This is a genomic window from Methylobacterium sp. Leaf118 (assembly GCF_920984675.1).
Lineage (GTDB): Bacteria > Pseudomonadota > Alphaproteobacteria > Rhizobiales > Beijerinckiaceae > Methylobacterium.
This window is the reverse complement of the sequence record NZ_CAKLBV010000023.1, coordinates 1-57,671: the sequence shown is the minus strand read 5'-3', so window position 1 is coordinate 57,671 and position 57,671 is coordinate 1. Positions and strand designations below refer to the sequence as shown.

The following is a 57,671-nucleotide window of genomic DNA, read 5'->3' as shown; positions in this document are numbered from 1 at the left end:
GCGCGGCACCGAAAATCACGGCCGCGCTGCAACCGGACGGCGGATCGGGACTTATGCCTACCTCGCTCCCGCCCCGGCCATCCCTGCCCCCATCCCCACCCCCATGCCCGCCCCCATGATCGACACCGCCCGCCTCCACCCGCCCGGCTTCGGCCCAATGGCGAACCCGATTCTCTTCGGCGTCGCCGAGGCGCTGTCGCAGCTGTTTCCTCTCCCCGAGGCCGGCCCCCTCCCGACCACGGCAGCGGCGGGCGCGGTCGCAGGACCGAACGCCGCGGCGTCAGGGGCCGCGCCCGCGCCCCGGGCATGACGCCCCATTCCGCGACCAGGCCCGCCCTGTTGCGGCCACGTTCGTCGCCAGATTGCGCCGCACGACTCGCGGAGAGATTTCATCCATGTCGTTCCTGCAGGAACTGCCGATCGGCGATCTGATCGCGCATTACGGCTACCTCGCCGTCTTCGTCATCATCACCCTGGAGAGCGCGGGCGTGCCGCTGCCCGGGGAGACGATCCTGATCACCGCGGCGGTCTATGCCGGCAGCACCGGCGGGCTGAACATCGTTCTCATCGTGGCGGCGGCGGCGGGAGCGGCGATCCTCGGCGACAATCTCGGCTACTGGGTCGGGCGGCGCTGGGGCATGCCGCTCCTGCTCCGGCACGGCCATCTCATCGCCCTCGATCACGGGCGGCTCAAGCTCGGGCAGTACCTGTTCCGGGCGCATGGCGGGAAGATCGTGTTCTTCGGCCGCTTCACCGCGATGCTGCGCGCCTACGCGGCGGTGCTGGCGGGCGTGAACAAGCTCGATGCGCGCCGCTTCTTCGTGTTCAACGGGCTCGGCGGCATCGCCTGGGCCTCGATCATGGGCTTCGGCGCCTATTGGTGCGGGCGCTCGATCGAGCACATCGTCGGCCCGGTGGGCCTCGCGCTGCTCGCCTTCGTGGTGTTCGGCGGGCTCGCCCTGTGGCTGTTCATGAAGCGCCACGAGGAGCGCCTGCTGGTGGAGGCGGAGGCCGCGATCCCGGGCCCGCTGACCGCGCACTGAGCCGCAACCCGCGCATGAGAAAGGGCGGCGCTCGACGCCGCCCTTTCTCATGTCGGCGGGGCGCTACCTCGCGCCCCGCCGACGGGATGATCCCCACGGAATCCCGTCACGAAGCCATCGCGCCCTTGATGGCGGCCGCGACGCGCTTGACGCCCGCGGTCACGTCGCCGCCCTTGAGGTGGATGCGGAGCGCCCGGCGCTTGCGCTCGGCGAGCACCGCGACGTCGCCCCGGGCCTGGGCCGCGATCACCGTCTTGAAGCCGAGCTTGCGGCCGGGGATGGCAAGGTCGGCGGACGGGTCGGCGGTGATCTGGAGGAACACCCCCGAAGCCGGTCCGCCCTTGTAGGCCTGGCCCGTCGAGTGGAGGAAGCGCGGCCCGAATTCCAGGCAGGTCGCCACCCGCCAGGCATCGCGCACGGCGAGCCGCGCCTCCTGCAGGGCCGCATGATGCGCCTCGTTGCGCGCCACGTAGGCAAGAAGCGCGACGTAGTCGCCCGGCTTCACCCGGGCGAGATGGGCCGCCACCAGGGCCTCGAAGCCGCCATCCTGGCGCAGGGCCTCGGCATTGGCCGGGTCCGCATAGAGGGCCACCGTCTCATCCTCGAAGATCGCCGTCTCGGCCGGCAGGGCGCCGGTCTCCTCGGCCGCGGAAAAGAGCTTCTTCGTCTCGATCTTGCTCGCCTCGACATCGGGCTGATCGAACGGGTGGATGCCGAGCACCGCCCCCGCCACGGCGGTCGCGATCTCGAAGCGGAAGAATTCCTGGGGCAGCTGCTCGACCCGGTCGAGGTCGATCCGGATCACCGGCTGCGCCTCGCTCTCGAGGATCTTCACCGCCTCGTCCTGGCGCGGATCGGCATGGCGATCGAGGCGCAGATAGACGAACAGGCGATCCTCGCCGTAGACGGCCGGCACGTCCACCGGCTCGCCCTCGACCGGGATGATGCCGACGCCCTCCTTGCCGGTGGATTCGGCGATGAGCTGCTCGGCCCAGGTGCCGAAGGTGTCGAGGCCGGGCGAGGCGATGAAGGTGATCTTGTCGCGCCCGAACTCCTTGGCGGCGATGCCCATGGCCGCGCCGAGCCGCACGCCGGGATTGGCGGCGGGCGGCACCGCCGGCCCGCAGGAGCGGACCATCGTGCGGGCCGTGTCGAGGAAGTCCCGGATCTCGACACCCGCCGCCGCCGCGGGGACGAGGCCGAAGGCCGAGAGCACCGAGTAGCGGCCGCCGATCTGCGGCACGCCCAGGAAGATCCGTCGGAAATGGTCGTCCGTCGCGGCCTTCTCCATCGCCGAGCCGGGATCGGTGACGGCCACGAAGTGGCGGCCGGCTCTGTCGGCGCCCACCACCTCCTTCATCCGGCCCAGGAAATAATCGCGGAACACGTTGGGCTCGAGGGTCGAGCCGGACTTCGAGGCGACGATGAAGAGCGTCGTCGGCAGGCTTACTGCCGCCTCGACGGCGCGCACCTCGTCCGGATCGGTCGAGTCGAGGATGCGGAGCTTCGGAAATCCGTCGCGATGGCCGTAGGTCGCGGCAATGACCTCCGGCCCGAGGCTGGAGCCGCCCATGCCGAGCACCACCACGTCGGTGAAGCCCTCCGCGCGGACCTCCTCGGCGAAGGCCTCGTACTGCTCCACCTTCTCCAGCCCGTCCTCGACGATGCGCAGCCAGCCGAGCCACTTGTCCTCGTCACGCCCGGTCCAGACGGTGCTGTCGTGCGCCCAGAGGCGGCGGATCGCGCCGCTCGCGCGCCAGGATTCGAGCGCCCGGTCGGTGGCGGCCTGCAGCGGCTCGCCGAGCTTGCAGGTCTGGGCGTTGAGGCGGGTGCCGAGGAAGGCCGCGCGCTTGCCCGCGACGGCGCCGAGCAGGGCGTCGGCGGCATCGACGAACAGACCCACGCCCTCGTCCACGAGCTGGCGCGCCACCGCCTCGATGTCGATGCCGGCCTGGGCGAGCCGCGCCATCACGGCCTCGGCCTCGGCGACGTTGTCCTCCAGGCTCGCCCGCACCCGGCCGTGGTCGCGGAACGCGTCCATGGTGGCCGGCGGCATGGTGTTGACGGTGTTCCTGCCGATCAGCTCCTCGACGTAGAGCACGTCGGAATAGGCCTTGTTCTTGGTCCCCGTGGAGGCCCAGAGCAGGCGCTGCGCCTTCGCGCCCTTGGCCTCCAGGGCCTCCCAGGCCGGACCGGAAAAGACGCGCTTGTAGCGCTGATAGGCGAGCTTGGCGTTGGCGATCGCCACCTTGCCCTTCAGATCCTCGTAGCCGCCGACCTCGTCGAGCCGCTTGTCCACGAGGCTGTCGATGCGGCTGATGAAGAAGCTCGCCACGCTGGCGACCCTGGAGACGTCGCCCCCCTTCGCGGCGAACTCGGTGAGCCCGTCGATGAAGGCGTGGGCCACTGCCTCGTAGACCTCCTGGGAGAACAGCAGGGTGACGTTGACCGAGATGCCCTCGGCCGTGAGCTGCCGGATCGCCGGCAAGCCGGCGGGGGTGGCCGGCACCTTCACCATCAGGTTGTCGCGGCCGACCGCGGCGTGGAGGCGGCGGGCCTCGGTCAGGGTCTCCGCGGTATCCAGCGCGAGGTAGGGCGAGACCTCGAGGCTGACATAGCCGTCGGCGCCCTCGCTCGCCTCGTAGACGGGCCGGAGCACGTCGGCCGCCGCCTGGATGTCGGCGATGGCGAGGCCCTCGTAGAGGTCGATGACCCGGGCGTCGCCGCCGCCGAGGGCCGCCTTGAGGCCGTCGTCGTACTCGGCCGAATGGCCGATCGCCTTCTCGAAGATCGCCGGGTTGGAGGTGACGCCGCGCAGGTCGTCCCGCTCGACCAGCGCCTTGAGCTCGCCCTTGGCGACGAAGCCGCGGGCCACGAAATCGAGCCAGACCGCCTGCTCGTGCTCGGCGAAGAGGGCGTTCAGCGCGTTCATCTCGGTCGTCCTCGCGTGGATTCTTCGTGCGTCCCTTGCCCGTTAGATAGGGCATGGCCCGCGCCGCAACCCTCCCTCCCGTGCAAGGGAGGGGGCCCCGTGGATGCAGGGCGGGGGAGGGGCCGGCTCGGGTCTTCCCGGATGCGGCGCGCCCCTCACCCGACCCCTTTTCCGGGGGCCGCCCTCTCCCGCGGCGGGGAGAGGGGTCAAGGGCTGTGCCCTAGGCCTTGTCGGCCTCGTGGTTGGCCTCGTGCTTGGCCTTGTGCTTGGCCACCTGCTGGCGGGCCGCCTCGATCACCTTCTCGGCGGTGAAGCCGAACTTGCCGAGGAGATCCTTGATCGGCGCCGACGCCCCGAAGGTGTGCATGCCGACGATCGCGCCCGAGGAGCCGGCGTAGCGATCCCAGCCGATCACGCTGCCCTGCTCCACCGCCACGCGGGCCAGCACCTCGGGCGGCAGGACGCTGTTGCGGTAGGCCTCGTCCTGGCGCTCGAACAGGTCCCAGGACGGCATCGAGACGACCCGCGCCTTCACGCCCTCGCCGGTCAGCGTCTCGTAGGCCGAGACGCAGAGCTGCACCTCGGAACCCGTGCCGATCAGGATCAGGTCGGGCGTGCCGTCGCAGTCGGCGAGGACATAGCCGCCCTTGGCCGTGCCGGAAGCGGCGCCGAACTTCGAGCGGTCGAAGGTCGGCAGCGGCTGGCGCGACAGGGCCAGCACCGCCGGCTGGTCCTTCAGCGAGAAGATCACACGATAGGCCTCGGCCACCTCGTTGGCATCGGCCGGGCGCAGGGTCACGAGGCCGGGGATGCAGCGCAGGCTGAGCAGTTGCTCCACCGGCTGGTGGGTCGGCCCGTCCTCGCCGACGCCGATCGAGTCGTGGGTGAAGATGTGGAAGACCGGCAGTTCCATCAGCGCGGCGAGCCGGATCGGCGGGCGCATGTAATCGGCGAAGACCAGGAAGGTCGCCCCGTAGGCGCGAAGACCCACGAGGCCGAGCCCGTTCACGATCGAGCCCATGGCATGCTCGCGCACGCCGAAATGGATGTTGCGCCCGCCCGGCTCGAACGGGGTGAGCGAGCCCGCCCCCTCGAAGGTGAGGTTCGACTTGTTCGACGGCGCGAGATCGGCCGAGCCGCCGAGCAGGAACGGGACGTGCTGGGCGATGGCGTTGAGCACCTTGCCGGAGGATTCGCGGGTCGCGAGCCCCTTGGCGTCGGCCGCGAACACCGGGATGTCCCGGTCCCAGCCCTCGGGCAGGCGCCCTTCGAGGAAGGCCGAGAGGGCCTCGGCATGCTCCGCATCCGCCGCCTTGGCGGCGTCGAAGAAGCCCTGCCACTGCGCGTAGAGCGCCGCGCCGCGCTGGCCGATGCCCTCATGGAACGTGTCGTAAACACCGTCCGGCACGAGGAACTGCGCGTCCTCCGGCCAGCCATAGGCGCGCTTGGCGCCCTTGACCTCGTCCTCGCCCAGGGCGTCCGAATGGGCCTTGGACGTGTTCTGCTTGTTCGGCGCGCCGTAGCCGATGATCGAGTTGACGACGATGAGCGTCGGCCGGTCGCTCGACTGCAGGAAGGTCTCCAGCGCGGCGGCGATCGCGTGGGTGTCGTTGGCGTCGGCGACCCGCAGCACCTGCCAGCCATAGGCGAGGAAGCGGGTCGCGACCTCCTCCGAGAAGGCGAGTTCCGTGTGGCCTTCGATGGTGATGGTGTTGTTGTCGTAGATCCAGCAGAGATTCGACAGGCGCAGATGCCCGGCGATGGAGGCGGCCTCCTGGGAGACGCCCTCCATCAGGTCGCCGTCGGAGCAGATGACGTAGACGTTGTAGTCGAACAGCGGCAGGCCGGGCCGGTTCAGGCGCTCGCCCTTGAAGCGCCCGCCGATCGCCATGCCGACGGAGTTCGCGACCCCCTGGCCGAGGGGGCCGGTGGTGGTCTCGACGCCGGTGGTGAAGTGGTATTCCGGGTGGCCCGGGGTGCGGCTGTCGAGCTGCCGGAAGGCCTTGATGTCGTCGAGGGCGACCGCAGGGGCATTCCCGCCATCCGTCTCGGCGACGCGCGCCAGGTGCAGCAGAGCGTAGAGCAGCATCGAGGCATGCCCGGCCGAGAGCACGAAGCGGTCGCGGTTCGGCCAGTGCGGATGGGCCGGATCGTAGCGCAGATACCGGTTCCACAGGGTGTAGCCGACGGGGGCGAGCGCCATCGGCGCGCCGGCATGCCCCGAATTGGCCTTCTGCACCGCGTCGATCGCGAGCGTCCGGATCGTGTCGATCGCGAGCTTGTCGCCCTCGCTCAGGGCCGCCTTCGGGCTCGTATCTGCACCGCTCATGGGTCTACCCGTCTCTCTCGCTCCCACCGTCCGCCGCAAGGCGGAACGCACTTATTGCGCCGCGATGGTGTCGCTTGCCCTCGACTCGGAATGGTCCGCGCCGCCGCCCCGTTCCTTTGCAGGACCGATCGCGCGGCTGTAATTGAGGATCGTGTTGACGAGCGCAACATGCGTGAACGCCTGCGGGTAGTTGCCCACCTGCCGTTTGGCGCGCACGTCGTACTCCTCCGAGACCAGCCCGAGGTCGTTGCAGACGCCGATCAGCCGCTCGATCAGGGCGCGGGCCTCGTCGCGGCGGCCGAGGCCGATCAGGTTGTCGGCGTACCAGAAGCTGCAGGGCAGGAAGGCCCCCTCGTTGCCCGGCAGGCCGTCGGCGTCCCGTCCTTCCGTCTCGTAGCGCAGCACGAAGCCGTCGCGCATCAGGTGGCGCTCGACGGCGGCGACGGTGCCGACCACCCGCGGATCGTCCTGGGGCAGGAAGCCCATATGGGCGATGAGCAGCAGGCTCGCGTCGAGCGCCTTGCTGCCGTAGCTCTGCACGAAGCTGTTCAGCTCCGGATCGAAACCGCGCTCGCAGACCTCGGCGTGGATCTCGTCGCGCAGGGCGCGCCAGTGGGCGAGCAGCGCCTCGGCGGGACGGCCGCCGTCGTCGCCCGCCCCCTCGACGGTGCGAATCGCCCGGTCGAAGGCGACCCAGGCCATCACCTTGGAATGGACGAAGTGACGCCGCCCGCCGCGCACCTCCCAGATGCCCTCGTCGGGCTGGCGCCAGGCCTCTTCCAGATGCTCGATGAGGGCCCGGCCGACCCGCCGTCCCTCCTCGTCATCGGGCATGCCGCGGATCCGGGCCTGGAACAGGGCGTCGAACAGCTCGCCATAGACGTCGAGCTGGAACTGCGCGATCGCCGCATTGCCGACCCGCACCGGCCGGGAATTCTCGTAGCCGGGCAGCCAGTCGAGCTCGATCTCGGGCAGCAGGCGCTCGCCCGCGATGCCGTAGAGGATGTGCGCCTGCTCCGGATTGCCCGCCACCGCCCGGGTCAGCCAGTCGCGCCAGGCGCGGGCTTCCTCGATATAGCCCGAATCCATCAGGGCCAGGAGCGTGAAGGTCGAGTCCCGCAGCCAGCAGAAGCGGTAGTCCCAGTTGCGCACGCCGCCGAGATCCTCCGGCAGGGAGGTGGTGGGCGCGGCCACGATGCCCCCGGTCGGCCGGTAGATCAGCGCCTTCAGGGTCAGGAGCGAGCGGCGCAGGATGTCGTCCCAGGGCGTCTCCAGGACGCAGCGGTCCGACCAGTCGCGCCAGAACCGGTCGGTCTCGTCGAGCGCCCGCCGGGGCTGGATCGGCGGCGGGTCGTCCTCGTGCGAGGCGCCGTAGCTCAGGACGAAGCGGATCGCATCGCCCTTGTAGACCGTGAATTCGGAGATCGTCGTCTGGTGCGAGGAGCCCCGCAGGGGGGCGTTGGTGCGCAGGACGACCTTGTGGGGGCCGGAGATGGCGCGAAGATCCCCGAGTTCGCTGCGCGACACCCAGGGCACCGCCGAGCCGTAATCGAAGCGCACGGCCAGATCCATCCGCATGGCGAGCCGGCCGCGCAGACCCTCGACGAGGCGGATCACGTGGCTGCCGTCGCCGACGGGCATGAAATCGGTGACCCGCACCTCGCCCTCGCGGGTCGCGTGGACCGTTTCGAGGACGAGGGAGCCGGCGCGGTAGCGCCAGGAATGGCGCGCGCCCTCCGCCGCGGGGGCGAGCTTCCAGAAGCCGTGCTCATCCGTGCCGAGGAGGCCCGCGAACAGGGCCGAGGCGTCGAAGCGGGGCATGCACAGCCAGTCGATGCTGCCGTCGCGCCCGACGAGCGCCGCGGTGCGCCCGTCCCCGATGAGGGCGTAATCCTCGATCCGTCCCGCCATTCCGGTCTCCGTCCGGTCCTCCCGAGCCGAACGGCGGGAGGCGCACGGGGCCTGCCGTCTCGCTTCGAGCGTCTCCCCGCGAAGTGGCGCGGCGGCCGCGCTTCGCAAGGCGTCGTTCGGAACGAATGCGAGACGGTGGGTCGGGGACGGTCTTCAGCGCAGGTCGGAGACGAGGGTGATCACCGAGCTGCCGACGCTCGTCACACCCGTGCCGAGGGTGCGGGCGGCGTCCCACACCGCGTCGGCGGTGTCGACGAAGGGGAGGGCGCCGTCGGGCAGGAGGCGGCCGCCCGCGGGCTCGGTGGCGACCGCGGTCGGGACGACGGCGTCGGCCGGCGCCTTGGCGGCGCTCGCCTGCGTCGCCGCGGGGGGCGTCGCGGCGAGGCGGTTCGGGGCCGGTCGGCGGCGCTCGGAGCGGGCGGGGCCGGTGACCTGAACGGTGACCTGAGCGGCCACCTGGGATCCGACTTGCGATCCGATCTGGGCGGCGCGGGCCTGCGGCTCGACCATCGCCACGAGGGGAACCAAGCGGGCGAAGGCCTCGCTCGCCGGAACCGGGGCGAGGTCGGCACCCACCAGCGCGCGGCCCGGGTCGAAGGCGGAGAGGCCCGGCGCCGAGGCCATGGCGGGCGGGCGGACGAAGGCCGCCTTGGCGGGCGTCGGGGTGGGTTCGTGGCAGGCCAGCGAGAGCAGGCCGGCGACGAGGGCGAGGGCGAGCGTCGGCAGGAGCGGTGGAACGACCCCGCGATGCGTCGCGGCCAACTCCGGCTGACGGAGCGGATCGACGATGCGCATGGACCGAATCCTCCTGATGGTTTCGCCCGTGGCTTGAGATTACGGCTCGGTTTGCGGCAGAAGCGGGGCCGCCGCCTTGCCGATCTGTTACAGATTCGGGCGATGATCGCGGCTGCGGGCCTCTTGCCTCCGGTGCCATCACCGCGCGAATCCCCGTCCGCGCCCTCAACGCTTCCCGGCCCTCGATGACCGAGCCCAGCCTCACCGTCGCCGTGATCGACCCGAGTCCCGCCCGCGCGGCGATCTTGGAGGAGGGTCTGCGCGCCGCGGGCGTGGGCACGGTCGCCGTCATCCCCGACGGGCCCGGCCTCCAGGCCCGGGTGGCGAGCCTCCAGCCCGACGTGATCGTGGTCCATCTGGAGAGCCCGAGCCGGGACGTGCTGGAGCAGATGTCGGGCCTCTCGCGCCAAGCCGAGCGGCCCGTGGCGATGTTCGTGGACCGCTCGGACCAGACCATGATGCAGGCGGCGGTGGATGCCGGCATCTCGGCCTACGTGGTCGACGGCCTGCGCAACGACCGCATCCGGTCGATCCTCGACATCGCGATCCTGCGGTTCAACGCCTTCGCCCGGCTCCAGCGCGAACTCGAGGAGGCGCGCTCGGAGCTCGCCGACCGCAAGCTGATCGAGCGGGCCAAGGGCATCCTGATGGCGCGCAAGGGCCTGAGCGAGGACGAAGCCTACCGCCTCCTGCGGCGCCAGGCGATGAACGAGAAGCGCAAGATCGCCGACATCGCCCGCGCGATCGTCACCGCGGCGGACCTGCTCGGATGACCCTCACCCTCGGATACGTCCCGCTCGTCGATGCCGCCGCGGTGATCGCGGCGGCCGATCTCGGCTTCGCCCGCCAGGAGGGGCTCGACCTCGTCCTCTCCCGCGAGCCCTCCTGGGCGACCCTGCGCGACCGCCTGGCGCTCGGCCATCTCGACGCCGCCCACATGCTCGGGCCGCTCGCGCTGGCCAGTGCGCTCGGCTTGTCGGGGCCGCAGGCCGACCTCTGCGTGCCGATGGCCTTGAACCTCAACGGCAACGCGCTCACCGTCTCGAACGGGCTCTGGGCCGCGATGGCGCCGGAGGATGACGGGCTCGCCGCGGTCGCCGCCGCCTTCGCCCGGGTCGCCCGGGAGCGGGCCGGGGCCGGACGGGGGCTCACCCTCGGCACCGTCCATCCCTTCTCCTCTCATTCCTACCAGCTCCGGCGGTTCGCGCGCCTCGGCGGGCTCGACCTCGACGCGGCGGTGCGCCTCGTGGTGGTGCCACCGCCCGAGACCGTGGACGCGCTCGCGCGCGGCCTCATCGACGGCGTCTGCGTCGGTGCCCCCTGGAACAGCATCGCCGTAGCCGCGGGCCTCGGTCGCATCGCGGCGCTCGGCTGCGAGATCGCGCCCGATTGCCCGGAAAAGGTGCTGGCCCTGCAGGCCCGCGGGGCCGATGACGCGCCGGCCCTGATCCGCGCCGTCCATCGGGCCGGATTGTGGTGCGCGGCGCCGGAGAACCGCCCGGCGCTCGCCGCGCTCCTGACGGAGCGGGCCGGGCTCGGGTCGGACGCCTCCCTGATCGCCCGCACCCTCGGCGGCGACCTGATCGTCGACGCGGCCGGCCGGCCACGGACGAACCCGGCCTATCTGCGCCTCGACCCGGCGGTCTACCGGCCCGACCCGGACCATGCCCGCTGGTTCGCGGCGCAGATGATCGCCTGCGGGCAGGCGGACGCGGCGGGGCTCGCGGACCGGGCGGCGGCGCTCTACCGGCCGGATTTGTTCGAGGCGGCGACGGCCCCTTGAGTCCGGCTTGCGTGCAGCGCGCCCCGGTGGGCGTGCCTGCGCGTCCGCGAGGCCGCCCCGAGGGGGGCAGCTCCTCCAAAGCGTGACCATTCGCCGAGAATTTAGGCAGTCTGCGCCGACTGCCTCACGAGAAGGCAGCCAGGCCGCCGCATCCGCGGCGGGCGGGCCGGATGCCGCCGCCGCCCCCGACCGCATGCCCTGGGGCGCGACCGGCCGACCCGATCGCACAGGCAGTCTCTTGGCGGGCTTGGCACGCTTCCTGCGAGCCCTCGTCACGGGCCCGTCAACGGCGATGGACCCGACCGTCAGCAAGGCCGCTGATCCGGACTGTTCGCACGCGGCGATTCTCGATCGCGCTGGCGATCCCCCGGACGGCGGCTTTTTTCATGCGCTCAAGGGCGCGCTGGGGACAAAGAAGCGGATGAGCATGGATCACGGCCACACGACCCGCCGCTCTGTCATCAAGGGCGCCGCCGCAGCGCTCGCCCTCGCAGGCGCGGCCCGCGCCGCGCTACCGGGGGGCGCCTTCGCGCAGGGCGCGGGGCCGGAGGTGAAGGGGGCCAAGCTCGGCTTCATCGCGCTGACCGACGCCGCGCCGCTCTTCGTCGCCAAGGAGAAGGGCCTCTTCGCCAAGTACGGCATGCCGGAAACGGACGTGCTGAAGCAGGCGAGCTGGGGCACCACCCGCGACAACCTCGTGCTCGGCTCCGAGGGCAACGGCATCGACGGCGCCCACATCCTCAGCCCGATGCCCTACCTGATCTCCGCCGGCCGGGTGACGCAGAACAACGTGCCTGTGCCGATGTACATCATGGCCCGGCTGAACCTGAATGGTCAGTGCATCTCGATCGCCAAGGAGCACATCGACCACAAGATCGGCCTCGACACCAAGCCGTTCAAAGCCGCGCTGGAGGCCAAGAAGGCGTCCGGCAAGGCGGTCAAGGCCGCCATGACCTTCCCCGGCGGCACCCACGACCTCTGGATCCGCTACTGGCTCGCCGCCGGCGGGATCGACCCGGACAAGGACATCGAGACCATCGTCGTGCCGCCGCCCCAGATGGTGGCGAACATGAAGGTCGGGACGATGGACTGCTTCTGCGTCTGCGAGCCGTGGAACGAGCAGCTCATCCACCAGAACGTCGGCTACACCGCGATCACCACGGGCGAGCTGTGGAAGGACCATCCGGAAAAGGCCTTCGCCATGCGCGCGGCCTGGGTCGACAAGTATCCCAACGCCGCCAAGGCCCTGCTGATGGCGGTGATGGAGGCGCAAGCTTGGTGCGACAAGCCTGAGAACCGCGACGAGATGGCGGCGATCGTGGCCAAGCGCCAGTGGATCAACGTGCCGGTGGCCGACGTCGTCGACCGGATGAAGGGCAAGTTCGACTACGGCACCGGCCGGATCGTCGAGAACAGCCCCCACATCATGAAGTTCTGGGCCGACAACGCCTCCTATCCCTACCAGTCACACGACCTCTGGTTCCTCACCGAGGACATCCGCTGGGGCAAGTTCGACCCCCAGACCGACACCAAGGCGCTGATCGCCAAGGTCAACCGTGAGGATCTCTGGCGCGAGGCCGCCAAGGCCCTCGGCGTCGCCGCGATCCCGACCGCCACCTCCCGCGGCGTCGAGACGATGTTCGACGGCAAGGTGTTCGATCCGGAAAACCCCGCCGCCTACCTCGCCAGCCTCGGCATCAAGAAGGTCGCGTGATGGCCACCGGAGCAACCCTCGCCACCGCCGCCCGCGCCCGCGCCACCAAGGCCCGCGCGCCCCTGGTCACCCTGGCCGGCCTGCGCGGCGTCGCCGCCCGCATCCTGCCGCCGCTCGTCGTGCTGGCGGGCTTCCTGCTCCTGTGGGAGGTGCTGTGCTCCTCCCCCACCGCCGGACTGCCGCCGCCCTCGCGGGTCGTGACGGAGGCCTGGGACATCATCATCGACCCGTTCTACGACAACGGCGGCACCGATAAGGGCCTGTTCTGGCATATCTCGGCGAGCCTGAAGCGCGTCGCGCTCGGCTTCTCGCTCGCCGTTGTCGCCGGGGTGATGCTCGGCACCCTGGTCGGCCAGTCCGAATGGGCGATGCGGGGCCTCGACCCGATCTTCCAGGTGCTGCGCACCATCCCGCCGCTGGCGTGGCTGCCGCTCTCGCTCGCCGCCTTCCGGGACGGCCAGCCCTCGGCGATCTTCGTGATCTTCATCACGTCGATCTGGCCGATCATCATCAACACCGCGGTCGGCATCCGCAACATTCCGCAGGATTACCGCAACGTCGCCGCGGTCATCCGGCTGAACCCGATCGAATTTTTCTACAAGATCATGCTTCCATCGGCGGCGCCGTATATCTTTACCGGTCTTCGCATCGGTGTCGGACTGTCCTGGCTCGCCATCGTCGCGGCCGAGATGCTGATCGGCGGCGTCGGGATCGGCTTCTTCATCTGGGATGCTTGGAACTCTTCCCACATCTCAGAGATCATCGTCGCCCTCGTTTATGTCGGGCTCATCGGCTTCGTCCTCGACCGGCTGGTCGCCGGCGTCGGCGTGCTCGTGACCCGCGGCACCTCCGCAAGCTGAGGGATTCCCGTCCATGGCCCATCTTTCCCTCTCCCAGGTCGGCATCTCCTTCCGCCGCGGCGGCACGACGTCGGAGGTCCTGCGCGACGTGAATCTCGACATCGCCAAGGGCGAGTTCGTCTCGATCATCGGGCATTCGGGCTGCGGCAAGTCGACGGTGCTCAACATCGTCGCCGGCCTGCTCAAGGCCTCGACCGGCGGCGTGCTGCTCGACGGGCGCGAGGTGAACGCCCCCGGCCCCGACCGCGCCGTGGTGTTCCAGAACCATTCCCTGCTGCCCTGGCTGACCGTGCGCGAGAATGTGGCGCTCGCCGTCGACAAGGTGGTGCGGGGCAAGAAGACCCGGACCGAGCGCGCCGAGTGGATCGCGCACAACCTCGCCCTCGTGAACATGATGCACGCCGCCGACAAGCGCCCGGCGGAGATCTCCGGCGGCATGAAGCAGCGCGTCGGCATCGCCCGGGCCCTCGCCATGGAGCCGACCGTGCTCCTCATGGACGAGCCCTTCGGCGCGCTGGACGCGCTGACCCGCGCCCATCTCCAGGACCAGCTCATGGAGATCCAGACGCGGCTGCGAAACACCGTCATCATGATCACCCACGACGTGGACGAGGCGGTGCTGCTCTCCGACCGCATCGTGATGATGACGAACGGGCCCTCCGCCACCATCGGCGAGATCCTGCCCGTGCCGCTGGCGCGCCCGCGCCGCCGGCTCGACCTCGTGGAGGACGCCACCTACGTCCACGCCCGCGCCGCGGTGCTGGAGTTCCTCTACGCCCGCCACGCCAGGCCGGCGCTCGCCGCCTGACGTCGTGATGGGGGATCATCGACCCATGGACGACAGGGAACGCATCGTCGTCGTCGGCAACGGCATGGCCTCGCTCCGCTTCCTCGAGCGGCTGACCGAGCGGGCGCCGGGGCGGTTCGACGTCACGGTCGTCGGCGCCGAGCCGGTCGCGGCCTACAACCGGGTGCTGCTCTCCTCGCTCCTCGGCGGGGAGGTGGACGAGGCCGCCTGCGGCTTCCGCCCGCTCGCCTGGTACGCGGAGCACGGGCTTCGCCTCGTCACCGGCGCGCCGGTGACGGCGATCGACCGGGGCAACCGGCTCGCCCGCGCCGGGGAGACGCATGTCCTGCCCTACGACCGGCTGGTGCTGGCGGTCGGCTCCCTGCCGATCCGCCTGCCGCTGCCGGGGATCGACCTGCCCGGCGTCCTGACCTTCCGCGACTTCGCCGACGTGGCGGCGATCCGGACCGCCGCGGTGGCGCATGCCAAGGCCGTGGTGATCGGCGGCGGCCTGCTCGGGCTGGAGGCCGCGGTCGGGCTCGCCCGACTCGGCGTCGACACCACCCTCGTCCACGTCATGGACCGGGTGATGGAGCGCCAGCTCGATCACACCGCCGCCCGCCTCGTGCGCACTGCGATGGAGGCCCGCGGCGTCCGGATGATCCTGTCGGCCGACACCGCCGCGATCGAGGGCGAGGGTCGGGTCGAGCGACTGCGGATGAAGGACGGCACGGTGATCCCCGCCGACCTCGTGGTGATGTCGGTCGGCATCCGCGCCTCGACGGCCCTGGCGCAGGGCTGCGGGCTCGCCTGCGGGCGCGGCATCACGGTGGACGACCGGATGACCACCTCCGACCCGTCGATTTTCGCCCTCGGCGAATGCGCCGAGCATCGCGGGCTGGTCTATGGCCTCGTCGAGCCCGCCTACGAGCAGGCCGAGGTGCTGGCGCGCCACCTCACCGGGGAGGCGGCCGCCTATCCCGGCACCGCGCTGGCCACCAGCCTCAAGGTGTCGGGGCTGCCGGTCTTCTCCGCCGGCGTGGTCGACACGCCCGAGGGCGCCGAGGCGGTCGTGATGCACGACGCCGCCGCCGGCCTCTACCGCAAGCTGATCATCGCCGACGGCCGACTCGCGGGGGCGGTCTTCGTCGGCGACATCGCCGAGCAGGCGCGCTGCAAGGAGCTGATCCGCTCCGGTGCGCCGCTCTCCCCTGACGACCGGGACGACCTGATGTTCGGCCCGGCCCCGAAAACCCTCGCAGCGTGAGTGAGGCAGCGATGGCAGACGATTTCAACACCGAGCAGAAGCGCTACCTGGAGGGGTTCGCCTCCGGCATCGCCGCCGCCCGGATGACCGGCGGCCTCGCGATCGGGCAGGCCCCGGCCGCCGCCGCGGAGCCGATCGGCCCGGACGCGATCCACATCACGGCGCAGAACCGGACCGTCAAGGACGGCGGCAAGCTCTGCGACCAGGAGAAGTGGAAGCGCGCCGAGAACCCCTTCGACGGCCATAACCGGCTGAAGGCCGAGGCCGCGACCGGCAAGGCCCCGAAGCCCGAGGACAATTTCCGCTGGCGCTACCACGGCATGTTCTGGGTCGCGCCGACCCAGACCTCCTTCATGTGCCGGATCCGGGTTCCGAACGGCATCCTGCAGCACTGGCAGTTCGCCGGCCTCGCCGACCTCGCCGACGCCCATGGCGGCCCCTACAGCCACGTCACCACCCGCGCCGGCCTGCAGGTGCGCGAGATCGCGCCCGAGCACGCCCAGCCCTTCCTCGACGGGCTGATCGATCTCGGCCTGACCGCGCAGGGCGCGGGCGCCGACAACATCCGCAACGTCACCGGCTCGCCCGCCGCCGGCATCGACGCGCAGGAACTGCTGGACACCCGCCCGCTCACCAAGTCCTGGCACAACTGGATCCTGAACGATCGCTCGCTCTACGGGCTGCCGCGCAAGTTCAACGTCTCCTTCGACGGCGGCGGCGTGACGCCAGCGCTCGAGGAGACCAACGACATCGGCTTCCAGGCGATCGCGGTGCTGGAGGGCGCCGCCGTCGCGCCGGGCGTCTGGATGCGCCTCGTGCTCGGCGGCATCTCGGGCCACAAGGATCTGGCCCGCGACACCGGAATCATCCTCAAGCCCGAGGACTGCAACCTCGTGGCCGACGCGATCATCCGGGTCTTCATCGAGAACGGCGACCGGACCAACCGCAACAAGGCCCGGATGAAGTACGTCCTCGATGCCTGGGGCTTCGACAAGTACATCGCCGCCGTCGAGGAAAAGCTCGGGCGCAAGCTCGACCGGGTCGACGCCGCCCATGTCGCGCCGCGCCGGCCGACCGACCGCTTCAGCCATGTGGGTGTGCATGCCCAGGTGCAGCCCGGCCTGAACTGGGTCGGCGTGGTGCTCCCTGTCGGCAAGATGACCACCGACCAGATGCGCGGGCTGGCGACGATCGCCGCGGAATGCGGCGACGGCCAGATCCGCATGACGGTCTGGCAGAACTTCATCTATTCCGGCGTGCCGGACGCGAAGGTGGCCGAGGTCGAGGCCCGGGTGCTCGCCCTCGGGCTCACCACCAAGGCCGCGGGCATCCGCTCGGGCCTCGTGGCCTGCACCGGCGCCCGCGGCTGCAAGTTCGCGGCCTCCGACACCAAGGGTCACGCGATGATCATCGCCGACCACGTCGAGCGGACCGTGCCGGCGCTGGACGTGCCGGTGAACGTGCATCTCACCGGCTGCCACCATTCCTGCGCCCAGCATTACATCGGCGATATCGGCCTCATCGGCGCGAAGGTCGTCGTCTCGGAGGAGGGCGACACCGTCGAGGGCTACGACATCGTGGTCGGCGGGGGCTTTGCCGAGAACCCGAAGATCGGCACCGAGATCTGGAAGGCGATCAAGGCCGAGGACGCGCCCTCTCGGGTCGAGGCCCTGCTCAACGCCTATCTCGCCCGCCGCCAGGGCCCGGACGAGAGCTTCCAGGCCTTCACCGCGCGCACCGGCCCCGACGCCTTGCGCGACGCCGCCGAAGAACACCCTGCCCTCGAGGCCGCCGCATGACCCAGCACGTCGCGCCCCCGCTCGTTCTCATTCCCGAGAGCGCCCCCTTCAACGCCGACCAGCGCTCCTGGCTGTCGGGGTACTTCGCCGCCCTCCTCGGCCCGGCCGTCGAGGGCGCCACCGCCCTCGCGCCCGGCGCGGCGCCCTCGACCGGTCCGAAGCTGGCCGACAACGACGACGCGCCCTGGCACGACCCGTCGATGCCGATCAACGACCGGATGGCGATCGCCAAGGACCGTTCCGAGCCGCAGAAGCTGATGGCCGCCATGGCCCAGCAGGATTGCGGGCAGTGCGGCTACAACTGCGCCGACTACGCCAACGCGATCTTCCTCAAGAGCGAAGAGCGGCTGAACCTTTGCCAGCCCGGCGGCAAGGAAACGCTTCGCATGCTCAAGAAGCTCGACGAGGAGTTCGGCGCCACGGGGGGGACGACGGCGCCGAAGGCGGAGGCGGGCGACGCCCCCAAGAAGGAGCCGGAGCTCGGGCCGCTCGGCTTCTGCCGCGAGAACCCGGTCGAGGCGACCTTCCTGTCGCGCACGCGCCTCAACGCGCCGGGCGGCGAGAAGGAGACGTGGCATATCGAGATCGATCTGAGGGACACGCCGATCACCTACGAGGCCGGCGATTCCCTCGGCCTGTTCCCGGCCAACGCCCCGGCCCTGGTCGACGCGGTCATCGCCGAACTCGGCACCCGGCCCGAGCGGATGATCGGCGGCAAGACCCTGCGCAACCGGCTGCTGACCGACTATTCCCTCGGCGCGGCGCCGGACAATCTCTACCAGCTGCTCTCGCTGCTGACCTCGGGCGCGGCCCGCAAGAAGGCGCAGGCCCTCGCCGCCGGCGAGGACCCGGACGGTGACGCCGCTTTTCTCGACGTGCTCGGCGCGCTCCACAAGTTCCCCGGCGCGCGCCCCGACGCCGAGGTGTTCCTCGAGGCGCTCGACGAGTTGCAGCCGCGGCTCTACTCGATCTCGTCCTCGCCCAGGATGGATGTCGGCCGCGTCTCGCTCACCGTCGATGCCGTGCGCTACAATCACCGGTCGCGCCTGCGCCTGGGGGTCGCCTCGACCCATCTCGGCGAGCGCCTGTCCGAGCAGACCAAGGTCCGGATCTATCTGCAGAAGGCGCACGGCTTCGGCCTGCCGGCGGACCCGTCCAAGGACGTGATCATGTGCGGCCCCGGCACCGGGGTGGCCCCGTTCCGCTCCTTCCTGCGCGAGCGTGCGGCCACGCAGGCGCCGGGCCGCAACTGGCTGTTCTACGGCCACCAGCGGCAGGCTTCGGATTTCTTCTACAAGGACGAGCTGAACGGCCTGAAGGAGGACAAGGTGCTGACCCGCCTCTCGCTGGCCTGGTCACGGGACGGCACCGAGAAGACCTACGTGCAGGACCGGATGCGTGAGAACGGCGTCGAGCTGTGGAAGTGGCTGGAAGGCGGCGCCCATTTCTATGTCTGCGGCGACGCCAAGCGCATGGCCAAGGACGTGGAGCGGGCGATCATCGACGTCGCCGCCCAGCACGGCGGCAAGAACCCGGACGAGGCGGTGGCCTATCTCGCCGCGCTCAAGAAGGCCGGGCGCTATCAGGCGGACGTGTACTGACCGCGCCCCGCGGGGCCCCGACCGGGGCTCCGCAGGCGCGGGTGTCGCGCGGCGACCCGCCAGACGGCGGATCGGCCCGGTTCATTGGGGATTGTGACGGCAGCGGGCGGTGACAGCCACATCTCGGCGATCGTGCCGAACAAGCACCGTCGCGGCCCCCCACCCTCGCGCCTGAACGCCCCTTGGCGTATCATCTTGCCGCGAGGAGGCTCGAACCATGCCCTATACCGTTCACTGGACCGCGCCCTCGGGGCCGTCCGCCGAACCCCACGCGCTGGGCCTGAGGGCCGCGGAGCGTGCCATGACCTTTGCCAGCATGGGCGCCGCGAACGTCTACGTTCAGACCGAGGACGGCCGGGTGTTCCGCGCACCGGCCCAAATGGCGGCGCTCGTCCAGCACGCGCAATCCACGGACCCGAACCGACCCTGAACCGGCCCCGCGGCATTCGGGGATGGCCCTCCGGACTCCGATGGCGGTTCGGACGGGTGACGCGCGGGCTTGGCCGTCAGCGGTCGTCCTCTTCCTGCGCCGGGCGCAGGGACCGCTCCAGGGTGTCCAGCACGGTGTTGGCGAGGGCCGCGTCGGGATCGTCGCGGAACAGGGCGTCGCGCAGCATGGCGAGGTAGCCTTCCAGGCGCTCGTCGTAATGGTCGGAATCGATCGACCGGAGCACGCTCGCCAGGAAGCCCACCGCCATCTGATGGGCGACCTGCTTGGCGCCGAGTTCGGCCACGCTCTCGGCGAGGTTGGTCACCGCCACGTCGTGCCGGGCGCTGACGGCGGCAAGCGCCGCGAGTTGGGGGTTCAGGTCCATCCGGGCGGCTCCGTCACGATTCGAGGCGCGCGTCGGCGAAGCGGCGGAACGCCTCCAGGGTCTCGGCGCTCACATGGTGCTCGATCCCCTCGGCGTCCCGCCGCGCCGTCTCCGCGCTGACACCGAGCGCGCACAGGAAGCGCTCGACGAGGCGGTGGCGCTCCCGCGACTGCGCGGCCAGCGCCTGTCCCGCGGCGGTGAGGAACACCCCGCGATAGGGCCGCTGCTGCACGAGGCCGTCTTCCGCCAGCCGCTTGAGCATCTTGGCCACCGTCGGCTGGGCGACGCCGAGGCGCGCGGCGATATCGACCTGCCGCGCCTCGCCGCCGTCGCCGATCAGGTCGGCGATGAGTTCGACGTAATCCTCCACAAGTTCCAGGCGTCGCGCTTCCCGCGCCTGTCGAAAGCTCTCGACATGGACCTCCGGATCGACGAGCGGCACCCCGTCGTCGGGCTCGGCGGTCTCGCGCGGCGATTCCTGCATGATGGACGGCGCTCTCCTCGTGGGCGGGGTCGAGGGGTGGCAGGGAGGCTGCACCCGCCCGTCATTCTCTACCTCATGCCGCCCGCGAACGGGAATCCCACGACGCGGCCATCGCGCACCCTTGATCAAAGCATCGGCGCACCTTTATAGCTCCGGCTATAACCGAGCGCGGCCGGAGCCGGCCGGCTCGAGGACGCGGGCTAAGGACGCTGGAACGGATGGACGCGGCGATCGATCGAACCCGGCCGCCATCGGGCGAGACATCGGCCAAACCGGATCCGGCCGGGGCCGGCGAGGCGCCCGCCGGGTTGAGCCTCGGCGCGCTCAACGCCAGCGTGCCCGTCGCCCTCGGGGGCTCCTGGCCTCGACGGCTGCTGGCCTTCCTCGGACCGGGCTACATGGTCTCGGTCGGCTACATGGACCCGGGCAACTGGGCGACCGACATCGCCGGCGGCGCCCAGTTCGGCTACACCCTGCTCGCCGTCATCCTGCTCTCGAACCTGATGGCGATCGTCCTGCAGGCGCTGGCCGCGCGGCTCGGCATCGCCACCGGCCTCGACCTCGCCCAGGCCTGCCGCGCCCGCTACCCGCGCCCCGTCGGCTTCGCCCTCTGGCTGATCTGCGAGGCGGCGATCATCGCCTGCGACCTCGCCGAGGTGATCGGCACGGCCATCGCCCTCAAGCTTCTGTTCGGCATCCCACTGACGCTCGGCGCCATCATCACCGCGCTCGACGTGTTCGTGGTGCTGCTGCTGCTGCGCCGGGGCTTCCGCGCGCTGGAAGCCTTCGTGATCGGGCTTCTCGCCATCATCTTCGTCTGCTTCGCGATCCAGATCGTGCTCGCCGCGCCGCCGGTCCAGGCGGTGCTCGGCGGCTTCATCCCGTCCCGGGAGATCGTGACCAATCCGGCCGCGCTCTACATCGCCATCGGCATCATCGGCGCCACCGTGATGCCCCACAACCTCTACCTCCACTCCTCGATCGTGCAGACCCGGGCCTATCCCCGCACCGAGAGCGGCCGGCGCGAGGCCCTGCGCTTCGCCGTCGCCGATTCCACCATCGCCCTGATGCTGGCGTTGTTCGTCAACGCCGCGATCCTGATCCTGGCCGCGTCCGTGTTCCACGCCAGCGGCCGGACCGACGTGGAGGAGATCGAGCAGGCTCACGAACTGCTCTCGCCCCTGCTCGGCGTCGGCCTCGCCTCGACGCTGTTCGCCGTGGCGCTGCTGGCCTCCGGCCTCAACTCGACGGTCACCGCCACGCTCGCCGGCCAGATCGTCATGGAGGGCTTTCTGCGGCTGCGCCTGCCCGACTGGGCGCGCCGGCTCGTGACGCGCGGCATCGCCATCGTCCCAGTCGTCGCCGTGACCGCCCTCTACGGCGACCAGGGGACCGCCAAACTCCTCGTGCTGAGTCAGGTCGTGCTGTCGATGCAGTTGCCCTTCGCGGTCATCCCGCTGGTGCGCTTCGTCTCCGACCGGGGCCTGATGGGGAGCTTCACGATCCCGCGCTGGCTCTCGGTCCTGTCCTGGACCATCGCCGGGCTGATCGTGGCGCTGAACGTGAAGCTCTTGGTCGACACGGTCCTGGGCGGGTGAGCCCTGCGGCCGGGCGGCGAGGGGGACGCGCGGGGCCGTCGCCCGGCCGCGCCGGCGCGGCCTCTCTCGCCGGGATCGGCGTCGCCGGCGTCAGGCGTGGATGTAGCGCTCGAAGAAGCGGCCGAAATCCTGGGTGGGGGCCGAAGCCGCGTTGGTGGCGGCCAGCAACGCCCGGAACTGGCGGGCGAGGGCGTCCTCGTCCGCGGCGCTGCCGATCTTGAAGGCCGAGGCCACCGCCGACAGGCAGGGCTGGACGTTGTCGCGGGCGACCTGATCCCGCATCTGCTGATGGCCGATCGCGATCAGCGCCTTGTAGACGTCCTTCAGCGCCTCGATGAAATCCTTGCGCACGTCGATGCTGAAGAAGACCGAGCCGATCTGGAACTTGAGCTCGACGTCCCGGTCGACGGTGCCGGCCGTCTCGATCGCGACGGCGCCCACGCCGTAATGCGCGTATTCGTAGCGCCGGATCGACCGCTTGGACGAAACCGCGGAATCGCCGTCGACATGGATCAGCGCCAGGTTGGTGAAGCAGTACTCGTCCTTCTTGGATTTGATCAGGAAATAGATTTTTTCGCCGTCCTCGTGGAACAGGTAGTCGTCGGCATCGACCTTGCCGTATTCGGACGGCGGCACGATCACGCCGATGTCGCTCAGGCCCATGGCTTCGGCGGCGATCCGTTTGAACATGCGCTCCTCCCGAATGGGTCGAGCCAAAGGCCCCGGGACCTGCGCCCCGGGGCATGCGGCCGGCTCGAATCGGCGCGAGCGTGGCACAGGCCGCCGGAGCACGGAAGCGCAGTGGCGGGGCGGGCGCCTCAGGTCCCGACCGCGCGCAGATGCGCCACGAACTCCTGCGCGAACGGCGGCAGCGCGTCGAGGTCGCGCAGGCACAGCATCAGGTCGCGGGCCGCCCAGGCGTCCTGGAGCGGCACGAGGCCGATCGCCATGCCGCGCCGGGCCCGGTGGGCGGTGGTCTCCGGCACGATCCCGAGGCCGACCCCGCATTCGACGAGGCGGCAAACCGCATCGAAGCTCCGAAGCTGCACCCGCAGGCGCATCGGCCGCCCGATGCGCGCGGCCTTGGCGGCGAGGAAGCGGGTCAGCGCGCTCGGCCGGTCGAGCCCGACGAGGTCGTGCTCCAGCACCTCGGCGAAGCCGATCTCCGCCCGGTTCGCGAGCGGATGGCCCGGGGCGACCACGACCACGAAGCGGTCGTGGCGGAACGGGAAGGTCTGGAGCGTGCCGGTATCGACGGTGCCGGCCACGATGCCGAGATCGGCCGTGCCGTCGGCGACCCGCTCGACGATCTCGTCGGAGGTGCGCTCCTCGATCTCGACGCTGACGCCGGTATGGAGCGCGAGATAGGCCGACAGGGCCTCCGGCAGGAACTCGGTCAGCGCGTTGGTGTTCGAGAGCACCCGGATCTGGCCGACCGCGCCGCCCGCGAAGACGGACAGGTCGCCCTGCATCCGCTCGATCTGCCCGAGGATCTCGCGGGCATGAGCGAGCAGGGTCCGGCCGGCCGGCGTCGGGCTCACGCCTTGGCGCCCGCGCACCAGCAGGGCCGCCCCGAGGGAGACCTCCATCGCCCGGATGCGGGTGGAGGCGGCGGCGAGCGCGAGGTTGGCCCGCTCGGCCCCGTGGGTGATCGAGCCCGCCTCGACGACGTGGCGGAACAGGCTCAGATCGACGAGATCGACGCGCATCATCGCGGTTGAACCCTCTCGCTTCGCCGCCGACACCGCCCTGGCCCGTCCATCTCCTAGCACGACAGGGCGCGCCGGCCCCGTGGCCTTCGCCGCCGGCGAAGGCATCCACCACGAAAGCCGTATTGCGAACCCTTCCCATCCGCGTTTGAAAGCGGCCCATGAGCGCCATGGCAGCAGAGATCCTGGGCGGGCAGGGACCGGTCGTCGCGGCCGGGGCCCTGCTGGTGCTGTGCATGGGATTGTGGGCGACCGGGCTCGTCGCCGAGGTCGTCACGGCGCTGCTGTTCTTCGCCCTGGCGATGCTGCTCAAGCTCGCCCCGGCCCAGACGGTCTTCTCCGGGTTCGGCTCCTCCGCCTTCTGGCTGGTGACCGGCGGCATGGTGGTCGGTCTCGCCATGAACCGCACCGGGCTCGGCGACCGGCTCGCCCGGATGCTGGCGGCGCGGCTGCCGGCCTCCTATCCGGGCTTCGTCGCCGGCCTCGTCGCCTTCTCCTTCGCGCTCGCCTTCGTGATGCCGTCCAATCTCGGGCGCATCGCCGTGATGGTGCCGGTGCTGATCGCGCTCTGCGACGCCTTCGGCCTCGGCGCCGGGCGCCCCGGCCGCACGGGCGCGCTCCTCGCCTTCGGCATCGCCACGCCGATGCTGTCGGCGGCGATCCTGCCGGCCAACGTGCCGAACCTCGTCATGGCCGGCACCGCCGAGACGCTGTTCGGGGTGCATCTCGCCTATCTGCCCTACCTGTTCCTGCACGCGCCGGTGCTCGGCCTCGTCAAGGGGGCGATCCTCGTCGCCTGCACCGTCCTGCTCTTCCCCGACCGGCTCGACGGCGCGCGCCCCGAGCTTCCGCCGCTGCCGCCGCTCTCGGGCGCCGAGCGGCGCCTTTCGGTGATCCTCGTGGTGATGCTCGGCCTGTGGCTCACCGACGGCTGGCACGGCATCGCGCCGGCCTGGATCGGCCTCGCCGCCGCCGTGATCTGCCTCCTGCCGCGCATCGGCGTCCTGCCGGGCGCGAGCTTCTCCGAGATCCCGCTGCGGACCTGCTTCTACATCGCCGCCCTGTTCGGGCTGACGGCGATCGTCAACGAGACCGGACTCGGCGCCCGGATCGGCCACGCGCTGCTCGCGGTCGCGCCGCTGGAGCCGGGAGCCCCGGCCCGGAACTTCGCGACCCTCGTCGGCCTGTCGATCGGCTTCCTGTTCGCCGGCACCGCCAACGGCGCGCCGGCCCTCTACACGGCGCTCGCCGGCGAGTTCTCGGCCGCGAGCGGCCTCGACCTGATGAGCGTGCTGATGGTGCAGGTGGTGGGCTACTCGACCCTGTTCCTGCCCTACCAGGCCCCGCCGATCATCATGGCGATGGATCTGGCCGGCCTGTCGCTCAAGGACGCGACCCGGCTGACCCTGGCCACGGGCCTCGCGTCCCTGCTGGTCGCGGCACCGCTGGCCTATCTCTGGTTTCGCCTCGTCGGGAGGCTGGCATGAGCGTGAGACAGATCGGCGCGTTCGTCAATTCCGCTCTTGCTGCGGCGCAGCATGGGGCATTGCTCGCCGAGGCCGGGCGCCCTAACCCTTCCTTGGAAAAAATCCAACCTTCGAACCCGCTCCGGACGCGAGGAAACTGATCGCGATGGCCCCTACCGTGAGACCGACGGTCGCCCAGCCGCTCTCGCCCCATCTCCAGATCTACCGCTGGACCTGGACCATGGCGATGTCGGTGTTCCACCGCATCACCGGCACGGCGCTCTACGGCGGCACCTTCCTCGTCGCCATCTGGCTGGTGGCGCTGGCCTCCGGCCCACGCGCCTATGACGGGGTGGCGTGGTTCTTCGGCTCGTGGATCGGGCGGCTGATCCTGTTCGGCTACACCTGGGTGCTGATGCACCACATGCTGGGCGGCCTGCGCCACTTCGTCTGGGATGCCGGCTACGGCTTCGACCGCGACCGGCGGCTGGGCCTCGCCCGGGCGACGCTGATCGGCTCGGTCGTCCTCACCGTCGTCATCTGGGCCGCCGCCCTCGTCCTGCGCTGAGAGCCGCCACCATGTCCCAGGTCGACAACCGCCAGAACACCGCGCTCTCGATGCGCACCCCGCGGGCCCGGGTGAAGGGTCTCGGCGCCTCGGGCCACGGGGCGGAGCATTTCTGGCTCCAGCGCCTGACGGGCGCCGCCAACGCCCTGCTGATGCTCGCCTTCGTGGTCATCATCGCCAAGATGGCGGGCCGCCCCTATCCGGAGGCGGTGGCGCTGGTGTCGCACCCGCTCGTTGCGGTCATCCTGATCCTCGCCGTGATCTCGGTGACGATCCACATGCGTCTCGGCATGCAGACGGTGATCGAGGACTACGTGCACAGCCACGGCCTCAAGCTCGCGGCGCTCGTCGCCAACACCTTCTACGCCGTCGCGGTCGCCGCCGCCTGCCTCTACGCGATTCTCCGCGTGAGCCTGGGCGGCCTCGCCTGACCGCAGATCGAAGAGAACCGAGGATTTCGTCCATGGCCTCCAACGGATCGAACGGCAGCGGCACCCCCGCCTACGCCATCACCGACCATACCTTCGACGTGGTGATCGTCGGCGCCGGCGGCGCGGGCCTGCGCGCCACGGTCGGCTGCAGCCAAGCCGGCCTGCGCACCGCCTGCATCACCAAGGTCTTCCCGACCCGCTCGCACACGGTGGCGGCGCAGGGCGGCATCTCGGCCTCGCTCGGCAATATGGGGCCGGACGACTGGCGCTGGCACATGTACGACACCGTCAAGGGCTCGGACTGGCTCGGCGACCAGGACGCCATCGAGTATCTCGTCCGCAACGCGCCGGCCGCGGTCTACGAGCTGGAGCATTGGGGCGTGCCCTTCTCCCGCACGGAGGAAGGCAAGATCTACCAGCGGCCCTTCGGCGGCATGACCACCGATTACGGCAAGGGCACCGCCCAGCGCACCTGTGCGGCGGCCGACCGCACCGGCCACGCCATGCTGCACACGCTCTACGGGCAGGCGGTGAAGAACAAGACCCAGTTCTTCATCGAGTATTTCGCCCTCGACCTGATCATGGACGAGGACGGGCGCTGCCGCGGCGTCATCGCCATCGATCAGGCCACGGGCGAGATTCACCGCTTCCGCGCCCAGCAGACGATCCTGGCCACCGGCGGCTATGGCCGCGCCTATTTCTCGGCGACCTCGGCCCATACCTGCACCGGCGACGGCAACGCCATGGTGCTGCGCGCCGGATTGCCGCTGCAGGACATGGAGTTCGTGCAGTTCCACCCGACCGGCATCTACGGCGCCGGCTGCCTCATCACGGAAGGGGCGCGGGGCGAGGGCGGCTACCTCACCAATTCCGAGGGCGAGCGCTTCATGGAGCGCTACGCCCCCTCGGCCAAGGACCTCGCCTCCCGCGACGTGGTCTCGCGCTCCATGACCATGGAGATCCGCGATGGGCGCGGCGTCGGCAAGAACGGCGACCACATCTTCCTGCACCTCGACCATCTCGACCCGAAGATCCTGCACGAGCGCCTGCCGGGCATCTCGGAATCCGCCAAGATCTTCGCGGGCGTCGACGTGACCAAGGAGCCGATCCCGGTTCTGCCGACGGTCCACTACAACATGGGCGGCATCCCGACGAACTATCACGGCGAGGTTCTGACCCTGAAGAACGGCAACCCCGACACGGTGGTGCCGGGTCTGATGGCGCTCGGCGAGGCGGCTTGCGTCTCGGTGCACGGCGCCAACCGCCTCGGCTCGAACTCGCTGATCGACCTCGTGGTGTTCGGCCGCGCCGCCGGCCTGCGCTGCGCCGACATCGTCGAGCCGGACGCCCGCCAGCCGGAACTGCCCAAGGATTCGGGAGACAAGGCGCTCACCCGCCTCGACCGCTTCCGCTACGCCAATGGCGGCACGCCGACCTCGGCGCTACGCGACCGGATGCAGCGCACGATGCAGAACAACTGCGCGGTGTTCCGCACCGGCGAGGTGCTGGAGGAGGGCAAGGGCCTGATCCACGAAGTCTGGCGCGGTGTGGCCGACATCAAGATCAGCGACCGCTCCCTCGTCTGGAACACGGACCTCCTCGAGACGCTGGAATTCGACAACCTGATCGGCCAGGCGGTCGTCACGATGGAATCCGCGGCCAACCGCAAGGAGAGCCGCGGGGCCCATGCCCGCGAGGACTACGCCGAGCGCGACGACAAGGAGTGGATGAAGCACACCCTGTCGTGGCTCGATGCCGGCGCGCACGCGGTCAACATCGATTACCGGCCGGTCCACACCTACACGATGTCGAACGAGATCCAGTATATCGAGCCGAAGGCGCGGGTGTATTGATGCCGCGCCGATCTTGCTCCGCCGCGATCGCGGATAGCGGGATCACCTCGACACGCCCGCGCTCCCGCCTGCGCGCCCGCATCGCCCTCGCCGTCGCGGGGCTGCTGCTGGTCCTGCCGGCGGCGGCGCGCGGGCCGGATTTCGCCTTCCCGACCGAGATCGCGGGCTTCGCCCGGGGCCCCCGGACGGAGTTCGAGGCCCGGGCGCCGGGACTGGGCTACGGGGTGGTCTACACCCACGGCCGCTGGAAGGCGGACATCTTCGTCTACGATCTCGGCGTCGCCGCGATCCCCGACGGGCCGGCCTCTCCGGCCGTCGGGGGGCAGGTCGAGCAGGCGGGCCGCGAGATCGGGACGATGGTGGAGCGCGGGGTCTACCGCGCCAGCCAGGATCGCGGCGCGGTGCGCCTGGACGGGGCGGCCGGCGCGGCGCTCGCCTGCCACGCCTTCGGGATCGACCATCCCGCATTGGGGCCGACCGAGAGCCTGCTCTGCGTGACGGGCCTGCGCGGCAAGTTCGTCAAGTTCCGCCTGTCGAGCCCAGCGGAAAGGACACCCCCCCGGGCCGAGGCCGAACGCTTCATGACCGGCTGGCTCGGCCAGCAATAGACCCTTTCGCCCCTATCGGAGCGCGCCGCAGGCCGCCGCACCCCAGAAGGCACGAGACATGGCCCAGTTCAACCTACCCAAAAACTCCCAGCTCACCGAGGGCAAGACCTGGCCGGCCCCGGACGGCGCCAAGAACCTCCAGACGTTCCGGGTCTATCGCTGGAACCCGGATGACGGGAAGAATCCGCGCATCGACACCTACCGGGTCGATCGCGACGATTGCGGGCCGATGGTGCTCGACGCGCTCCTGTGGATCAAGAACACGGTCGATCCGACGCTGGTCTTCCGCCGCTCCTGCCGCGAGGGCATCTGCGGCTCCTGCGCCATGAACATCGAGGGCCAGAACGCGCTCGCCTGCACCATGGGCATCGACGAGTGCAAGAGCCCCGACAACGCCCTGCCGTTCCTGTCCCGCAAGGACAAGGACGGGGCGGTGCGGATCTACCCGCTGCCGCACATGCCGGTGCTCAAGGACCTCGTGCCGGACCTGACCAACTTCTACGCCCAGCACGCGGCGATCGAGCCCTGGCTCCAGACTGAGACGCCCGCCCCCGAAAAGGAGTGGAAGCAGACCCCGGAGGACCGCGCCCGCCTCGACGGGCTCTACGAGTGCATCCTCTGCGCCTGCTGCACCACGTCCTGCCCGAGCTACTGGTGGAACGGCGACAAGTTCCTCGGGCCGGCCGCCCTGCTCCAGGCCTATCGCTGGCTGATCGACTCCCGCGACGAGAACACCGGCGAGCGGCTCGACGCGCTGCACGACCCGTTCCGGCTCTATCGCTGCCACACGATCATGAACTGCGCCAACACCTGCCCGAAGAACCTGAACCCGGCCAAAGCCATCGCCGAGATCAAGAAGATGATGGTCGAGCGCGTGGTCTGATCCCGGCGCACGGTTCGGCGCGGGGCCGTCGGGGGAGGCCTCGGATCGGCCGCCCCGGGTGAGGCCGGCCCGCCACACTGCCCTGAAAACCCGTCACGGCCAGGCTTTTCCCGGGACGGCGCGGCGGGACGCCTTGCGGCCAGCGCATTTGGCGGCGAGGGCAGGGGCGGACGTCGCCGCCGGGGAAGTGTTATCGATGCCGCGTGGGTACCTGTCGACCGCCGCCTGTCTCGCGCTCTGCGCGGGCCTTGGGGCCTGCGCCTCGTCGCAGCGCTTCGAAGCGCCGCGCGAGCGACTGCGGCCGCAGGCCGCCCTCGAGCCGGCCACGCCCGCTCTGCCCGCCGGCACCGTGACGAGCCAGCCGCTGGCGCCGCCGCCGGGCGCGAGCGCGGCCCCCGCCGAGCCGCCGCCGCCCAGCGTCGCCGCCGCGCCGTCCCCGGCGATCGCCCCCGAGCCGCTCCCGCCGGCGCCCGCTCCCGTGGTGGCGACCGGCCGCTCCTCCGTGGTGGGGTCGTGGAACGCCACCGACGCGACCGGCAGCTGCCGCGTCTCGCTCTCGAGCGCCCCGGCGCTCGACCTGTACAAGGCCTCGACCTCGGGCTGCGCCAACAAGGATCTCGCCAAGGTCTCGGCCTGGGATTTCCGGGACGGCGAGGTCTATCTCTACCAGCCCGGCGGCACCGTCACGGCGCGCCTGCGGCAGGCCGGCGGCAGCCTCGACGGCGCCCTCTCGAAATCCGGCGCGTCGCTGGCCCTCGCCCGCTGACCGTCCGAGCGGGCGCTCGCGCGCCGCGCGGGCACCGCCCCGAACCGCCTCACGGATTGACGCGCACGCCGAGCAACACGGCGTGCCCGTCATAGCTGGAATTGGCGCTGGTGCTCGTGAGCGTCGAGTAGAGATAGCTGCCGCGGAAGGTGAGCCAGCGGTTGAAGCGGTAATCGAGCCGGGCGATCGTGGAGAAGCCGCGCTCGCGGATCGGCACGCCGTCGTAGGTGTTGGCCAGATAGGTGCCGCCGAGGGTGATCGTGAGGTTGCGCAGCAGGTCGTGCTGGACCTCCACCGACGCGACGTCGGTGAAGGCGCCGCTCGAACCCGGCACCGACGTCTCGATCACCCCGGTCTGCTGGTTGAAGCGCACGGTGGTGAGGGGTGAGACCGACCAGATCAGGGCGGCGCTGACGAGCGGCGCCTGGATGGGCCGGAGCGACCGATCGACGTAGGAGCGGTGCTGCAGGCCGGCGGAGACCTCGGCGCTGAGCACGCGGCTCAGCTCGACCCGGGCACCGGCAGTGAAGGCGATGCCGTCGGAATCGCGCCGGAGCCCGAACTGGTCGATCGGCGTGTCGTAGACGCGGGTGTCGATGAGCGTCTCGACGAAGGGCGTGATCGCGGGCGAGATCTCGTAGCCGGCGCGCAGCCGCACCCCGTATTGGTTGGCGTCGCGGTCGCTCTGGCGGATCACCGTGCCGTCGGACAGGCGGGCATCCTCGAAGACCTGACGGTCGATCGAGCCGCGCAGGCTCAGCTGGAGCCGGTTGAAGGTCTCCTGCACCCCGACCGTCGCGCCGTAGCTCGCGAACAGGGGCCGGACGGCCGCCGCGGCGTTCAGGTCGGGACTTCCGGCGCGCTGGCTGTCGAGCAGGAAGCGCGTCTCCACGTCGATGCGGGTGTCGCGATTCGCATCGAGCCGCAGACGCGACACGCCGACGGCGTTGGGGCGGCTGGCTTCCGGGTTGTCCGGATAATCGAGATAGCTGCCGCGCATCTCGCTCGTGAACTCGGCCTGGGACCAGTCGCTGCGGATCGCGACCTCGCCCTCGCTGCGCAGGGCGAGCGAGGGGCGGGCACGGGCCGCGAGCGTCTGGTTCGGGTTCGTGTCGTAGCCGATGCTCTGGGTGAAGGCGGGCAGCACCGTGAAGGCGCCGAACCGCAGGCCGAGCGGCGCGTAGGCGGGATCGACCGTGAGCGGCCCCGGCGCCCCGATCCCCAGGCCGAACCCGAGAAGGTTGGCGGGATTCACGAGGCCGAGCGGCGCGATCGCGGTCGGCAGCGGCAGGCCGGAGACCGGGCTCCGGATCACCGGGGTGAGGCGCAGGTCGGTCACCGATTGCTGCGTGCGGGTCTGCGTGATCACCCGCGTCGCCGAGCCGAGCCGGCGCGGAGGAATGGCGCGCTGGCGCAGGAGCGAGGGCCGCCCCCCGGGCCCGAGCCCGGCGGCGCTGCCGTCGGTCAGTCCGGGCGCCCCGGTGCGGAAGCGGGGCAGGCGCGACACGCCCTCCTCGGAGACGGAGGCGTCGGATCCTGCGGCATTGCCCTCCGAACCGAACGCGCTGCCGCTGGCGGTGCCGAACGTGCCCGAACGCGACGGCGTCGCGGGGCTCGTCAGGCTCGTGCCCCGCTGGCTCGGCGAGGTCTCGAAGGCGGCGGGGCGGCGAGGGCGGCCGGTCGAGGCGGCGTCCCCGGACGCGGCCGCCTCGGCGGGCGGCTCCTGAGCCCGGGTTGCGCCGGGAAGGGCGATCAGGGCCGAGACGGCGACCGAGGCGAGCACGAGCGCGCGGAGGGGCGCGCCGCACGTCCTGGGGGTCTTCGTGGTCGGCCGTTCGCGTGTCACCGGCAGCGTACTTTCCCTCGATGCGGCCAGCGGCCCCGTCGGACGGGCGGCCACCGGAGGCGCCACCGTGGTTAACGGAGCTACACCGGACGTGGTTAACACCCGGTTGCGGGGCGCCGACCCGCCCCGTCCCCCGATCGGGACAGACGAGGGCGCAGGCGAGAGATCCGGGCTCGCGATCCGGCCCCGCGGCTCAGGCCCCCTTGCGACCACATTCGCGGCTAAGAAGGCAGGGAACGACGGACGACGAGGACGGAACGCGCGCCCCATGGCCCTGCCGCAGCGGATCGAGGACACCGACGAAGCCGAGGCGGCCCGCCCGCCCGCCATCGCCTCGGCCCTGCGCACCATCGAGACGGAGCGGGAAGGCCTCGCCTGCCTGATGGCGGCGATCGGCAACGGCATGGGCGCGGCCTTCGCCGAGGCGGTCGCCTGCATCGGCGCGGCCCGCGGCCGGGTGATCTGCACCGGCATGGGCAAGTCCGGCCACGTCGCCCGTAAGATCGCGGCGACCATGGCCTCGACCGGCACCCCCGCGCTCTACGTCCACCCGGCCGAGGCGAGCCACGGCGATCTCGGCATGATCCAGCCCGAGGACGTGGTGGTGGCGCTGTCGTGGTCCGGCGAGACCACGGAGCTCGCCGACATCATCGGCTATACTCGGCGCTACCGGGTCGCGCTGGTCGCGGTCACCGCCAACGCCGCCTCGACCCTCGGCCACGAGGCCGATATCTGCCTCACCTTGCCGAAGGCGAAGGAAGCCTGCCCGAACGGTCTCGCCCCGACCACCTCGACGGCGATGCAGCTCGCCCTCGGCGACGCCCTGGCCGTGGCGCTCCTGGAGGCCCGGGGCTTCTCGGCCCGCGACTTCTCCGTCTTCCATCCCGGCGGCCGCCTCGGCGCGTCCCTGCGCCAGGTGCGCGAGGTCATGCATGGGGGCGATCGGCTCCCCATGGTGGCCCTCGGCAGCTCCATGCGGGCGGCGGTGGCCGAGATCGATGCCAAGGGCTTCGGCTCGGTGCTGGTGACCGACGAGACGGGCCGCCTCGCCGGCATCGTCACCGACGGCGACGTGCGCCGCGCGATCTTCTCACGGGAGAGCCTGGAGGCGCTGGCGGTCGATACGGTGATGACGCGCAATCCGCGCACCATCACCCCCGAGACCCTGCTGGCCAAGGCCCTCCAGATCCAGGAGGCGATGAAGATCACCGCCCTCGTCGTGGTCGAGAACGGTCGCCCGGTCGGCCTCGTCCATTACCACGACCTGCTGCGCACCGGCGTGGCCTGACGGCAGGGCTCCGGCCATCGAAGCGGCGCTCCGGCGGTCGTCTCCGCATCGGCCTGCAGGGCTCGGATGATCCCGCCCGGACGCCCTCGCGGCCGCCCGGGCCCTGGGATCAGAGGCTCGCTTCCTCGAACGCCCGGACCCACTCGGCGCAGATGCCGGAGCGGACGATGTCGTCGAGGGTGAATTCGACGATCGGGACGTTCATCATCCGGCTCTTCACGAGGTGGATGACCGTGCGCAGGCCGGAGGTCTCGCGCAGATCCGTCTGCGAGACGTCGCCGTTGATGATGACCTGGCAATCGTCGCCGATGCGGGTCAGGAACATCTTGATCTCGGCGGTGGTGGTGTTCTGCGCCTCGTCGAGGATCACGAGGCAGTTCTTGAAGGTGCGCCCGCGCATCACCTCGAAGGGCACCACCTCGATGTCCCCGGTCTTGACCGCGATGTCGAAGGCGCCCGCGCCCATCCGCTCCTTCATGGTCTCGGTCAGGGGCGCGACCCAGGGCGCGATCTTCTCTTCGAGGGTGCCGGGGAAGTAGCCCAGCGAGCGGCCGGAGGGGACGTTGGGGCGGGTGATGACCACCTTGCCGATGCGGCGCTGGCGGAGAAGATCCGCGGCGCGGGTTCCGGCGATGAAGGTCTTGCCGGTGCCGGCGGGGCCGAGAACGATCACTTGCGACGAGGTCGCGAGAGCGTCGAGATATTGTCCTTGTCGTTCGGTGAGAGGCAGGATCGGGGAGGGGTTGCGTTCTTCGTCGAACCGGGTCCGATGCATCCGGATCGGGCGGTCCTCAACCAGTTCAAGCCGTGCGCGTCGTCGTTTCATGGATCAATACTCCACCTTGACTCGTGCGAACTCGACGTCTCAACCAACCTCTACTTCTCGAACCCTCCTTCGCCTCGGCGAACATTGCACCAACGGGTTTTCACCGTACGCAAGAGCAAAGCCAATCTCCCCGAGTCGGTTCCCTGGGCCGGCGCAATCCCTGTGGATGCGGCAGGCGTGCATCGGCCGGGCCGCGTCGGCGCGAGGAGACTTGCCGCTCTCGGGCGACGGCGGCGTGACGGGCGGGCGAAGAAGCGATGACGGGCCCCGGGACGGGGCGGCTCCGGCGGATCGGGACGATCCTGCACTGGCGCATCGCGGGCATCGCCCTCCTCGGGCGATCGGCCGCCGGCGGGTCTCGCCGACGAGGACGCTTCAGCCGGGCTGGAGGAAGCTGTCGAGAACCATCTTCCGGCCGGCCTTGTCGAAGTCAACGGTGAGCTTGTTGCCGTCGATGCCCGCCACCGTGCCGGGGCCGAACTTGGTGTGGAAGACGCGGGCGCCGGCCTCGAAGGCCGACGCCGCGGCGGTGGATCGGGCCACCAGTTCGCCCTCGATCTCCCGCGGCCCGGCGGAACGCCCGCCGCGATTCCCGCTCCCGGGGCTTCCCAGACCGTTGCCCGCGGTATGGACCTGCGCCCGCTGCCAGCCCGGCGTGCCGTAGGACGAGCCGAACGGGGCCGGGTTGCGGTCGAAGCGCGAGGCGCCGGCGGAGAAATGGGCGGGTGCGTCGACCACGTCGACGGCGTCCGGCGGCAGCTCGTCGATGAAGCGGGACGGGATGGTCGAGGACCACAGCCCGTGGATGCGCCGGTTGACCGCAAACGACAGCTTGGCGCGCTTGCGGGCGCGGGTCAGCCCGACATGGGCGAGGCGGCGCTCCTCTTCGAGGCCGGCGCGTCCGCTCTCGTCGATGGCGCGCTGGTTCGGGAACAGGCCGTCCTCCCAGCCGGGCAGGAACACGGTGTCGAATTCGAGCCCCTTGGCGGCATGCAGGGTCATCAGCGAGACCCGGTCGGCGCCCTCCGCCTCGCTGGCTTCCATCACCAGCGAGACGTGTTCGAGGAAGCCCGCCATATCCGGGAACTCCTCCATGGAGCGGACGAATTCCTTGAGGTTCTCGAGCCGCCCGGCGGCGTCGGCCGAGCGGTCCTTCTGCCACATCTCGGTGTAGCCGGATTCCTCCAGGATGGTCTGCGCGACCTCCGGATGGGGCTTCGCCTCCACCAGCCGGGTCCAGCGTGAGAAGCTCTCGACGAGGCCGCGCAGCATCGAGCGGGCGCGGGGCTTCAGCTCGTCGGTCTCGATCAGCTTTCGCGCCGCGGCAAGCAGCGGAACCCGGTCGGCGCGGGCGAAGGCGTGGAGCGTCTGGAGGGTGGCGTCGCCCAATCCGCGCTTCGGGGTGTTGAAGATGCGCTCGAAGGCGAGGTCGTCGGCCCCGTTCATGGTGACGCGCAGATAGGCCAGCGCGTCGCGGATCTCGGCCCGCTCGTAGAAGCGCGGGCCGCCGATGACCCGGTAGGGCAGGCCCACCTGCACGAAGCGGTCCTCGATCTCGCGCATCTGCGCCGAGATGCGCACCAGCACGGCGATCTCGGAGAGGGGATGCTGCCGGCGCTGCAGCGACTCGATCGCCTCGGCGACCTGGCGCGCCTCCTCCTCCGAATCCCAGGCGCCGGTGACGGTGACGGGCTCGCCGGCCTCGTCCTCCGTCCGGAGCGTCTTGCCGAGCCGGCCCTCGTTCTTCGCGATCAGCCCCGAAGCGGCGGCCAGGATGTGGCCGGTCGAGCGGTAGTTGCGTTCGAGCCGCACCACGGTGGCACCGGGGAAGTCGTGCTCGAAGCGCAGGATGTTGTCGACCTCGGCCCCGCGCCAGCCATAGATCGACTGATCGTCGTCGCCGACGCAAGCCACGTTTTTTCTCAGTTGCGCGAGCAGCCGCAGCCAGAGATATTGCGCGACGTTGGTGTCTTGGTACTCATCGACCAGAATATATTTGAAGCGATCCTGATAATTGCGAAGAATGTCGGGATTTTCGCGCCAGAGCTTCAGGCAAAGGAGCAATAGATCGCCGAAATCGACCGCGTTCAGCGTGGCGAGGCGGGCCTGATAGGCGGTATAGAGCTGTCCGCCCTTGCCGAAGGCGAAGGCCTGTCCCTCGCCCGCGGGCACCTGTTCCGGGGAGAGGCCGCGGTTCTTCCAGCCGTCGATGGTGTGGGCGAGGGAGCGGGCGGGCCAGCGCTTCTCGTCGATGTTCTGATCGGCGATGACCTGCTTCATCAGCCGGATCTGGTCGTCGGTGCCGAGGATCGTGAAGTCGGATTTCAGCCCCACCAGCTCGGCGTGGCGGCGCAGGATCTTGGTGCCGATGGCGTGGAAGGTGCCGAGCCAGGGCATGCCCTCGCCCGCCGGCCCGATCAGGGCGCCGATGCGGTGCTTCATCTCCCGCGCCGCCTTGTTGGTGAAGGTCACCGACAGGATGTCGTAGGGCCGCGCCCGCCCGGTGGCGATCAGGTGAGCGATGCGGGTGGTCAGCACGCGGGTCTTGCCGGTGCCCGCGCCCGCCAGCACGAGCACGGGGCCCTCCGTGACCTCGACGGCGCGCCGCTGCTCCGGGTTGAGGCCGGACAGGTAGGCCGCCGCCTCCGGTCGCAGGGCCGCCATGGCGCGGGCGGCGATGGAGCTGGAAGCCGGGGCCGCCTCGTCGGACGGGCGCGGCCGGGACGCGTCTGGCTCTTGCATCATGGGCGCATCCCTGGACCAAAAGGCGAACGCCGTCGAGACCCGGCGTCGAGACCAGGGGAGGAGACGGGACCTGGAGAGAGGAACCCGCTCGCGCCCTCGCGCGTCACCGGTGGGAGATCCGCTCTCCTCCTCGTGAAGGACCCCCGAGGCCATGCGCGCCCCGCTTCTCGCCCTCGCCCTCCTGATGGTCGCCGTCCCGGCCGCGGAGGCTCAGGTCCTCGGGCAGGGCCGCAACAGCGGCACGAGCCGCATGAACCAGCAATTCGAGACCCAGAACCAGATCCGCTCCCAGCAGCAGCGGCAATCGCTGGAGAACAGCGCCGTGCGCAACCAGATCCAGCGGGCGCCCCTGAACCAGCCGCTCCCGGCCGGCCCAGGCTATCTCCCGCGCCGCTGAGGCGACGCCCGCCGTCACGGTCGGGATGCGAGGCGCCGGCCGCCTGTGCTATGGCCCCCGGGAGGGGGCGCCGCTCCCGGCAGGCGAGGCGAAACGAACCCGGTGCGTGACCTCCTGACCGCGCTCGCGGGCGCCGTCGTGCTGCTCCTCGCAGCGGCGCTCGCCGTGCCGCCCTTCATCGACTGGACGGGCCAGCGCGCGCTGATCGAGCGCATGCTCGCGGGCTCCCTCGGCGTCGCCGTGCAGAGCGAGGGCGCCGTCGATGTCCGCCTGCTGCCCTCGCCGCATCTGCGCCTCGCCCGGCTGCGGCTCGGCGCCGCGGACGGTCCCGCCCTCGAGGCGGAGGGCGTCGACACCGAAATCGCCCTCGCGCCGCTGCTGAAGGGCGAGGTCCGCTTCACCCACACCCAGATCGAGCGGGCCCGGCTCACCCTGCCCCTCGCCCGGGACGCGATCCTGCTGCCCGCCGAGGGCGAGGGACCGCGCCGGGACATCGCCATCGAGGACCTGCGGGTCCGCCGCCTCTCGGTCACCACGAAGCAGGAGGGCGGAAGCCTGGAGGAGGCGGTCCACGCGGACGAGGTTCGCCTCCGCGCGCCCTCCCTGGCCGGGCCCTGGCTAGCGGAGGGCCTGGCGGGGGGCGCCCCCTTCCACATCGCTACCGGAGCGGTCGGCGCCGACGGGGTGCTCGCCCTCAAGCTGACGGCCGGCGGCGACACGGTGCCGAAGCTGGAGGCCGATGCCCGCCTCTCCTTCAAGCCCGAGACGATCGCGGACGCGGCCGGTCCGCAGGTCCGCCGCGGCCTCGTGCCGGAGGCGGAGGGCTCGGCTCGGCTCACCGTCGGCCCGCCGGTCCAGCCCGCGGGCGAATCGCTGCCGCTGACGCTCGCCACGAAGTTCGAGGCGCAGGGGGCCCAGATCAGCGCGAAAAGCGTCGAGCTCGAACTCGATCCCGGCGGCCGGGCGGCGCGGCTGTCGGGCTCCGGCCGGCTCGACCTGCGCGAGGGCCGCGCCGGACTCGCGCTGCGCACCCGCCGGCTCGACCTCGACGGGCTCCTCGTCACCGCGGGCGGGCGGGCGCTGCTGACGCGGGGGCTCGCCGGCCTCGCGCCGCGGCTGCCGGTGATGCTCGACCTCGACCTCGCCGCCGAGAGCGTGGCCCTCGGGCTCGACGACTGGGCCGAGATGTCGTTTCGCGGCACCTTCGACCGCTCCGGCGGGCTGGTCCTGCGCCGCTTCTCCGGCACCGCCCCGGGGGCGGCTGCGGTCTCCGCCACGGGCGAGATCGACCTGTCGGCCTCCGCCCGCTTCACCGGGCATCTTTCGGTCGCGGCGCGCAACTCCGAGGGGTTCGGGCGCTATCTCGGCCGGCTCGGCGCCGAGGAGAGCGTCGCCGCCGTGCTCGACGGGCGCGCCTTCGAGCTCGCCGCCGACCTGTCCTCGGCCGCCTCGGACCTGTCGCTGCACAATCTGCGCCTGACCCTCGGGCAGGCACGGATCACCGGCAACGCCCGCTACGCCCGGGCCGAGGCGGACCGACGCGGACGCCTCGACGCGCAGATCGCCGCCCGCTTCATCGACATCGCCGAACTGCCCGCCATGAACCGCTTGATGGCGGGGCTCGACCGGCACGATCTCGGCCTGACGCTCAGCGCCCGCGACGTGCGCTACGGCGCCTCGGGGGCGACGTCGGGCACCGGCACGATCAGCGTCAGCCTGCAATCGGACGGGGCGAGCCTCGTCGTCGACAGCCTCGACATCGCCGATCTCGCGGGCGCCAGCGCCCGACTGGCCGGGCGGATCGCGCCGGACGGTTCGGGCCGGATCGAGGGCCGGGTCTCCGCCCCGCGGGCCGCGCCCTTGCTGGCCCTCCTGGAGCGCGGGGTGCTCGCCGAGACGCGGCTCGTGCCCCGCGCCTTCCGCGAGGCCGGGCTCGATCTCGCGGTGACGCTGGAGCGGGAATCCGGCGAGGCGGATTCGCTCCGGGCGCATGCCAAGGGACGGGCCGGGGAGGGCGATCTCGACCTGTCGATGCTGACCCGGGCGGGCCGCATCGACAATCTCGACGCGCGCCTCGCGACTCCCCGCGCCGGGCTCTGGTTCGCCCGCGACGACATCGCCGCCCTGCGTCAGCCGGGCCGCCTGCACCTCACCGCCGCGCGGCCCGCGGCGGAGGCCGGGCAGGGGACGGCGCCGCTTGCCGTCAGTGCCGAGGGGGTGCTGGCCGGACTGACGCTCGCGACGCCCCGGCCGCTCCTGCTGGACGCGCCCGACCGGGCACCGCGGGGAGGCGACATCCGGATCGAGGGGGCCGACCTCGCGCCCTTCCTCGCCCTCGCCGACCTGTCGGTCCCCGGTCCGCTGCCCGCCGCGCTGACGCTCGCCCTGTCGCGTCGGGGCGAGGCTCTTCATGCCGACGTGACCGGGCAGGCGGGCGGCACCGACGTGACCGCCGCCCTGGACCGGGCCGCCGACGGGGCGCTGGCGGGCACCGCCACCCTCGGCCAACTCTCGCTGCCCGCCGTCGCGGATGCCCTGATCCTGCCGGTCGATCCCCGCAGCGGGCGCTTCGGGGCGCTGCCGGGGGGGCCGCGGGCGCGCCTCGACCTCAAGGTCGGCCGGCTCGGCCTCGGCCGCGGCCTCACCGCCGAGGCCACGGCCTTCCGGCTCACCCGCGAGGGCGACGCCCTGGCGATCGCGGACCTGACCGGCGGCCTCGCGGGCGGGCGGATCGGCGCCGGCGTGACGCTCACGCGGGCGCCCGGCGGTGCCACGGTATCGGGGGAGGGCAGCCTCACCGAGCTGGATCTGTCCCGCCTTCTCGGCGGCGGCGCGCTCGGCGCGCGGATCTCGGCGACCCTGCGCTTCAGCGCCACCGGGCCGACGCCGGCGGCGCTCGCCGACGATCTCTCGGGCAACGGCGACCTCCGCCTCGCCGACCTCCGCCTTCCCGGGGTCGATCCGAAGGCCCTGAACCGGGCCCTCGCCCAGGCGCTCGCCGAGGACGATCCCCTGCGGGACGGGCGCCTCCAGGCGCTGGTCGCGGAGGCGTTGGGCGCCGCCCCGCTCACGGTGCCGGGGCCGGTCGCCGTGCCGGTGACATTGGTCGGCGGCACCCTTCGCTCGGCGCCGCTGAGCCTCGATCTCGGTCCGGCCCGCTGGAGCGGCACCTTCGCGGTCGATCTCCGGACCAAGACCGTCGACGCCCGGGGCACCCTCGCCAACGGCGACGCGCCCAAGGGCTGGTCCGGCGCGGCGCCCGCCGTCCAGCTCGGCTTCGCCGGACCGCTCGCGGCGCCCGAGCGCCGCCTCGACGTGGCGCCGCTGACCACGGGCCTCGCCGCCCTCGTGCTCCAGCGGGAATTGGAGAAGATCGAGCTGTTCGACGCCGATCAGGCCGAGCGCCAGCGCCGCCGGGCACGCATCGAGATGGACCGCGCCCGCGCCGCCGCGGAGGAGGCCGCGCGCGAGGCCGCCCGGCAGGCCCGGATCAAGGCGGCGCAGCAGGCCGCCGAGGAGGCCAGCCGGCGCCAGCGCGAGGCGGAGGAGGCGGCCCGCCGCACCCGTCCGGACACCGAATCCGCCGCGCCCGCCGAGAGCGCCCCGGCGCCGCTGGACATCACGCCCCCCGGGTCGCGGCCCTGACCCCGTGACCGGCGGCGGGTGATCCCGCCCCTTCGGCCGCCAGCGCGGACGTTCGGGTCGATCGTCGGCCGAGGGACACGCCGCAATGGCCGGGACAGACCGGCCGCGTCGCCCCGGACGCCGTTCGGCCGGCGCCTGCCTGCAAGGATCTGTCGCGGGCCGAACCGCCGACCCGGCGGACCGAAGTGACGGCGCCGCGACCGAATAAGTTTATATTCTTACTAACAAGTTTGCCGTTTCATCCCGGGTCAATCTTCCATTCTATCCGGGACGCTCAGAGACATTGTCGCAATCAAACCGCTCATATGGAGCGTTTTTTCCACAAAAATGGATATCGCTTGACGGGCGAGATGTGGTTTGCAACCTCGTTGCCTCACCGTCCTGTCCGGTCTTATCTCACCCCAAGAAAAGGTATTTTTACCTAGTTCAAGCGCCCAAGTCTTCAAGGCTATCGGTCAGCGGAAAAAAGAACGGCGAGGTCATGAGACCCCGCCGTGACAGTGTGGGCTTCTCCGAGAGCGGTACTTCCAGAAGAATGTCCCATTTCAGTCGCAGGTCCAAACTTATTGAGGGAAGCATTGCACTGTCAACGAGGAAAGACAGATCGGAACGATCCGAGATCATATAATCGTCTTATGGACTTTGCGCAGATATGCTTGGGATATTCCAGCGCTCTCGCGTTCGTTTAGTCATGCCATGAGCATGAGAATTGCAAAACAGCGGACAATACTGTCGCACTTACATTTTCCTTATTGCCTTCGCCTTAGAATCCCTTACTTCCTGAGACGGGTCGTTCTGGTTCGCCTCTCCCCTCGCGGGAGGGGGTCCGCAGGGCGGCTGACGGCGGCAGCGCCGTCCCAAGGACCGGTCATAACGGTCGACGTGGAACAGGAGACGGGCCCCGGCCGGCGTTGTCGCGCCGGAGGGCCGATGTCTCGACCCGGAGGACTCCATGAGAGCGGCACACCTTCTCGCACTCGGCGCAGGTATCGCGGTGGCGGGTTCGGCTTCGGCCAACGAAAGCGTCATGAAGGGCATCGCCAATCCGGCGGAGCAGGTGCTTCAGACGGTCGACTACGCCAACACCCGCTATTCCAAGCTCGACCAGATCAACGCCAGCAACGTCAAGAATCTCCAGGTCGCCTGGACGTTCTCGACCGGCGTGCTGCGCGGCCACGAGGGCTCCCCGCTCGTCGTCGGCAACATGATGTACGTGCACACGCCCTTCCCGAACATCGTCTACGCGCTCAATCTCGATGACGGCGCCAAGATCGTCTGGAAGTACGAGCCCAAGCAGGACCCGTCCGTCATCCCGGTGATGTGCTGCGATACCGTCAACCGCGGTCTCGCCTATGCCGACGGCACCATCCTGCTGCACCAGGCCGACACCACCCTCGTGTCGCTCGACGCCAAGTCCGGCAAGGTCAACTGGTCGGTCAAGAACGGCGACCCGTCGAAGGGCGAGACCAACACCGCCACCGTGCTCCCGGTGAAGGACAAGGTCATCGTCGGCATCTCCGGCGGCGAGTTCGGCGTCCAGTGCCACGTCACCGCCTACAATCTCAAGGACGGCAAGAAGGCGTGGCGCGGCTACTCGGTCGGTCCGGACGATCAGCTGCTCGTCGATCCCGAGAAGACCACCCATCTCGGCAAGCCGATCGGCAAGGATTCGTCGCTGAAGACCTGGGAAGGCGATCAGTGGAAGACCGGCGGCGGCTGCACCTGGGGCTGGTTCTCCTACGATCCCAAGCTCGACCTGTTCTACTACGGCTCGGGCAACCCCTCGACCTGGAACCCCAAGCAGCGTCCGGGCGACAACAGGTGGTCGATGACGATCTGGGCGCGGAACCCCGATACCGGCATGACCAAGTGGGTCTATCAGATGACCCCCCATGACGAGTGGGACTTCGACGGCGTCAACGAGATGCTGCTGACCGACCAGAAGGTCGGCGGCAAGGAGCGCCCGCTGCTGACCCACTTCGACCGGAACGGCTTCGGCTACACCCTCGATCGCGCCACCGGCGAACTCCTGGTGGCGGAAAAGTTCGATCCGGTGGTGAACTGGGCCACCAAGGTCGACATGGACAAGGACTCGAAGACCTATGGCCGTCCGCTGGTCGTGTCGAAGTACTCGACCGAGCAGAACGGCGAGGACGTGAACTCGAAGGGCATCTGCCCGGCCGCTCTCGGCACCAAGGACCAGCAGCCGGCGGCCTATTCGCCCAAGACCCAGCTGTTCTACGTGCCCACCAACCACGTCTGCATGGATTACGAGCCGTTCCGGGTGACCTACACCCCGGGCCAGCCCTATGTCGGTGCGACCCTGTCGATGTACCCGGCCCCGAACTCACACGGCGGCATGGGCAACTTCATCGCTTGGGACGGCGTGCAGGGTAAGATCAAGTGGTCGAATCCCGAGCAGTTCTCGGCCTGGGGCGGCGCCCTGGCGACCGCGGGCGACGTGGTGTTCTACGGCACGCTCGAGGGTTACCTGAAGGCGGTCGACTCGAAGACGGGTAAGGAACTCTACAAGTTCAAGACCCCGTCGGGCATCATCGGCAACGTGATGACCTACGAGCACAAGGGCAAGCAGTATGTCGGCATCCTGTCGGGCGTCGGCGGCTGGGCCGGCATCGGCCTCGCGGCCGGCCTGACCGACCCGAATGCCGGCCTCGGCGCGGTGGGCGGCTATGCGGCCCTGTCGAGCTACACCAATCTCGGTGGCCAGCTGACCGTGTTCGCCCTGCCGAACAACTAAACCCCATCGGCGATGAGGCGTCCTCGTCGCCGATGCCCCCGCGACGGCGGGGCGGCGGTGATCCGCCGGACGCGGGGAGGCCGGCCCTGGTCGGCCTCCCCGCTTCTTGAGATCCGTCACACAGGAAACGCCGAGCGAGAGGAGGCTGGCGCGGTTCCCGCGCCGGCCTGTCCCCTCTCCGGGCCAGCAGGTGCATCGGATGATCCGAGCGTCTCTCCGCCGCGTCGGCCTCCTCCTGGCGATGCTCCATCTGGCGATGCCCCATCCGGCCGCGGCCGTCCCGGGCGAGCCGCCGGATTTCGGCTGCAAGTCGATGGCGAACACCACCCAGTTGCTCGCCCTGCGGCGGGCCAGCGATCCGACCCCGTATGACGAGCGCCTGCAGAGACTGGTGCGGGCCGGCGAATGCCGCCAGTGGACCGCCACCGACCCGGTGATCGTCGAGGACGAGAGCGACCGCCTCGTCTGCCTCGCACCGGGCGGCGGGCGCGGGATCTGCTACTGGTCCGTGCCGGGGCCCGGCCCCGCGGCGCGACCGTAGACGAGCAGCCCCCCCCCTCACGCCGTCTCGGCCAGCACCGCCTGCCGCTCGAACAGCGACCGGTAGGCGCCGTTCGGGCGCCGCATCAGGGCGGCGTGGGGGCCGTCCTCGACGATGCGGCCACGCTCGAACACGAGGATGCGGTCGAGGGCGCGGACCGTCGAGAGGCGGTGGGCGATCACGAGGGCCGTGCGCCCCCGCATCAACCGCTCCATCGCCTCCTGCACCAGGGCCTCCGATTCCGAGTCGAGGCTCGACGTCGCCTCGTCGAGGATCAGGATCGGGGCGTCGGCCAGGAAGGCGCGGGCAAGGGCCACCCGCTGCCGCTCGCCGCCGGAGAGCTTCACGCCCCGCTCCCCCACCGGTGTGGCATAGCCCTGGGGCAGACGCGCGATGAAGTCGTGGGCGTTGGCGAGGCGGGCGGCCCGCTCGATCGCGTCGAGGGAGGCGCCGGACCGGCCATAGGCGATGTTCTCGGCGAGGCTCCGGTGGAACAGCACCGGCTCCTGCGGCACGATCGCGACCTGCGCCCGCAGGCTCGCCTGCGTCGCCCCGGCGACGTCCTGCCCGTCGAGGGTCACGCGGCCCTCGCTGACGTCGTAGAGCCGCTGGATCAGCCGCACGAAGGTGGTCTTGCCCGAGCCCGAGCGCCCGACGAGGCCGACCCGTTGGCCCGGTGGGATCGCCACCGACAGGTCGTCGTAGAGCGGCGTGCCGTGCGCGCCGTAATGGAAGCGCACCCGCTCGAAGCGGATCGCCCCGCCCGACACCGCGAGCGGCACCGCCCCCGGCCGGTCCGCGACCCCCACGGGCTCGGCTTCGAGAGCGACCAGCTCCTCCATCTCGTTGACCGCGCGCTGGAGATCGTTGATGTGTCCGCCGATGTCGCGGAGATAGCCGTGCACCACGAAGTAGGTGGTGAGCACGTAGGCGACGTCGCCCGGGCTCGCCTCGCCGCGCCACCACAGCCACAGGGCCGTAGCCACGATCGCCGTGCGGAAGGCGAGCAGCAGCCCGATCTGGACGGTGCCGCTCCACGTCACGATCATCCAGGTGCGGTGCGTGCGCCGCTGCCACTTGGCCAGGACGCGGGCGAGCCGCGCCTCCTCGCGGGCTTCCGCCCCGAAGGCCTTGACCACCGCGTTGTTGCCGATGGCGTCCGACAATGCCCCGCCGAGCCGCGTGTCGACGGCGTTCGAGAGCGTGGCCGCCGGAGCGATCACCCGGGTGGCCAGGAACACCGCCGTGGCGGCGTAGATCAGCGTGCCAAGGCCGACCACCGCGCCCATCGCCGGCCAGTGCAGGCCGAGCACCACCGTGGTGCCGGCGAGAACGACGAGCGAGGGGAAGAGCGAGAGCAGCAGCACGTCGTTGAGGCTGTCGAGCGCCCACATCCCGCGGGAGATCTTCCGGACGGTCGAGCCCGAGAAGGTGTTGGCGTGCCACTCCGTCGAGAAGCGCTGGACCCGCGCGAAGCTGCCCTGCGCGACATCCGACATGGTGCCCAGCGTCAGCGGCACCACGAGGCTCCAGGAGACATGGCGCAGGGCGACCGCGACGAGGCTCAGGCCGGTCATGGACGCGAAGGCCGGCAGCGCCGCGGCAAAGGCCGCGTCGCGGTCGGCCCCGGACAGGGCATCGACGAGGCGGCCGGCATAGAGCGGCAGCATCACGTCCGCCAGGGTGGCGAAGGTGATGGCGGCGGCGAGGCCGGACACGAGGGACAGCCGTCGGCGCCAGCCGCGGATGACGAAGGCGAGGACGCGACGGACCGCGTCCGTACGCCGGGGAGAAGACAGGGACATGGAGGCGTCCGGCGCACGCGCCGGCTCCGAAGGGCGCAGGCGCGCATGGGCGCGGCCTGACGCGATCAGATCGGGAAGGGTGGGGAGGCCACCTCGGCCCTTGGGCGCAGGCGGCGGGTCGGCGCAGGCGGCGGGGGAGAACGCGCCTAGGCGATCCCGCTCCAGGTCGCGGCGATTCCCGAGGGAGAGACGACGAACATGACGCTCATACGGTCCCCTCCCTGTTCAAGCACCACGAGCTGAGGGGTAGGGGAGGCTGCCGTGATTCGCAACCGGCGATGCCCGGCGGTGCGGTCTGGCCGTGAACGGCGCGACGCGTGCACCGCAGCATGAAACCGGGGTCCGACCCGTCTGCACCGCAAAAAAAGGCCCCGCCAGGATCCCTGGAGGATCCCTGGCGGGGCCGAACCGTTCGTGAGACCGCCGGAGGGCGGAGCGCTCGCTCAGGCGGCGATCTTGGCGCCCGTGCGGGAGACGTTCTCGTTGCCGACCCGAACGGCGCCGGACTGGGCGGAGACAGGGGTCGACGCGGTCGCGGCGAACTCGCCGGCGGAAAGGGTGCCGGCCTGCGGGCCGAAGCGGTCGGCCAGGAAGGCGACCAGAGCGACGTTGGCAGTTCCGATGGCGGCGATGACGAAGAGCAGGGAGATCATTGCGGTGCCCCGTGTTGATGTTGCGTTGCAGCGTGTATGCCACCGTTCGCCAGGGCCTGGCATACCAAACGCCAAATGCCAGGCATTCGCTGAACGCATGCATCGCCCCCTCAATCGGCTGAGGGTCTACAATTTTGCAATATGGTGCTCTTCGCCTGTCGTTCGTGCGGTATCTTGCATGGACAGCCGAAGGCGGATCTGATTAATGCCTCTCGACGGCACGGCCTCATGACAGCGAGGCTTCGCGGGGTATCGCAAGGTTCGGCGGCTCCTGCGAACGACGCCGAGGAACAATGGCATGCGGTACGCGAAGGTTCGCCCGGCTGACGAACAGTGGATCGAGCCGCCGGAGCCTGCGCTCGACCGGTATCTGCTGCGCACGCGGCGCCCGGCTGCCAACGACAACCGTCGGCCGATGGCCCCCGCCTTCCGCGCCTGGCAGATCGGCGCCTGCGCGGCCCTGCTCAGCGTCGTCACCCTGATCGCTCTCTAAGCCTTCGGCGCCGGCCTCTCGCCGACGAGCGGCGCGATTGGACGAAGGCCCGGCCGTACGCCCCTCTGCATCTCGTGGTCGGGCAGGACGCGCACGCGCCGCCCCTCGTGCTGCTGCATGGCTGGCCGCAGACGTGGTTCGCGTGGCGCGACACGATGGCGGCGCTCAGTGACCGCTTCCGGGTGATCGCCCCGGACCTGCGCGGTCTCGACCTCACCGAGCGCCCGGCGGGCGGCTCCGACAAGCGCACGATCGCGGCCGACATCCAGGCCCTGATCGCCCACGCAGCGGGGGGCCGCGCGACGATCGTCGGCCACGACACGGGCGGCAAGGCGGCCCTCGTCCTCGCCCATCTCCATCCGGACACGTTCGAGCGGTTGGTGCTGGTCGATTGCCTCGTGCCCGGCACCGAGAACGGCGATGCCCTCAACGGTGGCGCGTGGCATTACGGATTCCCTCGGGCTCCCGACATCCCCGAGATGCCGACCGCGGGCCGTGAGCGGGACTTCCTGCGGGCGCAGATCCGGGCGTGGTCGTTCGGCAGGGAGGCGGTGAGCGAGGACGCAAACACCGAATACGCCCGGCACTATGCAACGCCCGGCGGCATGGCGGCGGGCGTCGCCACTTACCGGGCGCTGCGCGAGGACGCCGCCCTGGTCGCGTCCTTCCCGCGAACACTCGCCATGCCGGTGCTGGCCATCGCCGGCCGCCACGGTGTCGGCGAACGCCTCGCGGAGGGGCTGGCGGGACGCACCGAGCGGCTGAGCCGCGTCGTCGTGGACGAGTGCGGCCATTTCGTCGCCGAGGAGGCGCCGGAGGTGTTTCGGAGGGAGTTGGCGCGGTTTTTGGGGGTTTGAGGGCACCCGGCGCGGCTCGCAGCCTTCGCGCGCAGGGCACTCCAACGTCATCCTATCCGGTGTCGCGTCGCTCCGATCGGGTTGTCCTGGGCCCCCTCGTGGGAGAGGGGAGGCGCCCGGCACCGTCGCGGTCAGCCGGCCCTCGACGCCTCCAACAAGGCCAGCGCCTGCTCGACCGACAGGCGCCGGATCTCCGCCCGGCCGGGATCGCCGAAGCGGCGCTCGACATGGCGGGTGGGGGCGTCTTTCGCGGCGAGCGCGAAATGCACGAGGCCGACGGGTTTCTCCGCGCTGCCTCCGCCCGGCCCGGCGATGCCGGTGACCGAGACCGCCACCGTCGCCCGGGAGGCGGCGAGCGCGCCCTCGGCCATGGCGCGGGCCACCGGCGCGCTCACCGCGCCGTGAGCGGCGATGAGGTCCGCCGGCACGCCGACGAGGTCGGTCTTGGCCGCGTTGGAATAGGTGACGAAGCCCCGCTCCAACACCGCCGAGGAGCCGGGCACGGCGGTGAGGAGCCCGGCCACGAGGCCGCCGGTGCAGGATTCGGCCGTGGCGATTGTTTTGTTCGACGCCGCGTATCCCTTCACCAGCGCCTCGGCGCGGGCGAGCAGGGTCGCGTCGTCGATCACGAGCGGCGCTCGGCCGTCTCGCTGCCGGTGTCCACCTCGACCTCGGGCAGACGCACCGTCGCGGCGGCCTGGGCGGCGAGACCCTCGGCGCGGCCGACGAAGCCGAGCTTCTCGGTCGTCGTCGCCTTGATCGAGACGGCGGAGAGCGGCACGCCCGTGATCTCCGCGATGCGCGCCCGGATCGCCTCGCGATGCGCGCCGATGCGCGGAGCCTCGGCCAGCACGGTGATGTCGAGATGGTCGATCCGACCGCCGCGCGCCCGCACCAGGGCGCAGGCATGGGCCAGGAACTGGTCGGAGGCGGCGCCGCGCCAGCGCTCGTCGGAGGGCGGGAAATGGGTGCCGATATCGCCGTCGGCGATGGCGCCGAGCAGCGCGTCGGTGAGGGCGTGCAGGGCCACGTCGCCGTCGGAATGGGCGAGCACGCCGCGATCGGCGGGGATCTTCACGCCGCCGAGCCAGACATGGTCGCCTTCCGTGAAGGCATGCACGTCGAAGCCGGTGCCGAGGCGGGTCACGTAAGTCGTCATGGGAGCATCAGATACCGCGACCGCCTCTCCTGAGAAAGCCCGGTCGGCCTCCATCAGGTCGGAGGCCTGGGTGATCTTGCGGTTTCTCAGGTCGCCCTCGAACACCACCACGGCGAGCCCGGCCCATTCGGCGAGCGCCCCGTCGTCGGTGAAGCCGTCGCGGCCCTCGGCCGCGGCCCGGCGATGGGCCGCGAGGAGGGGGCCGAAGCGGAAGCTCTGAGGGGTCTGCACCGCGCGCAAATTCTCGCGGTCCGGCGTCTCGCGGACGCGACCGATGCCCGGGGCGATCGCCTCGACGCGCTTGATCGTGTCGGTGACGGGCGTGCCCGGCACCGCCGCACCGTGCTCGGCCCCGGCGGCGACCGCACGGCCGATCAACCCCTCATCGACGAAGGGACGGGCGGCGTCGTGCACCAGCACGAGGTCCGGCGCGCCCGATCGCGCCAGGCCTTCGAGCCCGGCGGCCACCGATTGCTGGCGGGTCGCTCCGCCGGGAACCGGCTCGGCCAGCTTCTGGCGCAGCGCCGGCTCCAGCTCGGCGACGCAATCCCGAAAGAACGCGGCGGCGTCGGGGGCGATCACCGGCTGGATGCGGGCGATCCGGGGCGAGGCGGCGAGCGCGGCGAGGGTGCGGGTCAGGACCGCCCGGCCGCCGACCCGGCGGTATTGCTTGGGCAGGTCGCCGCCGACCCGCAGGCCCTTGCCGGCCGCCACCACGACGGCGGCCACTTCCGGCCGCGCGGCATTGTCGGACATGGTCGGGCCTCGAAGGTCACGCGGAGCGTCGCACGCACCACCCGGATTCGGACGGGCCCCGCCGGACCGGCGACGGCGCCGCGGGCGTCTCGTGAGAGTCACTCCGCTGGGGATAGCGGGAACGCTCGCGCTCATATGCGGCGGATTGCCCGAAGGCAAACGCGGTCGGCGCTTGCGTCCGGCTCACATTTGGCTACTTATTGTGCAGAATGAGCCCTGACCATTATTTAAGCGTCCTGCGTGCCGGTGGCAGCCTGGAGGCCGGGACGCCGCCGGTGCTGCTGGCGCCCCTGTCCGGCGTCACCGACCTGCATATGCGGCGCCTCGCGCAAGGATGCGGGGCGAGCGCCGTCGTCTCCGAGATGGTGGCGGCCGCCGAACTCGCCCGGGGCGACGCCGAATCGCGGGTCCGGGCCGAGGGGGAGGGGGTGAGCCCCCATATCGTCCAGCTTGCCGGCTGTGCGGAAGAACCGATGGCCGAGGCCGCCCGCATCGCCGTGGCGAACGGCGCCGACGCCATCGACGTCAACATGGGCTGCCCGGCCAAGACCGTGACCGGGGGCGAGGCGGGCTCGGCCCTGATGCGCGACCTCGACCACGCGACCCGCCTGCTCGCCGCCGTGCGGGAGGCGGTCACGGTGCCGGTCACCGTGAAGATGCGCCTCGGATGGGACCATGCGAGCCTCAACGCGGCCGAACTCGCCCGGCGCGCCGAGGGGCTGGGGCTCAACGCCGTCACGGTCCACGGCCGCACCCGGCAGCAATTCTACAAGGGGCGGGCCGATTGGTCGGCCATCCGCGCCGTGGTCGCGGCGGTGCGGCTCCCGGTGATCGCCAACGGCGACGTGACGAGCCTCGACGAGGCCCGTTCCTGCCTCGCCGCCTCGGGGGCGGCCGGGATCATGATCGGCCGCGCGGCCGTCGGCCGGCCCTGGCTCGTCGGCGAGATCGCCGCCGGGCTGGCCGGACAAGACGTCGCCCCGCTGTCGGCGGAGGCGCGGGCGGCGCTGGCGGCCGAGCATTACCAGGGGCTGATCGCCCTCTACGGGCCGGCCATGGGCGTGCGCCACGCCCGCAAGCATCTGGCGGCCTATGCCGACGCCGCCGGCGCGGGCGCCCTTGGACCCGGCGCCCATGGACCCGGCGCCCTTGGACCCGGCGCCCTTGGACCCGGCGCCCTTGGACCCGGCGCCCTTCGCCCCGACGACCGGCGCCGCCTCGTCACGACGAGCGACCCCACCGAGGCGCTGCGCCTGCTGCGCCGCGCCTTCCTGGACCCGGCCGCCGCGGCGGCCTCCGGCACGACGATCGGCGAGGCCGCATGAGCCATACGATGAGCTTCTCCGGCGACGATCCCGCCCCCGGCGCCCAGCCGGCGGCGGAGGCGGTGCTGAACGCCCTGCCGCTGCCGGTCCTCACCATCGGGCCGGACGAGCGCATCCTGCGGGTCAACCACGCGGCCGAGCTGTTCTTCGATGCCTCCGCCAAGGTGATGCGCCGGGGCCGGCTGCGCGACATCATCCCGTTCTCCTCGCCGATCATCGCCCTCGTCGCCGAGGTGCGCCGCCGCCGCTCCTCCGTCTCGGAATACCGGGTCGAGCTGGTCCAGCCCCGCTCGAGCCAGGAGCGCAGCGTCGACGTCTTCGCCACGCCGCTGCGCGACGAGGACGATTCCGTGGTGCTGATGTTCCAGGAGCGGACCATCGCCGACAAGATGAACCGGCAGCTCACCCACCGGGGGGCCGCCCGCTCCATGGTGGCGCTCGGCGCCATGCTGGCCCACGAGATCAAGAACCCGCTCGCCGGCATCCGCGGCGCGGCGCAGCTGCTGGAGCAGGACAGCGAGGACGAGGACCGGGTGCTCACCCGGCTCATCTGCGACGAATCGGACCGGATCGTGCGCATCGTCGAGCGCATGGAGCTGTTCGGCGAGGAGCGGCCGGTGGAGCGCGGCCCGGTCAACGTCCACGGCGTGCTCGATCAGGTGAAGCGCTCGGCGCAGTCGGGCTTTGCCCGCCACATCCGCTTCATCGAGAATTACGATCCCTCGCTCCCGCCGGTCCTCGGCAACCGCGACCAGCTGATCCAGGTGATCCTCAACCTCGTGAAGAACGCGGCGGAGGCCATCGGCACCGACACGGTCGAGGGCGAGATCACCCTGTCCACCGCCTTCCGCACCGGCCTGCGCCTGCAGGTGCAGGGCTCGCGCGAGCGGGTCAGCCTGCCGATCGAGGTGGCGGTGCGCGACAACGGGCCGGGCATCCCGCCCGACCTCCTCTCCGACCTGTTCGACCCCTTCGTGACCACCAAGGCGCAGGGCTCCGGCCTTGGTCTTGCATTGGTGGCCAAGATCGTCGGCGACCACGGGGGTATCGTCGAGTGCGATCCCGTTCCCCGCCGCACCGCCTTCCGGATCCTGCTTCCCATGTCGAGCGCCCGCGACGGGCGCGAATCGGCCGCGGAGCGTTGAGTCGAGAGCCATGCCCAACGGCCACATCATCGTCGCGGACGACGACGCCGCGATCCGCACCGTCCTGAACCAGGCCCTGTCGCGGGCCGGCTACGAGGTCCGCACCACCTCGAACTGCGCCACGCTCTGGCGCTGGGTGGCGCAGGGGGAGGGGGACCTCGTCATCACCGACGTGGTGATGCCCGACGAGAACGTGTTCGACCTCCTGCCCCGCATCAAGCGGGTCCGGCCCGAACTGCCGATCATCGTGATGAGTGCGCAGAACACCTTCATGACGGCGATCCGCGCCTCCGAGCGCGGCGCCTACGAGTATCTCCCGAAGCCCTTCGACCTGAAGGAGCTCACCGCCATCGTCGGCCGGGCCCTGTCACGGCCCCGCGGGACGCCGGCGCCGGGGGCGGGACCGGAGAACGAGGACATCCCGCTGGTCGGGCGCTCGCCGGCCATGCAGGAGATCTACCGGGCGCTCGCCCGGCTGATGCCCACCGACCTCACCGTGATGATCACGGGCGAGTCCGGCACCGGCAAGGAGCTGGTCGCCCGGGCCTTGCACGATTACGGGCGCCGCCGCACCGGGCCGTTCGTGCCCGTCAACATGGCGGCGATCCCCCGCGACCTCATCGAATCCGAACTGTTCGGCCACGAGAAGGGCGCCTTCACGGGGGCGCTGTCGCGCTCGGCCGGCCGGTTCGAGCAGGCGGAGGGCGGCACGCTCTTCCTCGACGAGATCGGCGACATGCCGATGGAGGCGCAGACCCGCCTGCTGCGGGTGCTCCAGCAGGGCGAGTACACCACCGTCGGCGGGCGGGTGCCGATCAAGACCAATGTCCGCATCATCGCGGCGACCAACAAGGATCTGCGCGTCTCGATCCAGCAGGGGATCTTTCGCGAGGACCTGTTCTTCCGCCTGAACGTCGTGCCCCTGCGCCTGCCGGCGCTGCGCGAGCGGGCCGAGGACGTGCCGGACCTGATCCGCCACTTCTTCGTGCTGGTCGAGCGCGAGGGCCTGACCCGCAAGACCCTCGACGCCGACGCCATGGAGCGATTGAAGCGCTACCGCTGGCCCGGCAACGTGCGCGAACTGGAAAACCTCGTGCGGCGGCTCGCGGCGCTCTATCCGCAGGAGACCATCACCGGCCCGGTGATCGAGGCCGAGCTCGACACCCTGCCGCTCGCCCAGCCCATGGCGGCGGGCAAGTCCGCGCAGAAGAACGGCGCGGCGGAGAACGAGACCCTCTCCGGCGCCGTCGAGCGGCACCTCGCCGATTATTTCTCGGGGTATCGCGACACCCTGCCCCCGCCCGGCCTCTACCACCGCATCCTGCGCGAGATCGAAGGCCCGCTGATCGGCGCAGCCCTGGCCGCCACCCGCGGCAACCAGATCCGCGCCGCGGAGCTGCTGGGGGTGAACCGCAACACCCTGCGCAAGAAGGTGCGCGACCTCGACCTCCAGGTGTTCCGCACCTCGCGGTGAGGCCACCGCCCCTCGCGGCTGAGAGCCGTGCCCCATCACGTTGAAACGTGGCACGGCTCTCCGTCTCCGTTGTGTCGCGCTCTCGAGCCTGACCGGCTTTCCCGTCGGCGGCGAGCGCTCGTGCCCTACCGCAGGGCGAGCAGGAGCGGGCGCGCCACCCGGCGAAAGCCGAGGCCGGCATAGAGGCGCTCGACCGGCCCGCTGGGGACGCATTGCAGGAACAGGCCGGCGCAGCCGAGCGCCGCCGCCGCTGCGATCGCCTGGGCCGTGATGCGGCGGCCGAGGCCCCGGCGCTGATGCGGGGCCGCGACCGCGACGTTGTAGAGGCCGGCCCAGGCCGCCTCCGCATGGAGGGAGGCGCAGGCGACGGGCGCGTTCCCCTCCCACAGCGTCAGGTGGCGCACCCGGATGCCGGGACCGGCCGTGGCCGCGCGCAGGGCCGGGCCGTAGCCCTCCATCGTCGCCGCGTTGACCGCCGGATTGTCGGATTGCCGCGCCATCACCCCGAGAAAGGCCGCATCCGGAGCGGGCCGCTCCGAGACCGTGAGCCCCCCCTCCGTCGCCGTCCGCGCCTCCGCCGGGGCGAGGTCGCGGACCATCCAGGCCACCGCCGCGACCGGGGCCGCCCCGAGGGCGAGGCAGAGGTCACGGGCCTCCCCCATATCGGCGGCGAGCGCCACCGGAGCCCGGCCCCGCCGCGCCGCCTCCGCCCGGATCCAGGCGCCGTCGCGCACGCCGACGCTCATGTTGAGGCCGAATTCGGCGAGGTGGCGCGACCACAGCCATTGCCCGCCCCCAGGCCCGGCCTCGACCCCCGACACGTAGCAGCCGGCCTGCACCCGGGCATGGGCCGCGAGCAGCGACGGCAGGAGGCGGTCTGCGCTCTCCGCCGACGGCACGGGCGCAGGGGAGGCTAAGGCGTTGTCCGGCACGGCGAACTCAGACAGTTTATGCTTATTCCAATCAAAGATGAGTTTATTATAATTCCAGGCTACATTCACATCTGCGAGCTATCATTGATCAACACCAGCCCCGGCGCTATGTCTCGACTTACAGCCAAGACGCTGCGTCCGGCCGAAGATTTAGAGTTTTTCCGAAAACTCCCGATGTTCGGTGCCGATGCGACAGCGCGGCCGATGCTTCCCTGCGATGCCCGCGAAGCCCCCGTGCCGTCCTGTCCGGTGCCGATCCTCGCGCGGCCGGTTCGCCCCAAGGACAGGAACGCCATGCCGAGGAGAGAGAACGACCGGGGAGCGGATCCGCTCCTGGTGGAGTTGCTGCGCCATCGCCCCCAGCTGGTCGAGACGGCGCGGCGGGTCGTGCGCTGCGGCGCGCGGGCCGAGGACGTGGTGCAGGATGTCTGCCTGAAGGTCTGCCAGAACGGCGTCGCCGCCGAGGTCGCCGACGCGGCGGGCTTCCTGCGCCGCATGGTCCACAACGCCGCCATCGACGCGGTGCGCCAGACGGGCCGCGAGTGCCGTCGCAGCGCCCCGGAGGAAGCCGGCGACGCGGTGCCCGCGCCCTGCGACTGCCCCTTGCGCCGGCTGGAGGCCCGCCAGACCCTGCACCGGGCGATCGCGGCGCTGGACGAGGCGCCGGCCCGCACCCGCGAGGCCTTCCTGTCCCACCGCATCGACGGCGTGCCGCAGAAGGACATCGCGGCGCGGGCCGGCGTGTCGCCGACGCTCGTCAACTTCATGATCCGCGACGCCACCGCCCTCTGCCGCGCCGCCGCCTCCTGATACGGGCTCCACTTGATCAAAGCGGAGCCCGGATCAGGCAAGCCCGCGCGGCGTTTGAGCGAAGCCCAAATCTGCCATCCCGAAGGGATCAACCGGATTTCGTATGAGCCCGGGTTGAAAGGGATCCCGCGCTCGAGATCACGCGTGCGCCTGGGCGGCGGGCGCGGCGGCGGGCGCGGCGCCAACCTCGACGAGGGCGCCGCTCTCCAGCTTCAGCAGGCGGTCGGCCACGTCGAAGTAGCGGTCGTCGTGGGAGATCGCGAGCACGGCCTTGCCGCGGGCCCGCAGCTCCGGCAGCAGCCTCCGGTAGAACACCTCGCGGAAGAGCGGGTCTTGGTCGGCGGCCCATTCGTCGAACAGGTAGAACGGCCGGTCTTCCAAAAAGGCGACCACGAGGGCGAGACGCTTGCGCTGCCCCTGGGAGAGCGCCCGCGTCGAGAGCCGGCCGCCCGTGACCGACACCTTGTGGGCGAGTTCGAGCTTGGCGATCAGCGCGTTGGCGGCTCCGTCGAGGGCGCCCGCCGCCGCCTCCGACCCGCCGAGGCCGTGCAGCGTCGGGAACAGGTGGAAGTCGGAGAAGACGGCCGCGAACAGCCGGCGCTGCCGGTCGCGGTCGGCATCGGTCACCGGCGTGCCGTCGAGGGTGATCGTGCCGGATTCCGGCCGGTAGAGCCCCGTCAGCACCTTGGCGAGCGTGGTCTTGCCGCTGCCGTTCCCGCCGATCAGGATGACGATCTCGCCGGGGCGGAGGGCAAGGTCGATCGGCCCGAGTTCGAACATCCCATCCTCGGCCTCCCGGTAATAGCGGTGGCGCACGCCGGCGAGGCGCAGCTCGCGGAACCCCGAAGCGGGGCCCCGGGCGACGACGGGCTCCGGCGCCGCGACCGCCGCCATCAGCCGGTCGATCCGCATCATCGAGACCCGCGCCTGCTGGGCGTTGGGCAGGGTGTTGAGGAGCGCGTCGAGGGGCATCATCAGGTAGAGGAACACCACGATCGATCCGGCCCCGGAGAGGCCCCCGAAGGCCAGGGCCCCGATCAGGGCGTGGACCATGAACAGGGCGGCGCCCGCCGCGACGACGTAGATGCGCAAGCCCCGCAGGCGGTGTTCCCGCACCGAGGCGATGCTGTCGTCCAGGGAGTGGCGCAGGAAGGAATCGGCCCGGTCGCGGTTGAGCTTCAGCTCCTTGGCGCCCGAGAACAGCCCGTCGAAATGCCCGAACAGCGCATCCTGCGCCGTGCCGGCCCGGTCGAGTTCCTTCAGGGCGCGGGCATGGCCCAGGGCGAAGATCAGCGAGCCGCCGAGGATCGTCGCCAGCGCGAGGGCGAAGGCGGCGAGCGAGGTCCAGGCGAGATAGGCGAGGCATCCCGACACGATCGTGGCGTTCATGACGAGGTTCGGGACGGCGACGAGGAAATCGGCGACGCGGGCGGCGTCGTCGGTCATCACCGACTGCACCCGCGCGGCGCCGAGCCGCTCGACCCGGGCGAACTCCGCCGCGGCCACCCGCGCCGCCAGGGAGCGGCGCATGTCGAGGAGGACGCCCTCGCCGAGCCGCGCGAAGAGGAGCCCGCCGGCGATCCGGCCGCCGAGCCCGGCGAGCGCCGCGGCGGCGAAGCCCAGGGTGAGCCAGCGGGGATCGTGGCGCCCGGACAGCCCCTCGTTGACCGCGGCCACCATGCCGATGCCGGCCGCCGCCGCCACGAGGCTCGCGCCGAGCGCCCAAGCGAGGCGCCGACGCGGGCATTGCGCCAGGATGCGAAGGAGCACGCTCCCGCGCGGGTCGGCGTCCGGGGGGTCGGGATCCATGCGCCGCTCCGAGTCCAGATCTCGATCGTCGCGCCGTCTCTCGACGAAGCGGCCTTCCGCCTCGTCGGACCGCGCCGGTCTCGCCTTCGAGGACGCGGGGGGCGGGACGAGATTTAGAGGTCCTCGCAAAACTCCCGCTCGCCGGGAGCTCGTTATCCGAACGCCGCTCCGATTCGGGCGGGGCCTCTAAATTTCGCCGAGGCCCGTCCGTCCTGCCGTCGAGGGGCCGGGCCACCGGCCGTTCCCGGGAGCGGTCTGAGCGGATGAACAGGGCAGTCAGGACGATCAGCACGGCGGCCGCCGCGCCGGCACGCCCGTTCGTGCCGGCCTCGGCCCTGGTCTCGGCCCAGGCCGCGGCGGACGGCGACCGCATCGCCCTCGTCCACGGCACGCACCGCCTCACCT

General features: G+C 71.1%; 47 protein-coding genes. 30 read left to right on the top strand and 17 right to left on the bottom strand.

Features of this window, described 5'->3' with window-relative positions; all coding sequences use genetic code 11:
* Positions 1-103 precede the first annotated feature (103 nt).
* The gene (locus LW587_RS12135) at positions 104-310 is read left to right on the top strand and encodes a hypothetical protein (RefSeq protein WP_232629858.1); all 207 of its coding nucleotides are present in this window, start codon (positions 104-106) and stop codon (positions 308-310) included.
* Between the two features lie 85 nt (positions 311-395).
* Positions 396-1,043 (top strand): DedA family protein, encoded by a 648-nt coding sequence (locus tag LW587_RS12130; protein ID WP_232629857.1) that lies wholly within the window; start codon positions 396-398, stop codon positions 1,041-1,043.
* A gap of 106 nt (positions 1,044-1,149) precedes the next feature.
* Here the strand turns inward: LW587_RS12130 and LW587_RS12125 are convergent, their stop codons facing one another.
* The 4 genes from LW587_RS12125 to LW587_RS12110 all read right to left on the bottom strand — a co-directional run bounded on the left by LW587_RS12125 (position 1,150) and on the right by LW587_RS12110 (position 9,010).
* Positions 1,150-3,975, bottom strand: a complete 2,826-nt coding sequence (locus LW587_RS12125; RefSeq protein ID WP_232629856.1) for a bifunctional transaldolase/phosoglucose isomerase — start codon at positions 3,973-3,975, stop codon at positions 1,150-1,152.
* Between the two features lie 220 nt (positions 3,976-4,195).
* Positions 4,196-6,304, bottom strand: coding sequence for a transketolase (gene tkt, locus LW587_RS12120; RefSeq protein ID WP_232629855.1), 2,109 nt, complete (start codon positions 6,302-6,304; stop codon positions 4,196-4,198).
* Between the two features lie 51 nt (positions 6,305-6,355).
* Positions 6,356-8,215, bottom strand: a complete 1,860-nt coding sequence (locus LW587_RS12115) for a glycoside hydrolase family 15 protein (protein ID WP_232629854.1) — start codon at positions 8,213-8,215, stop codon at positions 6,356-6,358.
* A 153-nt stretch (positions 8,216-8,368) separates the two neighbouring features.
* Positions 8,369-9,010, bottom strand: coding sequence for a hypothetical protein (locus tag LW587_RS12110; protein ID WP_232629853.1), 642 nt, complete (start codon positions 9,008-9,010; stop codon positions 8,369-8,371).
* A 185-nt stretch (positions 9,011-9,195) separates the two neighbouring features.
* Here LW587_RS12110 and LW587_RS12105 point away from each other — a divergent pair, with 185 nt between their 5' ends.
* The 9 genes from LW587_RS12105 (at position 9,196) to LW587_RS12065 (ending at position 19,251) form a co-directional block, all read left to right on the top strand.
* A complete protein-coding gene (locus LW587_RS12105; RefSeq protein WP_232629852.1) occupies positions 9,196-9,783 on the top strand; it encodes an ANTAR domain-containing response regulator in 588 nt (195 codons plus the stop codon).
* Positions 9,780-10,793: a CmpA/NrtA family ABC transporter substrate-binding protein gene (locus LW587_RS12100; protein ID WP_232629851.1), complete on the top strand. Its 1,014-nt coding sequence runs from the start codon at positions 9,780-9,782 to the stop codon at positions 10,791-10,793. The genes LW587_RS12105 and LW587_RS12100 overlap by 4 nt, the downstream gene beginning before the upstream one ends.
* A gap of 421 nt (positions 10,794-11,214) precedes the next feature.
* Positions 11,215-12,507, top strand: a complete 1,293-nt coding sequence (locus LW587_RS12095; protein ID WP_232629850.1) for a CmpA/NrtA family ABC transporter substrate-binding protein — start codon at positions 11,215-11,217, stop codon at positions 12,505-12,507.
* Positions 12,507-13,367, top strand: coding sequence for a nitrate ABC transporter permease (gene ntrB / locus LW587_RS12090; RefSeq protein WP_232629849.1), 861 nt, complete (start codon positions 12,507-12,509; stop codon positions 13,365-13,367). Before LW587_RS12095 ends, ntrB begins: the two co-directional genes overlap by 1 nt.
* 13 nt (positions 13,368-13,380) lie before the next feature.
* Complete coding sequence (locus LW587_RS12085) at positions 13,381-14,175, top strand: ABC transporter ATP-binding protein (protein WP_232629848.1); 795 nt, start codon at positions 13,381-13,383, stop codon at positions 14,173-14,175.
* Between the two features lie 25 nt (positions 14,176-14,200).
* The gene (locus LW587_RS12080) at positions 14,201-15,421 is read left to right on the top strand and encodes an NAD(P)/FAD-dependent oxidoreductase (protein WP_232629847.1); all 1,221 of its coding nucleotides are present in this window, start codon (positions 14,201-14,203) and stop codon (positions 15,419-15,421) included.
* An 11-nt stretch (positions 15,422-15,432) separates the two neighbouring features.
* A complete protein-coding gene (locus tag LW587_RS12075) occupies positions 15,433-17,220 on the top strand; it encodes a NirA family protein (RefSeq protein WP_232629846.1) in 1,788 nt (595 codons plus the stop codon).
* Positions 17,217-18,821: a sulfite reductase subunit alpha gene (locus LW587_RS12070; protein ID WP_232629845.1), complete on the top strand. Its 1,605-nt coding sequence runs from the start codon at positions 17,217-17,219 to the stop codon at positions 18,819-18,821. Before LW587_RS12075 ends, LW587_RS12070 begins: the two co-directional genes overlap by 4 nt.
* 217 nt (positions 18,822-19,038) lie before the next feature.
* Positions 19,039-19,251 carry a hypothetical protein gene (locus LW587_RS12065; RefSeq protein ID WP_232629844.1) on the top strand — a complete coding sequence of 71 codons (213 nt, stop codon included), beginning with the start codon at positions 19,039-19,041 and terminating at the stop codon, positions 19,249-19,251.
* A gap of 76 nt (positions 19,252-19,327) precedes the next feature.
* Here the strand turns inward: LW587_RS12065 and LW587_RS12060 are convergent, their stop codons facing one another.
* A complete protein-coding gene (locus LW587_RS12060) occupies positions 19,328-19,636 on the bottom strand; it encodes a hypothetical protein (RefSeq protein ID WP_232629843.1) in 309 nt (102 codons plus the stop codon).
* A gap of 13 nt (positions 19,637-19,649) precedes the next feature.
* Positions 19,650-20,120, bottom strand: coding sequence for a manganese-binding transcriptional regulator MntR (mntR, locus tag LW587_RS12055; protein WP_232629842.1), 471 nt, complete (start codon positions 20,118-20,120; stop codon positions 19,650-19,652).
* A 218-nt stretch (positions 20,121-20,338) separates the two neighbouring features.
* Here mntR and LW587_RS12050 point away from each other — a divergent pair, with 218 nt between their 5' ends.
* Entirely contained in the window at positions 20,339-21,718 is a 1,380-nt protein-coding gene (locus LW587_RS12050; protein WP_232629841.1) for an Nramp family divalent metal transporter, read from the top strand.
* 90 nt (positions 21,719-21,808) lie between these two features.
* On the opposite strand, the gene LW587_RS12045 is transcribed toward LW587_RS12050, so the two are convergent.
* Both LW587_RS12045 and LW587_RS12040 read right to left on the bottom strand, forming a co-directional pair.
* The gene (locus LW587_RS12045) at positions 21,809-22,408 is read right to left on the bottom strand and encodes a PH domain-containing protein (RefSeq protein ID WP_232629840.1); all 600 of its coding nucleotides are present in this window, start codon (positions 22,406-22,408) and stop codon (positions 21,809-21,811) included.
* Between the two features lie 128 nt (positions 22,409-22,536).
* Positions 22,537-23,430, bottom strand: a complete 894-nt coding sequence (locus tag LW587_RS12040; RefSeq protein WP_232629839.1) for a LysR substrate-binding domain-containing protein — start codon at positions 23,428-23,430, stop codon at positions 22,537-22,539.
* A 158-nt stretch (positions 23,431-23,588) separates the two neighbouring features.
* Between LW587_RS12040 and LW587_RS12035 the strand changes: the two genes are divergently transcribed.
* The 7 genes from LW587_RS12035 to LW587_RS12005 all read left to right on the top strand — a co-directional run bounded on the left by LW587_RS12035 (position 23,589) and on the right by LW587_RS12005 (position 30,002).
* Entirely contained in the window at positions 23,589-24,914 is a 1,326-nt protein-coding gene (locus LW587_RS12035; RefSeq protein ID WP_232629838.1) for an SLC13 family permease, read from the top strand.
* Positions 24,915-25,059: 145 nt separating this feature from the next.
* Positions 25,060-25,461 (top strand): succinate dehydrogenase, cytochrome b556 subunit, encoded by a 402-nt coding sequence (sdhC, locus tag LW587_RS12030; protein WP_232629837.1) that lies wholly within the window; start codon positions 25,060-25,062, stop codon positions 25,459-25,461.
* An 11-nt stretch (positions 25,462-25,472) separates the two neighbouring features.
* A complete protein-coding gene (gene sdhD, locus LW587_RS12025; protein WP_232629836.1) occupies positions 25,473-25,892 on the top strand; it encodes a succinate dehydrogenase, hydrophobic membrane anchor protein in 420 nt (139 codons plus the stop codon).
* A gap of 32 nt (positions 25,893-25,924) precedes the next feature.
* The gene (gene sdhA, locus LW587_RS12020) at positions 25,925-27,745 is read left to right on the top strand and encodes a succinate dehydrogenase flavoprotein subunit (RefSeq protein ID WP_232629835.1); all 1,821 of its coding nucleotides are present in this window, start codon (positions 25,925-25,927) and stop codon (positions 27,743-27,745) included.
* Positions 27,745-28,353 (top strand): hypothetical protein, encoded by a 609-nt coding sequence (locus tag LW587_RS12015; protein ID WP_232629834.1) that lies wholly within the window; start codon positions 27,745-27,747, stop codon positions 28,351-28,353. Before sdhA ends, LW587_RS12015 begins: the two co-directional genes overlap by 1 nt.
* Before the next feature lie 58 nt (positions 28,354-28,411).
* Entirely contained in the window at positions 28,412-29,236 is an 825-nt protein-coding gene (locus LW587_RS12010) for a succinate dehydrogenase iron-sulfur subunit (protein WP_232629833.1), read from the top strand.
* Positions 29,237-29,432: 196 nt separating this feature from the next.
* The gene (locus LW587_RS12005) at positions 29,433-30,002 is read left to right on the top strand and encodes an AprI/Inh family metalloprotease inhibitor (RefSeq protein ID WP_232629832.1); all 570 of its coding nucleotides are present in this window, start codon (positions 29,433-29,435) and stop codon (positions 30,000-30,002) included.
* Positions 30,003-30,051: 49 nt separating this feature from the next.
* Here the strand turns inward: LW587_RS12005 and LW587_RS12000 are convergent, their stop codons facing one another.
* Positions 30,052-31,848, bottom strand: coding sequence for an outer membrane beta-barrel protein (locus tag LW587_RS12000; RefSeq protein WP_232629831.1), 1,797 nt, complete (start codon positions 31,846-31,848; stop codon positions 30,052-30,054).
* A gap of 268 nt (positions 31,849-32,116) precedes the next feature.
* Here LW587_RS12000 and LW587_RS11995 point away from each other — a divergent pair, with 268 nt between their 5' ends.
* A complete protein-coding gene (locus LW587_RS11995; RefSeq protein ID WP_232629830.1) occupies positions 32,117-33,136 on the top strand; it encodes a KpsF/GutQ family sugar-phosphate isomerase in 1,020 nt (339 codons plus the stop codon).
* A gap of 109 nt (positions 33,137-33,245) precedes the next feature.
* Here the strand turns inward: LW587_RS11995 and LW587_RS11990 are convergent, their stop codons facing one another.
* Both LW587_RS11990 and LW587_RS11985 read right to left on the bottom strand, forming a co-directional pair.
* Positions 33,246-33,962, bottom strand: a complete 717-nt coding sequence (locus tag LW587_RS11990) for a PhoH family protein (protein ID WP_232629829.1) — start codon at positions 33,960-33,962, stop codon at positions 33,246-33,248.
* Between the two features lie 375 nt (positions 33,963-34,337).
* Positions 34,338-36,707 (bottom strand): ATP-dependent helicase, encoded by a 2,370-nt coding sequence (locus LW587_RS11985; protein WP_232629828.1) that lies wholly within the window; start codon positions 36,705-36,707, stop codon positions 34,338-34,340.
* 151 nt (positions 36,708-36,858) lie between these two features.
* On the opposite strand from LW587_RS11985, the gene LW587_RS11980 reads away from it, so the two are divergent.
* From LW587_RS11980 to LW587_RS11965, 4 genes are all read left to right on the top strand, one after another.
* On the top strand, positions 36,859-37,104 hold the full coding sequence (locus tag LW587_RS11980) for a hypothetical protein (RefSeq protein WP_232629827.1): 246 nt from the start codon (positions 36,859-36,861) through the stop codon (positions 37,102-37,104).
* Positions 37,105-37,206: 102 nt separating this feature from the next.
* Positions 37,207-40,749 (top strand): AsmA family protein, encoded by a 3,543-nt coding sequence (locus LW587_RS11975; protein WP_232629826.1) that lies wholly within the window; start codon positions 37,207-37,209, stop codon positions 40,747-40,749.
* Positions 40,750-41,701: 952 nt separating this feature from the next.
* A complete protein-coding gene (xoxF1, locus tag LW587_RS11970; RefSeq protein WP_232629825.1) occupies positions 41,702-43,507 on the top strand; it encodes a lanthanide-dependent methanol dehydrogenase XoxF1 in 1,806 nt (601 codons plus the stop codon).
* A 199-nt stretch (positions 43,508-43,706) separates the two neighbouring features.
* The gene (locus LW587_RS11965) at positions 43,707-44,048 is read left to right on the top strand and encodes a hypothetical protein (RefSeq protein ID WP_232629824.1); all 342 of its coding nucleotides are present in this window, start codon (positions 43,707-43,709) and stop codon (positions 44,046-44,048) included.
* A 17-nt stretch (positions 44,049-44,065) separates the two neighbouring features.
* Here LW587_RS11965 and LW587_RS11960 read toward each other — a convergent pair whose 3' ends face one another.
* Both LW587_RS11960 and LW587_RS11955 read right to left on the bottom strand, forming a co-directional pair.
* Complete coding sequence (locus LW587_RS11960) at positions 44,066-45,853, bottom strand: ABC transporter ATP-binding protein (RefSeq protein WP_232629823.1); 1,788 nt, start codon at positions 45,851-45,853, stop codon at positions 44,066-44,068.
* Positions 45,854-46,296: 443 nt separating this feature from the next.
* Positions 46,297-46,506, bottom strand: a complete 210-nt coding sequence (locus LW587_RS11955; RefSeq protein ID WP_232629822.1) for a hypothetical protein — start codon at positions 46,504-46,506, stop codon at positions 46,297-46,299.
* 298 nt (positions 46,507-46,804) lie between these two features.
* On the opposite strand from LW587_RS11955, the gene LW587_RS11950 reads away from it, so the two are divergent.
* Both LW587_RS11950 and LW587_RS11945 read left to right on the top strand, forming a co-directional pair.
* Entirely contained in the window at positions 46,805-46,999 is a 195-nt protein-coding gene (locus LW587_RS11950; protein WP_232629821.1) for a hypothetical protein, read from the top strand.
* 74 nt (positions 47,000-47,073) lie between these two features.
* Positions 47,074-47,856, top strand: a complete 783-nt coding sequence (locus LW587_RS11945) for an alpha/beta fold hydrolase (protein ID WP_232629820.1) — start codon at positions 47,074-47,076, stop codon at positions 47,854-47,856.
* A gap of 131 nt (positions 47,857-47,987) precedes the next feature.
* Here the strand turns inward: LW587_RS11945 and LW587_RS11940 are convergent, their stop codons facing one another.
* Both LW587_RS11940 and LW587_RS11935 read right to left on the bottom strand, forming a co-directional pair.
* Entirely contained in the window at positions 47,988-48,485 is a 498-nt protein-coding gene (locus LW587_RS11940; RefSeq protein ID WP_232629819.1) for a CinA family protein, read from the bottom strand.
* Positions 48,482-49,771: a bifunctional 2-C-methyl-D-erythritol 4-phosphate cytidylyltransferase/2-C-methyl-D-erythritol 2,4-cyclodiphosphate synthase gene (locus tag LW587_RS11935; protein WP_232629818.1), complete on the bottom strand. Its 1,290-nt coding sequence runs from the start codon at positions 49,769-49,771 to the stop codon at positions 48,482-48,484. The genes LW587_RS11940 and LW587_RS11935 overlap by 4 nt, the downstream gene beginning before the upstream one ends.
* A gap of 209 nt (positions 49,772-49,980) precedes the next feature.
* Between LW587_RS11935 and dusB the strand changes: the two genes are divergently transcribed.
* From dusB to ntrC, 3 genes are read left to right on the top strand one after another with little or no spacing between them, the layout of a single operon-like run.
* Positions 49,981-51,096, top strand: coding sequence for a tRNA dihydrouridine synthase DusB (dusB, locus tag LW587_RS11930; RefSeq protein ID WP_232629817.1), 1,116 nt, complete (start codon positions 49,981-49,983; stop codon positions 51,094-51,096).
* Between the two features lie 8 nt (positions 51,097-51,104).
* Complete coding sequence (locus tag LW587_RS11925; RefSeq protein ID WP_232629863.1) at positions 51,105-52,241, top strand: two-component system sensor histidine kinase NtrB; 1,137 nt, start codon at positions 51,105-51,107, stop codon at positions 52,239-52,241.
* Between the two features lie 10 nt (positions 52,242-52,251).
* Entirely contained in the window at positions 52,252-53,715 is a 1,464-nt protein-coding gene (gene ntrC / locus LW587_RS11920) for a nitrogen regulation protein NR(I) (protein ID WP_232629816.1), read from the top strand.
* Between the two features lie 125 nt (positions 53,716-53,840).
* On the opposite strand, the gene LW587_RS11915 is transcribed toward ntrC, so the two are convergent.
* Entirely contained in the window at positions 53,841-54,647 is an 807-nt protein-coding gene (locus LW587_RS11915; protein ID WP_232629815.1) for a GNAT family N-acetyltransferase, read from the bottom strand.
* A 294-nt stretch (positions 54,648-54,941) separates the two neighbouring features.
* On the opposite strand from LW587_RS11915, the gene LW587_RS11910 reads away from it, so the two are divergent.
* Entirely contained in the window at positions 54,942-55,457 is a 516-nt protein-coding gene (locus tag LW587_RS11910) for a sigma-70 family RNA polymerase sigma factor (RefSeq protein WP_232629814.1), read from the top strand.
* 138 nt (positions 55,458-55,595) lie between these two features.
* Here LW587_RS11910 and LW587_RS11905 read toward each other — a convergent pair whose 3' ends face one another.
* Positions 55,596-57,266: a cyclic peptide export ABC transporter gene (locus LW587_RS11905; RefSeq protein ID WP_232629813.1), complete on the bottom strand. Its 1,671-nt coding sequence runs from the start codon at positions 57,264-57,266 to the stop codon at positions 55,596-55,598.
* Between the last annotated feature and the right edge of the window lie 405 nt (positions 57,267-57,671).

Coding starts and splice junctions, on each gene's coding strand:
- LW587_RS12135 (WP_232629858.1), top strand. CDS start 104: ATGCCCGCCCCCATGATCGACACCGCCCGCCTCCACCCGCCCGGCTTC.
- LW587_RS12130 (WP_232629857.1), top strand. CDS start 396: ATGTCGTTCCTGCAGGAACTGCCGATCGGCGATCTGATCGCGCATTAC.
- LW587_RS12125 (WP_232629856.1), bottom strand. CDS start 3,975: ATGAACGCGCTGAACGCCCTCTTCGCCGAGCACGAGCAGGCGGTCTGG.
- tkt (WP_232629855.1), bottom strand. CDS start 6,304: ATGAGCGGTGCAGATACGAGCCCGAAGGCGGCCCTGAGCGAGGGCGAC.
- LW587_RS12115 (WP_232629854.1), bottom strand. CDS start 8,215: ATGGCGGGACGGATCGAGGATTACGCCCTCATCGGGGACGGGCGCACC.
- LW587_RS12110 (WP_232629853.1), bottom strand. CDS start 9,010: ATGCGCATCGTCGATCCGCTCCGTCAGCCGGAGTTGGCCGCGACGCAT.
- LW587_RS12105 (WP_232629852.1), top strand. CDS start 9,196: ATGACCGAGCCCAGCCTCACCGTCGCCGTGATCGACCCGAGTCCCGCC.
- LW587_RS12100 (WP_232629851.1), top strand. CDS start 9,780: ATGACCCTCACCCTCGGATACGTCCCGCTCGTCGATGCCGCCGCGGTG.
- LW587_RS12095 (WP_232629850.1), top strand. CDS start 11,215: ATGAGCATGGATCACGGCCACACGACCCGCCGCTCTGTCATCAAGGGC.
- ntrB (WP_232629849.1), top strand. CDS start 12,507: ATGGCCACCGGAGCAACCCTCGCCACCGCCGCCCGCGCCCGCGCCACC.
- LW587_RS12085 (WP_232629848.1), top strand. CDS start 13,381: ATGGCCCATCTTTCCCTCTCCCAGGTCGGCATCTCCTTCCGCCGCGGC.
- LW587_RS12080 (WP_232629847.1), top strand. CDS start 14,201: ATGGACGACAGGGAACGCATCGTCGTCGTCGGCAACGGCATGGCCTCG.
- LW587_RS12075 (WP_232629846.1), top strand. CDS start 15,433: ATGGCAGACGATTTCAACACCGAGCAGAAGCGCTACCTGGAGGGGTTC.
- LW587_RS12070 (WP_232629845.1), top strand. CDS start 17,217: ATGACCCAGCACGTCGCGCCCCCGCTCGTTCTCATTCCCGAGAGCGCC.
- LW587_RS12065 (WP_232629844.1), top strand. CDS start 19,039: ATGCCCTATACCGTTCACTGGACCGCGCCCTCGGGGCCGTCCGCCGAA.
- LW587_RS12060 (WP_232629843.1), bottom strand. CDS start 19,636: ATGGACCTGAACCCCCAACTCGCGGCGCTTGCCGCCGTCAGCGCCCGG.
- mntR (WP_232629842.1), bottom strand. CDS start 20,120: ATGCAGGAATCGCCGCGCGAGACCGCCGAGCCCGACGACGGGGTGCCG.
- LW587_RS12050 (WP_232629841.1), top strand. CDS start 20,339: ATGGACGCGGCGATCGATCGAACCCGGCCGCCATCGGGCGAGACATCG.
- LW587_RS12045 (WP_232629840.1), bottom strand. CDS start 22,408: ATGTTCAAACGGATCGCCGCCGAAGCCATGGGCCTGAGCGACATCGGC.
- LW587_RS12040 (WP_232629839.1), bottom strand. CDS start 23,430: ATGATGCGCGTCGATCTCGTCGATCTGAGCCTGTTCCGCCACGTCGTC.
- LW587_RS12035 (WP_232629838.1), top strand. CDS start 23,589: ATGAGCGCCATGGCAGCAGAGATCCTGGGCGGGCAGGGACCGGTCGTC.
- sdhC (WP_232629837.1), top strand. CDS start 25,060: ATGGCCCCTACCGTGAGACCGACGGTCGCCCAGCCGCTCTCGCCCCAT.
- sdhD (WP_232629836.1), top strand. CDS start 25,473: ATGTCCCAGGTCGACAACCGCCAGAACACCGCGCTCTCGATGCGCACC.
- sdhA (WP_232629835.1), top strand. CDS start 25,925: ATGGCCTCCAACGGATCGAACGGCAGCGGCACCCCCGCCTACGCCATC.
- LW587_RS12015 (WP_232629834.1), top strand. CDS start 27,745: ATGCCGCGCCGATCTTGCTCCGCCGCGATCGCGGATAGCGGGATCACC.
- LW587_RS12010 (WP_232629833.1), top strand. CDS start 28,412: ATGGCCCAGTTCAACCTACCCAAAAACTCCCAGCTCACCGAGGGCAAG.
- LW587_RS12005 (WP_232629832.1), top strand. CDS start 29,433: ATGCCGCGTGGGTACCTGTCGACCGCCGCCTGTCTCGCGCTCTGCGCG.
- LW587_RS11995 (WP_232629830.1), top strand. CDS start 32,117: ATGGCCCTGCCGCAGCGGATCGAGGACACCGACGAAGCCGAGGCGGCC.
- LW587_RS11990 (WP_232629829.1), bottom strand. CDS start 33,962: ATGAAACGACGACGCGCACGGCTTGAACTGGTTGAGGACCGCCCGATC.
- LW587_RS11985 (WP_232629828.1), bottom strand. CDS start 36,707: ATGATGCAAGAGCCAGACGCGTCCCGGCCGCGCCCGTCCGACGAGGCG.
- LW587_RS11980 (WP_232629827.1), top strand. CDS start 36,859: ATGCGCGCCCCGCTTCTCGCCCTCGCCCTCCTGATGGTCGCCGTCCCG.
- xoxF1 (WP_232629825.1), top strand. CDS start 41,702: ATGAGAGCGGCACACCTTCTCGCACTCGGCGCAGGTATCGCGGTGGCG.
- LW587_RS11965 (WP_232629824.1), top strand. CDS start 43,707: ATGATCCGAGCGTCTCTCCGCCGCGTCGGCCTCCTCCTGGCGATGCTC.
- LW587_RS11960 (WP_232629823.1), bottom strand. CDS start 45,853: ATGTCCCTGTCTTCTCCCCGGCGTACGGACGCGGTCCGTCGCGTCCTC.
- LW587_RS11955 (WP_232629822.1), bottom strand. CDS start 46,506: ATGATCTCCCTGCTCTTCGTCATCGCCGCCATCGGAACTGCCAACGTC.
- LW587_RS11950 (WP_232629821.1), top strand. CDS start 46,805: ATGCGGTACGCGAAGGTTCGCCCGGCTGACGAACAGTGGATCGAGCCG.
- LW587_RS11935 (WP_232629818.1), bottom strand. CDS start 49,771: ATGTCCGACAATGCCGCGCGGCCGGAAGTGGCCGCCGTCGTGGTGGCG.
- dusB (WP_232629817.1), top strand. CDS start 49,981: ATGAGCCCTGACCATTATTTAAGCGTCCTGCGTGCCGGTGGCAGCCTG.
- LW587_RS11925 (WP_232629863.1), top strand. CDS start 51,105: ATGAGCTTCTCCGGCGACGATCCCGCCCCCGGCGCCCAGCCGGCGGCG.
- ntrC (WP_232629816.1), top strand. CDS start 52,252: ATGCCCAACGGCCACATCATCGTCGCGGACGACGACGCCGCGATCCGC.
- LW587_RS11910 (WP_232629814.1), top strand. CDS start 54,942: ATGCCGAGGAGAGAGAACGACCGGGGAGCGGATCCGCTCCTGGTGGAG.
- LW587_RS11905 (WP_232629813.1), bottom strand. CDS start 57,266: ATGGATCCCGACCCCCCGGACGCCGACCCGCGCGGGAGCGTGCTCCTT.